The following is a 55,738-nucleotide window of genomic DNA, read 5'->3' as shown; positions in this document are numbered from 1 at the left end:
TTCCCCCCGTGACCATGGCAACACGGTCACACCCGCCCCCATGCCCAACTCGCAACGATTGTGTCCCGCATCTCCTTTGAAATGCCTGAGAACACACGTACTCGCAGGTGGGAGCGCCCGTCGTCGCGGGGTGAAAGCCGGCCGGACAGAGCGCGGGTGATCAGCCGACGGTCTCGTGAATGAAGCACCACCGCCAGAACTCACCCGGTTCGATCGACTGGATCACCGGGTGGTGTGCGACGAGGAAGTGCTGGGTGGCGTGCCGGCGCGGGGACGAGTCGCAGCAGGCCACATGGCCGCAGGCCAGGCACTGGCGCAGATGTACCCAGTCGGTGAAGCCGCCCTCCAGGCACTCCGGGCAGCCGTCCACCTCCGGCGGCTCGAGCTTCTCGGCCGCTTCCAGATGTACGCAGGTGACAGGTCGCCTCACAGGTCTCCTCGCTCGAGCAGTGACTCTTCCAGGTCCATGTCGCGCTGCGCCTGGCGCAGCGTCTCCTCCGGGATTCTCCCGCTGTCCCGCGCGTTGCGGAAAACCTCCCGCTCCGCGTTCAGCATCTCGCGGCGCAGCCGGGCGTAGGCGGCGGACGGTGTTTCCCGGTCCGCCCGGCCCAGCCGCTCCCACGCCATGTTGGAGCGGCTCTGCGCCACCTGGCGCAGCCGCTCGACCACGCCGTCGGGGGCGTCCTCGGCCATCTCCTCCAGCCGCGCCTGGCCGGCCCGGGACGCCTCGTGCTGCACCGAGGCCTCGGCCAGCGCGTCCTCCTTCTCGTCGTCCGGCGGGACCTTCAGCCAGCGGGCCACGGTGGGCAGGGTGGCGCCCTGCAGTACCAATGTGGCGACGATGACGCCGAAGGCCAGGATCACGAAGAGGCCGCGCGGGTAGAGCGAGTCGCCGGCGAGCCGTTCCGGCAGCGAGAGCGCGGCGGCCAAGGTGACCGCGCCGCGCATGCCGGCCCACGAGATCACGGCCGGGGCGGCCAGCGGCGGGGCCGGGTCGCGGCGGCGGACCCGCGGGACGAGCCTGGTCAGGTAGGTCGTGGGGAACAGCCACGCGATCCGCGTCACGATGACGACCCCGACCACGGCGGCGAGCGCGCCCATGGTGAAGGCGAACGAGCGCTCCACGTGCGCCACGAGGCTGCGCAGCTGCAGCCCCACGAGCAGGAACACGGCGCCCTCGAGGAGGAACTTCACCATCCGCCAGAAGGCGTCCATCTGCAGGCGCGACGCGGCCGACATCAGGGTGGGCATCCGGTGGCCCAGCGACAGGCCGCAGATGACGACCGCGACGACGCCGGAGGCGTGCACGGCCTCGGCCGGCAGGAACACCACCCAGGGGGTGAGCAGCGACACCGCGTTGTCGATGAGCGGGTTGCGGACCCGCTTGTGCACGAAGCCGATGGCCAGCCCGCCGGCCACGCCGAACGCGATGCCGCCCAGCACCGCGACCGAGGCCTGCTCGACGATCGACCAGCCGTCGACCGCCGCCCCGACCGCCGCGGCCACCGCGACACGCAGCGTGACGAGGGCGCTCGCGTCGTTGATGAGGCTCTCGCCTTCGAGCACGGTGACCACCCGCCGTGGCAGGCCGATGCGCCGGGCGACCGCCGTGGCCGCGACCGCGTCCGGCGGGGCGACAACGGCGCCCAGGGCGAGGCATGCGGCCAGCGGTACACCCGGAAGCAGCGCCTGCAGCGTGAACCCCACGGCCGCCGTGGTGAACAGCACCAGCCCGATGGCGAGCAGCAGGATCGGACGGATGTTGAACTTGAACGCCGGTACCGACGTCTCGAGCGCCGCCACGTAGAGGATCGGTGGCAGGATGCCGACCAGCACGACCTCGGGATCGAGCTCGATCTCCAGCAATCCGGGGACGTACGAGACGCCGATGCCGACGACCACCAACAGGATCGGCGACAGCACCCCGATACGGCGGGCGACCACCGAGGTGGCGACCACGACCGCGATCAGGAGGACGACGTTCTCGAGCCCGTGCACGCGCGAAGCTTATCCACGGCGCGGATCGACAGGGTGAGGAGTGACGCCCGCCACGTCCTGCGGTGCTCACCCGCCCGGCCGACGCCGGGTGAGCGGCGGGTGCGCGAGCGTCGCCGATCCTGAGAGACTTCACCCGCACATGCAGCCGGCCGTCACGTAGGGAAGGATCGTCCCCATGTGTGTCGCGCGACAAATACCTGAGCCCATTGGGTGGGTGTGAGCATGGCCGACCTCAGCACCACCGTGGACCTGCGCGGCCGGCGGATCGGCCCCGCCGCCGGCGAGCGGATCCGCGTGCTGCTGGTCGAGGACGATCCGGGCGACGCGTTCCTGGTCCGCGAGCTGCTCGCGGAGGCCGACGCGCCGATCGACGTGGAGATCGCGCAGACCATGCGCGAGGCTCGGCCGCGATTTCGCGACGCGCACTGCATCCTGCTCGACCTCGGGCTGCCCGACGCGAGCGGGCTTGACGGGCTGCGCCAGGTGCTGCAGCGCTCGGCCCGCGCCGCGGTCTGCGTGCTCACCGGGCTGGAGGACGGGCACCTGGGCATCGCCGCGGTCGCCGAGGGAGCGCAGGACTACCTGGTCAAGGGCACCGTCGACGGGGCTGGGCTGTCCCGGGCCGTGCGCTACGCGGTCGAGCGCAAGCGCGCCGACGAGCAGGCCCGGCTGCTGCGCGAGTCGGAGCTGCGCCAGGCCGAGTCGGCCCGCCTCGAGCGCGGCCTGCTCCCCCAGCCCCTGATGCGCGACGTCCCCGCCGAGCTGTTCTCCGTCTACCGCCCCGGCCGCGACCGCGCGCTGCTGGGCGGTGACTTCTTCGACGCGATCGGGGTCGACGGCGGCAGCCGCCTGCACCTGCTCATCGGCGACGTCTGCGGCCACGGGGTGGACGAGGCGCCGCTGGGCGTGGCGCTGCGGGTCGCCTGGCGGGCGCTGGTGCTGGCCGGCGTGCCGGAGGAGCACGTCCTCGACTCCCTGGAGCAGGTGCTGATCACCGAGCGGCGCACCGACGAGCTCTTCGCGACCGTCGCGGTGGCCACCGTCGACCTGGTCGCCGGCAAGGCGCGGATCCGCCTCGCCGGGCACCCGCCGCCGATCCTGCTGGGCGACGGCCGGGTGGTGCCTTGCGACGTCGAGCCCGGCCTGGTGCTGGGCGTGATCCCGGGCGTGCCACGGCCCGCCACCGAGGTCGCGCTGGGCCCGGCGGACGGCTGGTCGCTGCTGCTGTACACCGACGGGCTGATCGAGGGCGCCGCCGGGCCCGAGGCGGGGGCCGGCGAGCGCCTCGGCGTCGACGGGCTGTGCCGCGTGCTGGAGGGCCCGCACGGCACCGAGCCCCGCGATCTGCCGGCCTGGCTCGCGCTGCAGGCCGAGACCCACAACGGTGGACCGGTGCCCGACGACATCGCGGTGCTCCTGCTGACCCCATCGAGGACGTCATGACCCCATCCTCCTGGTCGCTGTGGCGGCGCATCGCCGCGCTGTGCGCGGTCGTCGCCGGCCTCCTCGGCGTGATCGCGGTCAGCGCCACCGCCACCGCCGCCGCCAACCGGTCCGACACGACCCAGGTGATGGACCGGCTCACGCCCGCCCTGGCCAACGCCGAGCGGTTGTACTCCCAGTTGCTGCGCCAGCAGTCCAGCGTGCGCACGTTCGCGCTGACCGGCAAGGACTCCGACCTCGACAGCTACCGCGACGCCCAGGCGCAGGAGCGGCAGATTCTGACGGAGACCGAGCAGCTCGTCACCGACGAGCCGGCCCTCGTCACCGCCGTGCACGACGTCGCGACCGCGACCGCGACGTACCGCGGCCAGATCACCGAACCGCTGATCGCCCGCACGCGCGCCGGGGGCCCGGACCCGGACCTCGCCGCGCCGACGGACCAGTCGCGGGCCGTGTACAACGCCGCCGCCGGCCGCATCGCAGCGCTGTCGCAGCAGCTCGCCACCCGCCGGGACGAGGTCGCCCGGCAGGTACGCGAGACCAGCACCGCCCTCATCCTCCTGCTGGTGTTCGCCGCGGTCGTCGTGGTCGTGGCCGGCGTCGCGCTCGCCCTGCTGCTGCGGCGTCTCGTCACGCGCCCGGTGACCGACCTCGCCGCCGAGGTCCGGCGCGTGGCCGGGGGCGACTACGAGTACGCCATCAAAAGCTCCGGATCGCCCGAGCTCACGGCGCTGGCCGGCGACGTCGACGCGATGCGCCGGCGGATCAACGCCGACCTCAACGACGTGCAGGAGGCCCGCCGGCTGGTCGAGGAGGCCAACCGGATGCTCGAGCAGCAGGCCGCGGAGCTCACCCGGTCCAACCGGGACCTCGAGCAGTTCGCGTACGTGGCCAGCCACGACCTGCAGGAGCCGCTCCGCAAGGTGGCAAGCTTCTGCCAGCTCCTGCAGCGGCGGTACTCCGGGCAGCTCGACGAGCGCGCCGACCAGTACATCGGCTTCGCCGTCGACGGGGCGCAGCGGATGCAGCGGCTCATCAACGACCTGCTCGCCTTCTCCCGCATCGGCCGGCTGACCAGCGGCTTCAACGACGTCGACCTCAATAAGGTCATCCTCGACGCCGCCGCCCAGTTCGACGCGCAGCGCGAGGCCACCAACGCCGAGATCATCTTCACCGACCTGCCCGTCGTTCGCGGCGAGGAGCCCCTGCTCGGCGCGCTCTTCAGCAACCTCATCGGCAACGCCATCAAGTTCCGCCGCCCGGACGTCCCGCCGCGCATCGTCATCGACAGCCGCCTGGCCGACGGCGAGCACGAGATCAGCTTCGAGGACAACGGCATCGGCATCGAGCCCGAGTTCGCCGACAAGGTCTTCGTGATCTTCCAGCGCCTCCACGCCAAGGAGACCTACCCGGGCACGGGCATCGGCCTGGCGATCGCCAAGAAGATCGTCGAATATCACGGCGGGCGGATCTGGATCGACCCCTCGCACCGCGAGGGTACGCTGTTCCGGTTCACGCTCCCGGCGCCCGCCCCCGCCCTCCTGGAGGAGTCCGCTTCATGACCGTGCCCATCGAAGCATCACTGCCCATCGAGGTGCTGCTGGTCGAGGACGACCCGGGCGACGTGCTCATGACGCAGGAGGCGTTCGAGGAGCACAAGGTGCGCAACAAGCTCAACGTGGTGCCGGACGGCGAGGAGGCGCTGGCCTACCTGCGGCGCGAGGGCCGGTATGCCGAGGCGATCCGCCCGGACCTGATCCTGCTCGACCTCAACCTGCCGCGCGTCGACGGCCGGGAGGTCCTGCAGGTCATCAAGGAGGACCAGGACCTGCGCCGCATCCCGGTGGTCGTGCTGACGACCTCCCAGGCGGACGAGGACATCCTGCGCAGCTACTCGCTGCACGCCAACGCGTACGTCACGAAGCCGGTCGACTTCGACAGCTTCATCGCCGTGGTACGCCAGATCGACGAGTTCTTCGTCAGCGTGGTGAAGCTCCCGCCGCGCGGCTGACGCCTCTGCTTGTCCCGTCCTTCCTCGACTTCTTCGGTCCCTTCGGTCTCTTCCGTCTCTTCTGGATAAATCCGGACACCGCTGGTGTCCGGATTTATCCGACTTATCATCATGCGCCGGGATGACGGCAGCTTACGCGGTCAGGCGGGACACCTTCGACAGCAGTAGCGCCTCGGCGATGCACACGCGCTCGAACTCGGCCAAGTGCAGGCTCTCGTTCGGCCCGTGCGCGCCCGTCTGCGGATCCTCGACCCCGGTGACCAGGATCGCGGCCTTCGGGAACAGCTCCTGGAACGTCGCGATGAAGGGGATCGAACCCCCTATTCCCATGTCGACCGGCTGCGCCCCGTCCCACGCCGCCGCGAAGGCCTCGCGCGCGGCGTCGTACGCCGGCCCGGCCGCGTCGATCACGCACGGCTCGCCGAGCTGCTCGAGCTCGACGGTCACCCGGGCGCCCCAGGGCGCGTGCTTGCGCAGGTGTTCCACGATGGCGTCGTACACCCGCTGGGCCGAGTCCCCCGGCGCGATCCGCACGCTGAACTTGGCCTTGGCCACCGGCACGAGCGCGTTGGGCGCGCCCGACGTCGGCGGCGCGTCGATGCCCAGGATCGAGATCGCCGGGCGGGTCCAGAGGCGTTCGACAAGGCGCCCGGTACCGATGAATCGGACCCCCTCGAGCATGCCGGCCTCCTCGTGGAGGCGCTCCTCGGGGTAGTCCAGCGGCGCCGAGGGCGTGCGCAGCAGCCCCTCGACGGCGACGTCGCCGTTGTCGTCGTGCAGGCTGGCGATGAGCCGGGACAGTGTGATCAGTGCGTCGGGCACGGCCCCGCCGAACATGCCGCTGTGGACGGCCTGTTCCAGCGTGCGTACCTCGACGAAGCCGTTGACGATCCCGCGGAGCCCCGTGGTCAGCGCCGGCTGCCCGATGTCCCAGTTGCCGGAGTCGGCGATGACGATCACGTCGGCGGCGATGTCGTCGCGGTACTCTCGGAGCAGGTCTTCGAGCGACTCCGAGCCGTACTCCTCCTCGCCCTCGATGAACACGACCACCCCGACGGGCAGGTCGCCCCCAAACGCGCGCAGCGCCGCGATGTGCGCCATGACGCCGGCCTTGTCGTCGGCGACGCCCCGGCCGTACAGCCGCCCGTCCCGCTCGACGGGCTCAAACGGGTCGCTGACCCACTGCCCGAGATCCCCGACCGGCTGAACGTCGTGGTGCGCGTAGAGCAATACCGTTGGCGCACCGGGAGGCGCGGGCCGACGCCCGATGACGGCGGGCTGCCCACCCTTGCGCACGATCCGCACATCGGGCACCCCGGCCCCGCGCAGCAGCTCCGCAACCGCCTCAGCCGACCGCTCCACGTGAGCGTGATCAAACCCGGCGAACGCGATGCCGGGAATCCGGACAAGGCGCTCCAGATCGGCGCGTACGCCTGGCATCTCCCGCCGGATCGCGGCACGGAGTTCTTCCTCGGTTCGCACTGTCATACGCAGAACTTACTGCGCACGCCTCCCGACCGCGCCGCCTGCCCCATTTCCCCACCACACCGCCGCCTGACCCCCCGGCCCTCAGTCACGCAGCCGCGGTGCGCGAGGTTCTCCATGACAGATCACGGAGTGAACGTGCTGCTCCTTGTGCATGTTGACTCCGTGATCACGACGAACCGCGCACGCCGGTCGGCGCAGATCGCACGCCGGCCAGCGCCGCCCGAACTTGGCTTCTCGGGATGCCAACGGCCCAATTGGCGGGCGCTCTAACCCGCAGGCTGGCCGTCCGAACCGTCCGTTCCGTTGCCGCGCATCCAGCCGCGCATCCGGCCCGCGCCAGCGCCGACCCAGCCGCCGACGTCCGCGGCGCCGTCGCCGAGCTTGCGCAGCAGCGCCACGAGCGGGTCCTGCGAGCGGCTGAACGCCTGGCGGTATGAGGCCGCGGCGGCCTTGATCTCCTCGCTCACCGACGCGTTGCCGTCATCGTCGCGGCGCGGGTAGTCGCCCGACAGAATGCGCTGGTACTCGCCGCTGTCGATCCAAGCGCGCACCTCGGCCGCCCGCGCGACGGGCATCGGGTGCGAGCGCGCCGTCACCATGCGGATCTTGATCAGACTGTCGCGCAGGTCACCGGCCCGGTCGAACTCGGCCGCCTGCTCCAGGAACGCCGTGGTGTCGACCTCGGAAAGATCGCCGCCGCCGGCGAGCTTCATCGCCAGCCGCAGCGACGCCGCCGGGTCCTGACAGGCCAGCAGCCCGGCACGGTCCGCGGAGAGCTCCGCCTTGCGCCACCACTCCATGAGCGCCGCGACGATGGCGCGCAGCACCATCGACCCGACCGGCAGCCACGCCAGCCGCACGGCCCAGTCGGTGAGGATCATGACCATCGTCCGGTACACCGCATGCCCGCTGATCAAATGCCCCAGCTCGTGCCCCAGCATGCAGCGCAGCTCTTCGTCGTCGAGCAGCTCGACGGCTCCCGAGTTCACCACGATGAACGGCTTCGACATGCCGATGCACATGCCGTTGATCGACCGGTCCTGCTGGACGAACAGCTCCGGCAGCTCGGCCACGTCCAACGAGGCGGCAGCCTCGGCCAGCAGCCGATGGACCCGCGGATACTGCCGGTGATCGACACGGATCGCGTTACCGAGGAACTGCAGCCGCCACGCCCGCTCGTTCCACAGCGCGTGGAGCGACTTGAGCACGTCGTCGAACCCGCGCAGCTCCCGCAGCGCCACCAGGGCGCCCCGGTCCGCAGGATGCTCCCAGGCTCGCGAACTGATCCCGGTCAGCACCACCCTCCGCCGCGCCGGAGGATTCCCGCTCTGCGCCTCGTCGGTGCTCATCCGCTCTGCTCCTCCCCGTCCAGCCTGCTCTCTGGATCGTCCTCCAGTGTCGCGCCGGCCGTCCACCCGGTCGTGCCGATGATGTACTCAATTTCCGGATCATGCGCTGCTTTCGGAGCCCCGTCCACCAGCACGTCGACGGCCTCCGGCGTCGCGTCCTCGGCGAAGTGCGCGTCCTCGCCCAGCATCCACCGCTCCCACTCCGGCCGCAGCGTCTCGCCGTCACGCTCGATCCCCCGCCGCAGCCGCAGCTCCCGCGGTGCGTGGACGAGCACGCTGAGCGTCAGGTCGGGCCGCATCGCCGCCGAGGCACTGCCCACCCCCTCGATCACGAGCACTTCCGGCGGCTCGATGGGCGTCCATTCGTCGACGAGCCGCCCCAGCCCCCAGTCGTACCGCCGGTACGCCCCCGCCTCGCCCCTGCGAAACGGCTCGAAGACCCATTCGCGCAGCCGGGGGTACCAGATCAGCATCTTCGACCACCCGTCGAGGAAGTCGTCGGTGTGCAGCACCGTCACCCGCCTGCTCTTCTGCAGCTCGCTCGCGAGCCGCCCGGCAAACGTGGTCTTGCCGGACCCCGCCCGCCCGTCGACCGCGACCAGCCGAACCGCCCCGACCCGCGCCGGCCGTGCGAGCACCACCTCGGCAAGCTCGCGATACGTCCCCTTCACCGATCCCCCACTCTCCCGCCGCACTCGGCAGACGCCCGCCGCGTGCCCGGCCTGCTATGTCCCACCCGTGTCGGCCCGCCGGGCGCAGCCGACGACACCCCGTGCACGCGACCGCCCGGCACCGACCTGCCCCCGTCGGTCCGGCCGGCACATCGACCGGCACCCGGAACACGACACCGCCCCGCCGCGCCGGCCGTAACGACACCGCCTTGCGCCCCACCGGCCGCCGCCAGACCGCCTTGTGCCGCTTCGGCCGGAACCGCGCCGCCGTGCGCCGCTCCTGGCGAGGCCCGCTGGCCCGGGCCGGGCGGCCGGCAGCCGACGGCTGCCACCGGCGGCGCACTGCGCCGCGCCGGCTCCCCGTGGCGTGGGCGACTCATCGCGTCCCCACCGTGATCGTCGGCAGGCCCTTCGGCGCGCCGCCCTCGATCAGCCGCCACAGCGCATCGGTGTCGATGTGCTCCTCGACCAGGTCGCCCAGCACGTCCACCGTGCGCTCCCGCAGCGCCGCGAACGACACGTCCGGGGCGACCTCGAACCCGTGCCGGCCGGCCAGCCGCGCCGCCTCGGTCAGAAACGCGCGGCGGAACTGGTCGGACTCGAACGCGCCGTGCCAGTGCGTCCCGAACACGTTGCCCGCGACCGCTCCCTCCCCGGTGCCGTCCGGCAGCCTGATGAGGGGCCGTTCCGCGCCGCGGCTCACCTGGCCGTGATGGATCTCGTATCCCCGGACGGGCACCCCGTCAAACGCCGTCCCGCTCGGCAGGGCCAGGGTCTTGCGCTGCGCGAACGTGATGTCGACCGGGAGCAGGCCCAGCCCGGCGACGGTGCCACGCCCGCTCTCCACCTCGTCGTCGATACGCTCGGCGAGCATCTGGAAACCGCCGCAGATGCCGAGCAGCGGCCGCCCGGACTTGGCATGCCGGACGATCGCGTCCGCCAGGCCCCGCTCGCGCAACCAGGTCAAATCGTCCACAGTGGACTTACTACCGGGCACCACCACGAGGTCGACGTCGGCCAGGTCCGCCGGTTCCACCGTCAACCGCACCTGTACGCCGGGCTCGCACGCCAGTGCCTCCGCGTCCGTCGCATTGGACAGGCGCGGTAGCCGGATCACGGCGACGCGCAGCCACTGGCTTCCGCGGGCCGGTGCGGGCCGGCCGAGCACCCGCCCGTCGTAGGCGAGCGAATCCTCCGCATCCAGCCACAGCTCGTAGGACCACGGCAACACCCCGAACGTCGGCCGCCCAGTGAGCTGCGTCAGCGACTCCACCCCGGGCCGCAGCAGCCCCGCGTCGCCCCGGAACTTGTTGATGACGAACCCTGCGATCAGCGCCTGATCCTCGGCGTCGAGCAGCGCGACCGTGCCGAACAGCGCCGCGAAGACCCCGCCCCGATCGATGTCGCCGACCACGATGACGGGCAGGTCAGCGGCCCGGGCGAGCCCCATGTTGGCCAGGTCCATGGCCCGGAGGTTGATCTCCGTCGGGCTGCCCGCACCCTCGCAGATCACCACGTCGTGACGTTGTCGCAGGTCGTCGAGCGTCTCCAGCACCGTGGCCCGCAGCCGGTCCTTGATCTCCGCGTAGTTCGCGGCGCCGATGTGCCCCACCGCCTGCCCCAGCACGATGACCTGACTACGCCGGTCGGAACCGGGCTTGAGCAGCACCGGGTTGAACCGCACGCTGGGCGCCAGGCCACACGCGACCGCTTGGAGCGCCTGCGCGCGCCCGATCTCCCCGCCGGTGCCGTCGGGCTCGATCGCCACGGCCGAGTTGTTGGACATGTTCTGCGCCTTGAACGGCGCGACGTTCACACCTTGCCGGTGCAACCACCGGCAGATCCCCGCCGTCAGCAGACTCTTGCCCGCGTCCGACGTGGTTCCCGCGACGAGCAGACCACCCTTGCCTTCCACGCCGCCCATTCTGACCCGGCGGTACGACAGGAATATGTCCCGACCACCTTCCGTGATTGAACGAACACGACGAGCAATCACCCGGCGGCCGGTCCCCAAAACTGTCAGAGGGCACCGGTACGTTCGCGGCATGAAACTCTTGGCTGGCTCGCGAGCGGACGCGGTCGGAATCGTGCTGGGCGCGGTGCTCGACGCGGTCTTCGGAGACCCGCGCCGATGGCATCCGGTCGCCGGCTTCGGCCGGTTCGCCGGCGCGCTCGAGGAGCGCCTCTACGCCGACGACCGCTGGGCGGGGGCCCGATTCGCCGCCGTCGCCGTGGGCGCGCCGGTCGCAGCCGCGGCCGTCGGCGCGCGGCTCACCCGGCATCGGCCCGTGGCCCGCGCCGCGTTGATGGCCGCCGCCACCTGGTCCGCGCTCGGCGGCAGCAGTCTGGCGCGCGAGGGCCGGGTCATGGCCGACCGTCTCACCGCGGACGACCTGCCGGCCGCCCGCGAACAGCTACCCAACCTGTGCGGCCGCGATCCCGCCGCGTTGGACGCCCCGGAACTGGCCCGGGCGACCGTGGAGTCGCTGGCCGAAAACACCTCGGACGCGGTGGTCGCACCGCTGTTCTGGGGCGCGGTGGCCGGCGTGCCCGGCATCATCGGATACCGCGCCATCAACACGCTGGACGCGATGGTCGGGCACAGATCGCGGCGGTACGCGCGATTCGGCACCGCCAGCGCCCGCCTCGACGACGCGGCCAACCTCGCCCCGTCCCGCCTCACGGCCGCGCTCACCGTCGTCGCGGCCCCGCTGGTGGGCGGCAGCCCGTCCCGAGCCCTCCGCACCTGGCTCCGCGACGGCTCCCACCACCCGAGCCCCAACTCGGGCCAGTGCGAGTCCGCCGCGGCCGGCGCGCTGGGCGTGCGGCTTGGGGGCCGCAACGTGTACGGCTCGCGGGTCGAGGAGCGCCCACACCTCGGCGACGGATCACCGCCGACCCCGGCCGACGTACGCCGAGCCGCCACCCTCACCATCGCGGTCGGCACGACGGCGGTCGCCCTGGCCGCGGCCGCCCGCCTGGGCCTCGCACGCCGTCGCCGCCGAAAACCCTGACCGCGCCGCCTGGCCGCCGCGGGGCCGGCCCGGCGACGGCGTTCAAGCCGGACCCATCAAACCGGTGAGCCGAGGAGGTGAAGGCAGAGGCAAGGCGGAACGGCGCGTAGGCGATGGCGCGAAGGCGGAGGCACACGAGCGGAGACAGAGACGGAGGCAGCGCCTAGCAAGCAGATGGCGCAAAAACAAGAGCTTGTCCCACATCCGTCAGAGTCTTAGTTTTCAGTCGTGCAGCTCGTGCTCCTCCCCGTTCTCGCATCGCTTCGTGACGTTCATCGCGACGATGTGCATTCGCCCGTGCTCGATGAGTTCATGGGTGGGCTGGGAGTCGGTTACAGCTACGGCCCGCCGTTCGGTCAGCGTCTTGTGACGTGGGCCGACCTGCAGCGCATGGAGCTTCCCCGCCGCATGCTGAGGCGACAGGCCGCCCATAACCTCGATGCGCGACTCGGTGCCGTTGGCGTACACGGTCAGCCGCCGGCGCTCATGCTCAACTTCGAAGGTATCGCCTCCACTCTGTTGCTTGCGGAAGGGCTGTGGGCGAGCCTCGAACGGTCCGTGCCGGGAGAGCTCGTCGTCGGGGTGCCGGCGCGGGACGTCGTCATCGTCACCGGGTCGCACTCGCCGCCGGGGCTGGCCAAGGTTCGGCGGGCCGTGGACCGGGTGTTCTTCGCCGGGGATCGGCATCTGCTGTCGCGGAAGCTGCTGGTTCGGCGGCGGGGGATCTGGGAACCGTTCGTGACCAATCAGGTGCGGGCACCACAGGGCGCTTACTGAGCTCGCCGGCAAGGGAGAGATCGGCCAGAGGAGCGGCAAGCATCTGGCCGGTGCCGATGCTGTCGCTCGCGGACGCGCGATCCGGGCCTCGATTGGGGAGGCCCGCTGACCGTGGCCGGAAGAGGGCGACGAGGAGCGGTAGGGCTGGCACCAGCGGCAAGACGGTGGGCAACGGCAGTGATCGATGGTCCCGATGCGGCAAGAGTGGCGGCATGGCCACTCAAAAGGAAACGGCGACACAGAAGGCAGCGACCACACAACGCGCAACGGCGGTGCGAGGGGCGTTCGGGCTCTGGATCCTCGCCGTGGGGGCGGGGGCTTTCGAGACCGTCGTGGTCGTTGCAAGTGGGGCCGCGGGCGGCGGGGGCGGCGTCGTGGTGGGGGTGCTGGTGCGCTGCCTCGTGTACGCGGCCGTCGTCGTCACCGCGGTGTTGATGCTCGGCGGGCGGCGGTGGGCGCGGCTCGCGCTGGCCCTCGTGCTCGGGATCGTCGGGACGTTGTCCCTGGTCATGGAGCCTGTCAGCTGGCTGCTCGACGGGAACTCCGTGACGGACCTGGTCAGGGACGCCGGCGTCGCGTGGTGGCTGAGCGCTGGGGCGCGCGGCGTGCACATCCTCGCCGTCTGGGGTGCGGTGGTGCTGATGTTCGTGCCGAGCGCCAACCGGTACTTCCGAAAGCGCCGGTAGAGAGCGAATAGTACTGATGGAGCACGAAAAGCTCCGATAGACGGTCGGCAATCCGGAACCCGGCCATAGACTCGAAGGCGTGCGCCGGGATGGACTGCTCGCCCTGGGATTCGCGATCGTCGTGGTTGTCGGTGGGTGGTGGGCGGGGCTCGTGCAGGAGCCGCCTCGCCGGCTTGACCTGGTTGGATACGCGCTCGCCGCCGCGGCGGCCGGCGGGCTTGCCTGGCGTCGGCGGGCGCCGCAGGTGCCGGTCGCGGTGGCCGCCGGGATCACGTCCGTGTACCTGCTGGCGGGATACCCGTTCGGGCCGGTGCTGCTGACCGTGGTGTGGGGAATGTTCGAGTACGCGCGGCGGCGGCCGCTGCGGGAGTCGGCGCTCGCGGCGGCGGTCGCCACGGCGGTGTCGGTGGCGGCGGTACTGCCGCGGATGGCGAGCCACCTCGACCTGCCCGCCGTCGGGCTGCTGCTGTGGGGGGCCTGCTGGCTCGCGGTGCCCTGGTCGATCGGGGCGGTCGTCTACATGCGGCGCCAGGCGCAGATCGAGAAGCAGGAAGAGCTGGTCCGGCGAACCCTGCTGGAGGAGCGGATCCGCGTGTCGCGCGAGGTGCACGACGTGGCCGGGCACGGGTTCGCGGTCGTGGCCATGCAGGCCGGGGTGGCGCTCGTGGTGCTCGACGAGCGGCCCGAGCAGGCTCGCGAGGCGCTGCGGGCGATCCGCGACACGAGCCGGGCCGCGCTGGGCGAGTTGCGGGCGGTGATCGAGAACATCGACTCGCCGGCGGACATCGGAGCGCTGGTGGAGCAGGTCCGGGCGGCGGGGGTCGAGGTCGCGCTGGAGCACGACGGGCTGGCGGGGGCGAGCGAGCGGCAGCGGCGGATCGCGTACGAGGTGGTGCGCGAGTCGCTGACCGATGTCCTCCGGCACGCCGAGGGCGCGACCGCGGCGGTCGAGATCGGGCACGCGGGCGGCAGCGTGACGGTCCGGATCAGCAACGACGGGGAGCGGCACGACGCAGCGGAGCCCGGCCCGACCGGCGCGGCGGAGACCAGAACGAACACGCCGACCGGCGCGTATGGGCACGGCATCGAGGGAATGCGCGAACGTGTCGAGGCGGCCGGCGGCAGCTTCGAAGTGCGGACCGAACGCGGATTCGAGGTCCACGCAAGGATTCCGCGATGACCGGGCGCGATGCTCAAGCTCAACGCCCGCGACCGGGCCCAGCTCGCCGTGTTCGCGATCCGCGCGAGCCTGCGAACCGGAGGCTGACGCGCAAGAACACGGCGGGCGTCACCGGCCCACGAGCTCGGCGGCGATGCGGCGCAGCACGTCGGCGGCCGGCTCGCCGGTGGACCGGGCGTGGTCGAGCAGGATGAGGGCGGCCAGGTTGGTCATGCCGGTGAACGCGCGCCCGACGTCGGCGACGGTGTCCTCGTCGCCGATGATCTGCTGCAGGTATCCGCTGCGCATCTGCGCGTCCTGCGGCGCCTGGAAGAGCAGCGTCAGCACGCCGATCGCGTTACGGGTGTCCTCGAGGCGCCGCTCATCCATGAGCCAACCCTACGTGTACCGCGGCGATCTCCTAAACCCGAGAGAGCGCTCTCGCAACCCACCGAAGGGCTGATTGACACATCTGCATGCCTGCCCAGAATGGCCCTCGGGTCGATCGGAGGGAGCCCGATGAGCACCGTGAAGAGTCGCATCGCCGTGCCGTTCCAGGGCGAGGGCGCCGGCGTCGCCGGGATGACCTGGGCGCAGCTCGGCATCTGGAAGACCATGGTGGCCACCGGCATCACCATGAACATCGGCGGCACCGTGCCGCTGCCGCCGGGCACGCCCGTCGAGGAGATGACCACCCTCCTGCGGTACCTCGTCAGCCGCCACCAGTCGCTGCGCACCCGCCTGCGCTTCGCCCCCGACGGCACCGCCGAGCAGGTGCTGTCCGAGTCCGGCGAGCTCGGCCTGGAGCTGGTGGACGTCGGGCCGGGGACGACGCCGAGGCCGCCGCCGAGGAGCTGCGCGCCCGCTATGCCGAGGAGCCGTTCGACTACGAGCACGAGTGGCCGGTGCGGATGGGGGTGGTGCGCCGCGACGGGGCGCTGACCCACGTCGTGCTCATGTACTGCCACCTCGCCGTCGACGGCTTCGGCATCGACGCGATCGTGCGCGACATGGCCAACCTGGACCCGGCCACCGGCGAGGCGACCGCGCCGGTGGAGGCGCTCACGCCGTTCGAGATGGCGGCGAAGCAGGGCACCCCGGCGGGGCGGCGGGCCGGCGAGAAGGCGCTGCGCCACTGGGAGCAGGTCCTGCGCGCGATCCCCGCCCGGCGCCTCGGCGAGTCGACCGACCCGCGCACGCCCCGGTACTGGGAGCTCACGCTGCGCTCGCCCGCGCTGCACCTGGCCATGCAGGCGATCGCGCAGCGCACCGGGGTCGGCCCCGGGTACATCGTGCTCGCGGCGTACGCGGTCGCGCTGTTCCGCCAGACCGGGCGCAACCCCAGCGTGGCGCAGCTCGTCGTCAACAACCGCTTCCGGCCCGGGTGCGGCGACTCGGTCAGCCAGCTCGCCCAGCTCGGCGTGTGCGCGCTCGACGTCGCCGGCGTGACGTTCGACGACGCCGTCCGGCGCGCCTTCACCGCGGCGACCAACGCGTATATGCACGGCTACTACGACCCCGCCGGCCTCGACAACGTCGTCGCGCGGGTGCGGGCGGAGCGCGCCGACCTGGAGTACGACATCATCGTGAACGACCGGAGGGCCTTCACGGGCGCCGCGCCGGATGCCGGCGCCCCGGACCCGGACCGGATCGCCGCCGCGGCCCCGCTGACCACGACCTGGTGGAACCGCCGGGTCGACACCCTCGACGCGATGCTGAACATCAGCGTCGACGCCGCACCGGACGCGGTCGACGTGACGATCTGCGCCGACACGCACCGGCTGAGCCCGGCCGACATCGAGGCGCTGGCCCGGGAGATGGAGGCGGTGACGGTCGCGGCGGCGCTGGAAGACAGCCCGGCGCATCCTGTCTAAACCGTGGCGGCCCGCCGGGCACTGAGCGTCCGTCCACCGTGGACAGCCGGAACGGCCGCAGCGAGATGGGCGGCGGCCGGGCGCGTCAGGCGCGCTCGGCCATCCGTCGTCGAGGGCGAACCTGGTGTCGCGCGCAGCCGTAGCAGCGCGATCGAGCCCGGGCTCGCCGCCACCAGGTCCTCGAACGCCAGCCGCCACGTCGCGGCCACAGGCGTGCGGTGCTCGACCGGCGCGCTCCGGGCGAGCAGTTCGGCCCGCTCCTCGCGTACTCCAGCGCGGCCGTCGTCTTGCCCGCCCCGCCGAGCTTGCACAGCGGCACCACCGCCACCGGCCCGTCGGCCAACCGGGCTGCGACCCGTCCCGGTCCGGCCCCGACCGGCACGGCGAGAAGCTTCGATCCTGATCATTCGTCGAGCCTCCGGGTCGGCGGGCGCCCGGCCGCCAGGCGGAGCGCGACTGCACACGGGCGGTGAGGCCACGGGAGTTACGGTCCGGACCACGGCGGACATCGCGGTAGCTCGGATTTTTTCGGTACCGCGGCCCGGATCTCCCGGTCGGGCGGTCTCGCGTCGCCGCAGGTGGGGCGGGGGTTCATAACAGATCACCGGCGGCGGCGCGACCCCGTCCACAAGCGGTCGGTTATCCACAGGTTCGGCCCTCGCGCCCGGCGGGGACGCCCCGGTTTCGCGCAAGCTGCCTCCGACAAACCCAAGCGGAGGGAGAACGACCGTGTTCGAGACCATGGTCACCGTCGTCGGCAACGTGCTCAACGCGCCGGACTGCCGGCGGCTCGTGGACAGCCAGTCGCTCGTGACGCACTTCAAGGTGGCCTCCACCTCGCGCCGGTTCGACCGCGCCGACGGGCGGTGGATCGACGGCGACAGCCTGCGGGTGCGGGTGAACTGCTGGCGCCAGCTGGCCGAAAACGTCGCCCGCAGCGTGCAGGTCGGCGATCCGGTGATCGTCACCGGGCGGCTGTACAGCCGGGACTGGGAAACCGAGGATCACGTGCGGCGGGTCAGCTACGAGCTGGACGCGCACTCGGTCGGCCACGACCTGTCCCGGGGCCGGGCGAAGTTCGCCCGGATCAAGCCGCACACGCTGACCAGCGCCATCGACGACGAACTCGCCGAGGCCCGCATCGGCGGCGCCCCGACCGCTCCGGCGGACGAGATCAACGGCCTGCCGCGGCGCCGGTCGTACGACGAGGAGCTCGGCGGGTTCGTGACGATCGTCGAGGAGCACGACCCGTTCGCCGAGGAGGTCCTGGCCTCCCTGGACTCGGATGAGGCCGCGGCGCAGTTCGAGCGCTCGGACGAGGACCTCGCCGCCGAGCTGGAGGCCCTGGCCGCCGGCGAGTCCGACGACTCCGACGAGCCCGAGGACGAGGTCGAGGAAGTCGAGGAGGAGACCGAGGACTCCTCGGACGCCGCGGAGGAGGCCGGCGCCGCGACCGGGACCGGCGCCGCGCCGCGCGGCCGGCGCAGGCCGCGCACCCGCGTACCCGCGGGCGTCTGAGGACCGGCGGCGGGCAGGCCGCGCGGATTTTCCCCGTCCGCCGCGCCCGCCCGCCGCCAACCCGGTTGCCCGCCGAGCGCGCGACGTGCTGTCCTTGAACTACGGCAATCCGGCTCCCCGCAAGCAATCCGGCCCGGGATGGCGGTAGCCTGTGCGACGACATGCGCTCGTAGCTCAGCGGATAGAGCAGGGGACTTCTAATCCCAAGGTCGTAGGTTCGATCCCTACCGGGCGCACCAGGCTTTACCAGCGGTTTTGCACCGCCCCGCGCCCCGATGAGGCACAGCGGGCGGCCTGACAGCAACCACGACAGCAACGCAGTCACACCGGATCGTCCTCGTACGGGCCCCGAGCGCGTCGTCCATGCGCCCCGCCGCCTCCTGCTGCATCGCTGGAAGGACGTGCCCGTAGGTGTTCATCGTGATCGCAATCTGCGAGTTGCCAAGGCGCCGCTGACGCGGCGCACCGCGGCGCCAGGGGGTTGCTCGCGACCCTGGCCCTTAGCGCAAGCGCACGGGCCGGGGCAAGCCCCCGGCGCCCGCACCGGAATCAGCGACGCCCAATACCACCGAGACGAGGCCCGGAAACACGAAGCGCACCGGCCCGCCGGCATCACCGAGGACCAGGGCGCGAACGCCGACCGCAGCAGCCGAGTTGCGGTCACGGCATGACTTGCGGTGCGGTGGCACCCTCCCCGCCGCCGCTGTGAGTGGTCACCCGTTCATGTTGTGCGGTGGACGGCCTTCCAGCATGCTCATGGGCATGGATCAGCTTGTCCGGTGGTTCGACACCAGAGGGAAAGCCGTCCGCCTCGCCTACGCCACGATCCTCGCCGCGGTTTCCGGTGCCGGGATGACACACCTACGGGGTCCGGTGCTGGGGCTGCTGGTCTTCGTGGTATTTGGACTGTTGTCCGGCATTTGGGCAGTGTCGATTTCGTGGGTGCGCCGCTGGTCGGCCGACCACATCGTGGCCGACGCCTCACTCATCGTGCCGTTCATATTCTTTGCCCTGCTGGCCATACCGGTGCTGCCGTGGTGGGCGGCTGCACTGATTGCGCTGGCCATCGGTGTCGTGATCGTGCCGTTCATGGTGCGTCGGCGAAGGGCCTATCAAGCACGGACTGCCTCACAGACCGACAGCTAAGAGGCTTTGCTCGCCACCAGGTGATGGACACCGACACCTCACCCCGCCCCGACAAGCACCCTAGGAGGACCCCGGCCATAGGCCGGGCCAGGACGACAGCAACCGCTCCGAACAGCGCCGATTCAGCTCAGCGCACTCCAGCATCCAGAACAGGCGCCACGGCCGACCCACCGAGGGCACGGTCGTGCCTTCTCATCCCAAGGTCGTCGGTTCGAGTCCTACCGGGCGCACAACCGAAGGGCGGGCGAATCAAAGGCTGTCGAGGCTCACCTCGTGCAGCGTCCCGTCCGGTCCCATTCGGAACGTCCGCCGCCGCATTGTCCGTTGTGCCTCCGCGTACATGGCTTCACGCGCAGCCTGTTCCTCGCCGGACGGGTCCGTCACTCGGAAGCCGTGCAGATGAACCGCTTCCGTGTCGATGTCGTCCGGGTCGTAATAGCCCTCCACGACGAAGCCGAACAGGGCGCGCAACGCTTCCTCGCCCAGCTCAAGGGGATGAAACGGCAACGGGTATGGGCCCTCATCGGGCCAGCCCGGGACAGGTTCGACGGGATGCTCGCCTGCCCAGTACGGCAGCTCAAAGTCGTACGGCTTGCCGATGTTCTCCTGGATGCCGCCGTCGGGTGACAGGCTCAACGATCTGATGAGCACACCGTCTTCCCAGACCGCGAAACAGAGCCAGTCCACTACCGAGTGCATCCCGTGCATGATGATTCGCCTGCCTGCTCCGGCTTGGCGCAGGTGTTCCGGCAGCTCAGACGGGCGGTCGAGCACGAGTCGCCGGTCGCAGTACAGCTCGGCCCCGGCCAGCACGGTCGCGTAGGTGAAGTCGTCGGAAGGGTAGATGTCGTCGAACAGTGTGCCGTCGTCGGCGGGCGCGACGTCGTAGCCGGGGTGCACCTGGCGTACCAGCGCCTCGGTCTCGGCTCGGTCCGAGCGCGTCGCACCGAGCAACGCGGGTTTGATGTCCCCCTCGGTGAACGCCAGCAGGGCTGTTTTCGCGCCCACGTCGCTCCTCCAGGTCTCTGGTTGCGGACAAGCGCCTGCACACTACCCGCCTACAACCCTTCGAGCCGGGTTCAGCCCACGTGGCAGCTGATCCGTCGAGTAGCACCAGGCCGATCGGGCCGTCGATCGTGGTGAGCGTCTGTAGCGCGTCGCCCTGGAGGACCTCGACCAACTCGGCTGAGCCTGCGGTGTTTCCGGGTTCCGGGCCGCGGTCTACTGTTGCGCGATGCCGGAGAGCGAAGATCGCGTGGCGCAGCTGGAGGCGCGGGTGTTCACGCCGCTGTTCTGATCCAGCAGGGCTGCGACGCCGCCGGGCAGGCCGAGGCGCGCCAGGGCGGCGTCGAGCCAGGCGGGCTCGTCGGCGCACAGGCGGTGTACGAGCCCGAACTGGGCGGCGTCGAGGGCCGGGCGATGCACGACCACCGTGTCCCGCGTGCGGCCGTCCGGCAGCACCCGCAGAAGCGCCGCGCCGCGGTCGTGCCGCTCGGTCACCGCAACGGCGACAGGCGACGGAGACGACGCGGCGGGGGCCGGCGGCGAGGGCGTCGTGGCGAGTACGACGCCGCACAGGTGGGGCCAGGTGGCGAAGACGCGATCGAGGGCCTCGGCGACGAGGTCGATCCGCTCGCGGGCGGGGCGGTCGCCGAAGCCGGGCAGCGACCACAGCGCGCCGCCGTCCTCGATCCACACCCACGCGGCCGGGGCGGACCTGGTCTGCTTGGCCTTGAGCTCCACGGCCCGGACCAGGCGTCGCGTGGTGCCGGGGCCGGCCCGGTTCAGGCCGCGCAACTCCAGCAGCAACTCGGCGCGAAGATCCATCGACCCGGACTGGACCAGCACGTCGCCGACCGGCGGCTCCAGGACCGGGCGCGCGCCCGCGAGCAGTGCCTGGGCGGCCAGCCGGGCCTGGGTGGCGCCGTGGCGGAACTCGTCGCGGCCCGGGTTGCGCGCCAGGTTGCCGCGCAGCTTCGCGATGCCCTGCACGCCGTGCTCGACCAGCAGCCGCAGCCGGGCCCACAGCGAGACGGCGTCGAGCAACACCGCCACAGCATCCGAAGAACCCGACAGCACGGCCAGCTCGGGGCGCTCGGCGGCGGGGCGCTGCGCGGCGCGCCACAGCCAGGTCGGGCCGAGGAACGCGGCGAGGTCGTCGGCGGCGCGCCGGGCCGTGAGGCGGCCGGCGTCGCTCAGCGACGGATCCGAAACACCGAACGCGGCGCGCCAATCGAGCACCCGTCCAGCATCCATGAAAGGTTCGTACCTGACACATTGACAAACACCGACAAGCCGGGCGTTCCCTTGCCCGGTGGCAGAGGCCGGACCGAGCGTGCGGAGTCGAAGCGATTCCCACCCGACCGGGATCCCCACCCCAAAACGGGATCCCGACCCCAAGCGAGAGGTCCGTCGCCATGCCTCAGGGTCCAGTGCGCCGCGCCGGAAGCGCGCTCGCACTGCTCGTCGCGGCCGGCGCGCTCGGTAGCGCCCCGCTGACCAGCGCGTACGCCGATCCCGCCCCCGTCAACGTCACCGTCAACGCCCGCGCCGGGCTGGCCACCGTCGCCGACACGGCGCTCGGCGTCAACGACGCCATCTGGGACTCCGAGCTCGGCACCACCGCCGTGTCGGACCTGCTCGGCGCCGCCGGCGTCGGCATGATGCGCTACCCCGGCGGCTCGTACGCCGACATCTACCACTGGAAGACGCACACCGCGCCGGGCGGGTACGTCGCCCCGGGTACCGACTTCGACACCTTCATGGCCTCGGCCCGGCGGGTCGGCGCCCAGCCGATGATCATCGCGAACTACGGCACCGGCACGGCGCAGGAGGCGGCCGACTGGGTGCGGTACGCCAACGTCACCAAGGGCTACCACGCGAACTACTGGACCATCGGCAACGAGAACTACGGCAACGGCCACTACGGCACCGCCTGGGAGGCCGACGACCACGCGGACAAGAGCCCCAAGGCGTACGCCCAGGGCGTCGTGGCCTTCGCCCAGGCGATGAAGGCGGTCGACCCGGGCATCAAGGTCGGCGCCGTGCTGACCACGCCCGCGAACTGGCCCGACGGCCTCGTCGGCGGCGGCGACAGCGGCACCTGGAACCAGGTCGTGCTGTCGATCGCCGGGCCGTACATCGACTTCGTCGACCTGCACTGGTACCCGGGCGGGGGCACCGAGGCCGAGTCGCTGGCCAAGCCCGCGCAGATCGACGACATGCTGTACCTGGTCCGCGGCCAGATCGCCCAGTACGCCGGGGCGAACTCCGGCCGCATCGGCATCAGCCTCACCGAGACCAACGTCGGCGTCGGGCAGAACACCCAGCCGGGCGCGCTGTTCCTGGCCCAGACGTACAGCGGGATGCTCGAGAACGGCGTCTTCACCGTCGACTGGTGGGACGTGCACAACGGCATCGGCACCGTGTCCACGGTGGCCGGCCAGACCGACTACGGCGACTTCGGCATGCTCTCCAGCGGCGGCTGCCAGTCCGGCGGCGGCGTGTGCGAGCCACCGATGAACACGCCGTTCGCGCCGTACCACGCGCTGAAGCTCATGCACTCGTTCGCGCGGCCGGGCGACCAGCTGGTGCGCGCGGGCACCGACAACCCGCTCGTGGCCGCGCACGCCTCGCGCCGGGCGAACGGCGATCTCGCGGTACTGCTGCTGAACCTGGACCCGTCGAGCGCGCACGCGGTGAAGATCAGCTACGACGGGTACACGCCGTCGGCCGCCGTCCCGACGGTCGAGTCCTACCTCAACGGCGGGTCCGGCGTGACGTCCGCGCAGACCGGCACCGCGGCGTCGCAGAATCTGGCCCCGTACTCGCTGACCGTGCTCACCCTGCACCCGTCGTCGCCGACCACGGGCGCTCCGTCCGCGCCCGGCCGCCCGTCCGCCACGACGGTCACGGACCGTAGCGCCACGCTCACCTGGCCAGCGTCGCAGGCGGGCGTGAAGTACGAGGTGTACCGGCAGTACGGCGCCCGCAGCGAGCAGCTCGGCGAGACCACGGCGACGACGTTCACCGCCGGCAACCTCACCCCGGGCACCCGCTACACGGTGAACGTCCTGGCCCGGGACGGGTCCGGCCGGGTGAGCTGGTCGTCCTCACCGCTGACCTTCACGACGGGCGCCCCGGCGACGAGCACCTGCAGCGTGCGCATCACCGACGACAACGACTGGGGCAACGGCTTCGTCGGCACGATCAGCATCACCAACACCGGCCCGGCCCCGCTCAACGGCTGGACCCTCTCGTTCACCTGGCCGACGTCCTGGCAGAGCGTGAGCGGCGGCTGGAACGGCACGTGGACCCAGACGGGCACCACCGTGCGGGTGACCCCGGCCGACTTCAACACGACCCTGTCCGCGGGCGGCGGCAGCACGAGCGTCGGCTTCGTCGGCTCCTACAGTGGTCCGAACATTCTGCCGACGGCCTTCACGCTCAACGGCACGGTCTGCGCCGCGGCGTGAGACCCGGCCGGGCGCCGCGGGCCGGTTGCGGTCCGCGGCGCCCGCTGTTTCCAGAGCTCCCGCGATGTCCGCCGTGGTCCGGACCGTAACTCCCGTGGCCTCACCGTCCGCGGGTAGTCACGGCCGGCCTGGCGGCCTCGGCTACCGGCTGACCAGCCCGGCGGCGATCACGAGATCGCCGGCGTAGACGGTCCAGCCGTCGGCGCGCACCCCGGCGAGCACCCGCGCCCGGGCCCGGGACACGTAACGCGTCGACCGAGCCCACCTGCTCGAACACCCGCACCCCGGCGGTGTGCAGCCGGCCGGTCCAGGCCCGCGGCGGGTGGCCCCAGTGGAACGAGGCGACCGCGACGCGCGCGCCTCGCACACCGCCCCGCGGCGCCGAGGTGCTCGTCGTGGGCTACTCGGCCGGTGGCGGTATTGTTGAACCGTCAATGGTCGGCCGGACAGAACACTGCCGCCGCAGATAAGTCCAGACGCTGCCGCGTCCGGACTTATCCGAAATTTCGTGATAAGGAGCGCGCATGATCGAGATCGAGGTCTGGTCCGACATCGTCTGCCCGTGGTGCTACATCGGCAAGCGACGCCTTGAGCGAGCGCTCGCGGGCTTCCAGGGCGACGTCTCCGTCCAGTGGCGCAGCTTCCAGCTCGACCCCTCCACCCCCGTCGGCGACCCGCGCCCGGTCAGCGAGTCGCTCGCCGCCAAGATGGGCGCGTCCGCGGCCCAGGTGCGGGACATGTTCGCGCGCGTGACGAGCATCGCGGCGGAGGAGGGGCTCGCGTACGACTTCGATCGGGCCCGCACCGCCAACACGCTCGACGCGCACCGCCTGCTGCACTTCGCCAAGGCGCACGGCCGGCAGGCGGAGCTGAAGGAGCGGCTGATGCACGCGTACTTCACGGAGGGCGCCGACGTCGGCGACCACGCGACGCTCGCCGCGCAGGCCGGCGCCGCGGGCCTGGACGAGGTGGCGGCGAAGCAGGCGCTGGCCGACGGCTCGTACGCCGCGGACGTCGAGGCCGACATCGCGCAGGCCCGGGCCTACGGCATCAACGGCGTGCCGTTCTTCGTCTTCAACCAGCGCGTCGGCGTGTCGGGGGCGCAGCCGCTGGAGGTCTTCGAGCAGGCCCTGCGCCAGTCCTCGCTGACGGTGCTGCGCGCGCCGGCCGGATCGGCGGACGCCTCTTCCGGCGAGTGCACGGACGACTCCTGCGCCGTCTGACGCCCGGGACTCCGCACGTGCATTTGCGGCGCGCAATCTTATGCCGTGCAGACGCACAGTCAAGTGGCACCGGGTGCGGCATGAACATGAGTGACTACTTTCCGGCAAGCACGGGCACAGCCTCCGGTTCTACGCTGCACTCATGACCGTTGATGTGCTGCACAGCTACCGGATGCAGGTCGCCCGCGGGGTGCGCCGGCTGGCTCCGGACGACACCGAGCAGGTGGCGAGGCTGCTGGAGCGCGACGGTCATCCCCAGTCCGAGACCAACATCGCGGAGCGCCTGCAGCGCTGGTGCGAGCACCCCGACGGCGCCGCGTTCGTGTGGGACGAGCGGGGCAGCCTGCTGGGCGTCATCGCCGCTCACGTCATCCCGTCGTTCGAAACCGACGGCGCCTGGCTGCGCATCGTGGCCCTGGCCGTGGCCGAGTCGGCTCGCGGCCGGGGCATCGGCACGAGCCTGGTCGCGGCGGCGGAGACGTTCGGCCTGATGCGCGGCTGCTCCAGCGTCGAGGCGACGAGCCTGCGGACGCGGGAGGGCGCGCACGCGTTCTACCGGGCGCTGGGGTACCAGGACCGGACCGACGCCGCCGGGCGGTTCCTGCGCCAGCTGCCCTGAGACACGCCCTTTTCCGCACCCCTGAGAGCACCTCAGGGGTGCGTTGCGTTGCCCGCGAAGCGCCACGCCCGATTTGTGAGTTCGTGCAGCCCGAGCTAAAGAAGATCGGCCGGATTCAGGCGCTCAGCCGGGTGCCGAGGGCCGTCGCCACCTGCACCAGACCGTCCTCGGCGGACGCCGGCAGCTCTCCCCCGCCGAGGTTCACCACGGACAGCACGACGATCAGGTTGCTCACCCGCATGGTGATCACCTGCGGCGACCCGATCGCCTGCATACGCTGGCGGATCGCCTGGTCGCCGACGCCGCTGAGCGACTCCGTGCCGCCCCCGCCGACCGCGTCGAGGAAGCGCGAGGCGAGCTCCGGCCCGCCCACCGTGCCCCGCTTGGACACCAGCGTGTACCCGACGTTGATCTGCACCTGGCCGTCCGTCGCCGTGCAATTGTCCCCGTCGGCCTCGACCTCGGCGTTCGCGACGACCGGCGCGACCGTCGCCCGGTCCAGCACCTCGCAGCCGGGCACCGCGGTGAACCGGCCCTGCTCGGCGAAGGCGCCCAGCGAGTACGCCATGCCCAGCCCGGTCGCCGCCACCACCGCGACCACGGCCGCGAAGATCAGGACAATTCGCCAGAACCGCTGCATCGGTGCAGTCTAGGCGCCGCCGAAACTGTCGTACCTCTGTGCGAGCATGTCGACCGCGCGGAACTGTGCGCAACCTGAAGTCCCGATTAAGCCCGTGGCCCGCGGACCGCGGGCACTGGTATCACCGATGGCAGTGGAACCACATGCACCGTATGCAGAGACGACCATGACCGTCCCGAGAGAGCGCGCGGCGAGCCGACTGGCGGCACCGGCGGCTCGGCCCGTCGAGCACAACAACGCCGGACGGTTCCTCATTCGCACCCTCTTCTGGGGCGGCCTCGCGCTCGCGGTGCTGCCCTGGTGGCTGGGGACGAAGACCGGTTCGATCGACACGACCGCGGAGCTGTTCCAGTCCGCGGGGCGGGTGACCGGGCTGATCGCCGGCTATCTGCTGCTGGTGCAGGTCATGCTGATGAGCCGGCTGGCCGTCCTGGAGCGCTGGATCGGCGCCCGGCACCTGGGACTGTGGCACCGCGAGCTCGGCGGCGCGGTGCTCGTCATGATCCTCGCGCACGCCGCGCTGATCACCGTCGGCTACGCGTATGCCGACCGGGTCGGGTTCGTCGGCGAGCTGGGCACGCTGCTGACCGAGTACGAGGACATGGTCACCGCGTTCGTCGCGGCCGGCATGATGGTGTGCATCGGCCTGCTGAGCATCCGCGCGCTGCGCCGGGCGCTGCCCTATGAGCTGTGGTATTTCCTGCACCTGAGCGCCTACCTGGCGCTGCTGCTCGGCTTCGCGCACCAGTTCTCCGACGGCCAGGAGCTGTTCAAGCCCGGGTTCGGGCGCAGCGCCTGGATCGGCTTCTACGTCGTGGCGATCGCCGTGGTCGTGGTGGGGCGGATCGTCGGGCCGCTCGCGCTCAACCTGCGGCACCGGCTGCGGGTCGCCGACGTGGTGACCGAGGGGCCGGACATGGTCTCGGTCTACATCACCGGCAACCGGCTGGACGACCTCGACGCGCGCGCCGGGCAGTTCTTCCGCTGGCGGTTCCTGGCCGGCGGGCTGTGGTGGCAGGCGCACCCGTTCTCGCTCTCCGCCGCGCCCAACGGCCGCTGGCTGCGGCTGACCGTGAAGACCGTCGGCGACCACACGCACCGGATGCGCTCGATGCGCCCCGGCACCCGGATCTTCGTCGAAGGGCCGTGGGGCGACTTCACCGCCAGCCGCCGGGTCAGGCAGCGCGCGCTGCTGATCGCGGCGGGCAGCGGCATCGCGCCGATCCGCGCGCTGCTGGAGGAGCTGCCGCCGGGCGCGATCGTGATCTACCGGGCCAGCAAGGTGCACGACCTGCACCTGCGCCACGAGCTGGAGCAGCTGTCCGAGCTGCGGCACGCCCAGCTGTGGTTCGTCATCGGCGACCGGCGCGACCCCGGGCCGCGGCGGCTGTTCACCCCGGGCGGCATGCGCGAGCTGGTCCCCGACATCGCCGAGCGCGACGTGTATCTGTGCGGCCCCGACGGCCTGGTCGAACAGTCGCTGCAGGTGCTGCGCCGGCTGCGGGTCCCGCGCCGGCAGGTCCATCTCGACCCGTTCGAGCTCTAGATGATCCGGCCGCGCATGGGAAACGCGCCGATCGATGCAAGAGGAGTTGGTACCGCGTGCGACGCGCTCTGATGGCCCTGATGGGCACGGCGGCCGGCACCGTCCTGCTGGTCGGCGCCAAGGCGGGCTTCAGCAGCCCGCAGGTCGACCAGGCGATGCAGCCGCAGTCGGCCGACAGCCCGGCGCCCGGCGCCTCCCCAGCACCGGCCGACGCGCTGCCGCCCGGCGCCGGCCCGTCCGCGGCCCCGCCGGGCGCGAGCCAGCCTGCCGCGGACGCGACCAAGACCGCGACCCAGCCGGCGGGCACCAAGACGACCGCGCCCGCGGGCCGGCCGACGACCACCGCCCCGCGCCGCACGACGATGAAGGACGGGACGTTCAACGGCAACCCGATCTACGTCGACTACGGCAACATCGAGCTGTCGATCGTCGTCTCCGGCGGCAAGATCACCGACATCAAGGTCCTCGACTCCCCGAGCGGCCACTCCCGCTCGGTCCAGATCAACAACAGCGCCCTGCCGAAGCTGCGCGCCGAGGCCCTGGCCGCACAGAGCGCCAGCATCGACACGGTGTCGGGCGCCACGTACACGAGCAACGGCTACAAGCTCTCCCTCCAGTCCGCCATCGACCGTGCCTACCAGGCCTGACCCGCCCCGGCCGATGATGTCCGCTCCGCCGCACGGCACCGCGCCCCGCCCGCCCCGAATCTCGGCGGCGCTGCTCCTCAGCAGCCCGCGAAGCACCGATCCGCGGAGAGACCGCGGGCAACGACGTCTGGACGGGGGCGCCTCATGACGCACAGCCTCGTGCGAGTCGAGCACGTGATGGGCATGGCGGTCAGCCTCGACCTCGACGACGATCTGCCGATCGACCGCCTGGAGCGCCTCGCCGACGGGGTGTTCGACTGGTTACGGCTGGTGGACGGGATCTTCAGCACGTACAAGCCGGAGAGCGAGATCAGCCGGCTCGCCCGCGGGGAGCTGCGCCGCGAGGACTGCTCGCCGGTCGTCGCCGAGGTGCTCGACCGGTGCGCCGAGCTGTGGACGGAGACCGACGGCTACTTCGACGTCAACGCGGGCGGCACCCTGGACCCGTCGGGCTACGTGAAGGGCTGGGCCGTCCAGCGCGCCTGCGAACGCCTGCGCGCCGAGGGCTCCGCCAACCACTGCCTCAACGCCGGCGGCGACATCTACGTCCGCGGCGTCCCCCGCGGCCGCCCCCGCTGGCGCGTCGGCATCCGCCACCCGTGGGAGGCGCTGTCGGTAGCGTGGGTCCTGGAGGTCACGGACACGGCGGTCGCGACCTCCGGCACCTACGAGCGCGGCCTCCACGTCCTGGACCCCTTCACCGGCGCCCCCGCGAAGGACCTGCGCTCGGTGACCGTGGTCGGCCCGGACCTGGGCACCGCCGACGCCTACGCCACCGCCGCCCTCGCCATGGGCCTCAAGGGCATCGACTGGCTGGCCACCCTGCCCGGCCACGAGTGCGCGGTGGTGACCGAGGACGGCCGCGCCCTCCGCTCCGACGGCCTCCCGGTGGCCCCGCCCCTCGACTCGTGACTGCCGGCCCGCACGCCGCGGCCTTCCAACGCACCGCAACCGCCCCGGAAAGCACCGAAGGCGGCCCGACAGCGCTGAGCGTGCGGACCCGAGCCAGGGCCGATGGCGGCAAGGCGCGGGTCAGGCCAGCCGGGCGCGATCGGAACGGCCAGGCGCGAACCGTGCCGGACCGGACGCTACCGCGAGCCGCGACCCGCGAGTCGGGGACGGCCACCGCAGCCAGGAGCGGGGCGAGCCGTAAACCCGACGAAGCGATCCACACCCGGGGCTCCGCGTGACCCCAGCCGGGGCTGGCGCGCGACCGCAGCCAACCCGGCGCGTGACCCCCAGCCCGGGGCGCCGCGCGACCGCGGCCGGGGCTGGTGCTGGTGCTGGTGCTGGTGCACGACCGTAGCCAGGCCGGCGCGTGACCTCCAGCCCCAGGCGGCGCGCGACCGCGGCCGGCGGCAAACGGACCATCACTGGCCGTGAACGGCACGCACCGCGAGCACGGCAGGGCGTCAAGTCAGGCGATCGCCAGGTCCAGGTATTCGACCAGGTGCTCGTGGGTCGGCGCGCTGTCGTCCGGCTTGAAGCGCAGATACCGCAGCCGTTTGCCCGTGCCCTCCAGCAGGCCGTGCGGGTCGGGCAGGTCGGCGCCGTGTTCGAAGCCCACCGAGACGCTGTCGGTGCCCGGGAACACCGCGGCGATGTAGCCGCGCTCCGGGTGGTGGAAGCCCAGGCCGTGCCAGCCGCGATACACGCGCTCGGTCAGCTCGGGGCGGGCGGCCAGGATGACGTCGCGCAGGTGGCGGGTCAGCGCGCTGATGCTTGCACAGTGATCTTCCAGCAACTCCTCGAAGCCCGGTGGGGCGGCACCCGTCATGCCCACACCTCACCACATGGGTACGACAAAAAACGGCCCGAATTCCTGACTGCTGGAACTACCGCTCGAACTCCTGGCCGCGGACCTCGCCGCCGGGGAGAAGGGCGCGGCCGGTGTACAACCACTTCTGCACCACGACGTAACGATGCCCGTGCGGAAGGCGAGCCACGAACGGGCCGCAGTCGTGCTCGGCAGTGGAGTCGGTGAACATGAGGCCGTCGCACGTGTGCGGGCCGTCGGCGAGCCGGCCGGTCTCCACGTCGAGGACGGACATGCTCACGTCGGCCTGCACGCCGGGGATGCCCTGCATGTGGCCGACCATCCGGATCTGTTCGGACGCCAGGGAGGGCTGGGCCAGCATGGGGTGGCCGAGATCCCAGGTGTACCGGTCGGCGCAGATCCAGGGGCCGAACGCGACTGAGCCCTCGACGTTGGCGCCGGGCTGCGCGGCGAGAGCGCCTCGGCGACCTGGGCCAGCAGCGTGGCGGCCTCGGCGGGCGGCAGCGTGCCCCGCTCGTGCAGGCGGTCGCGCAGGCTGCCGCCCTCGACGAGGTCCATGACCAGGCCGATCGAGGCGCAGACGGTGACGAGGTCGCGCACCCGCGCGATGTGCGGGTGGCGGAGCATCAGCAGGATCGCGCGCTCCTGGACGAACCGGTTGACGGCCTTCGGCTCGGCCATCGGCTCGGCCATCGGGTCCTCGCGCAGCAGCTTCACCGCGACGTGCTCGTCGCGGTCGAGGGCCCGGGCGCGCCACACGGTGCCGGTCCCGCCGCCGCCGATGGGCTCGATCAGCTCGTACGCGTCGCCGATGCGATAGCCGGTCAGGTCACGCTCGTCCGGTGACCATCCGTGTCGTAGCGCGCTTCGGGCGGAGTACGCATCGGGGTATTGGTACAGAATGCAAGGTGAAGGTCACAAGCCGTACCAGGAACTCCGCCCCCTGCGGGGGATCTTCGGAGCGTCCAAAAGCTTCACAGGTACCGATGCATGATATGGAAGTCCACCAACCCGTGCCGGGTGCTCTGGAAGCCGTCGGGGACGGTCCCGACGATGATGAAGCCGAGCGAGCGCCACAGCCGCACGGCCACGGTGTTGGTCGACACGACCGCGTTGAACTGCATCGCGGTGTATCCCAGCTCCCGCGCCCGGTCGAGGCAGTGCTCGCCGAGCGTGCGCCCCAGGCCCCGCCCCCGCGCGCGGGACGACACCATGAAGCTCGCGTTGGCCACGTGCGCGCCGAGCTTGGCGCGGTTGGGCCCGACCTTGTACATGCCGAGGACGTCGCCGTCCTCGACCGCCACCCACTGCTCCCACGGCGACGGTAACAGCCAGTGCTCGCGCGCGTCGTCCTCGGTCGAGTCGGGCGCGTTGTCATAGCTCTCACCAGCCGAAACCACCTCGTGCCATACATCCCACGTGCCCGGCCAGTCACTGTCCGCATAGCGCCTGATCTCCACGCTGTTCATTCAACACGTGAGGTGGCAGGCTCTGCATTCGTGTTCGACGTGTTGCACGACGCCCTCGGCAGCCAGCCGTCCCCGGACCGCACGGTGATCATCGCGACCGCCGTCGCCGCACTGCTCGCGGTGCTCCTCCGGCCGTTGTGGAAGGTCATGCGCAACTTCGTGACGATCGCGCACGAGGGCGGGCACGCGCTGGCGGCGGTGCTCAGCGGGCGCCGGCTCTCGGGCATCCGCCTGCACTCGGACACGTCCGGGCTGACGCTGTCGAAGGGCCGCCCGAAGGGGCTGGGCATGGTGGTCACCGGGCTGGCCGGCTACGTCACGCCCTCGCTGCTGGGCCTGGCCGCCGCGGCGATTCTGGGCGCCGGCCGGATCACGATCCTGCTATGGCTGCTGCTCCTGCTCCTGATCCTGATGCTCATCATGATCCGCAACTTCTACGGCGTGATCTCCGTCGTCGCGGCGGGTGCGATCATCTTCGCCGTCTCCTGGTTCGCCGATTCGAAGATCCAGGGCGCGTTCGCGTACGCCTTCGCGTGGTTCATGCTGCTCGGCGGCGTGCGGGCGGTCTTCGAGCTGCAGCAGTCCCGCTTCCGGCGGCAGGCGCCCAACTCCGACGCCGACCAGATCGCGCGGCTGACCCGGGTGCCCGCGATCGTGTACGTCGGGTTCTTCGTGATCGTCGTGCTGGGGTGCCTCGCGTTCGGGGTACGACTCATGCTGGGACCGGTCGGCGAGCTGCTCGGATAGCGTCGCCGACGCGCTCGGCCTCCTCCAGGTGCGGCCAGCCGGAGAGGATGAACTCGTCGACGCCGGCGTCCTCGTACTCGGCCAGGCGGGCGTTGATCTCCGCCGGGCTGCCGACGAGCGCGGTGCCGGCGCCCTCGCGGACCAGCCCGACGCCGGCCCAGAGGTTGGGCCCGACGACCAGGTCCGCGCCCCGGTTGAGCGCGGTCATACGCGCCTGGCCGACCGAGTCCATCCGCGCGAACCGCTCCTGCGCCGCCCGGATGCGCTCGGGGTCCATGCCCCGGAGCAGCCGGTCCGCCTCCGCCCAGGCCGCGTCGGCGTCGTCACGGACGATCACGTGGATCCGAAGCCCGATCCGCAGATCCGGATTTAGCGCTTTTATCGCATTTATCCGAGTTTGTACCGCGGGAAGGGGCTCGCCCCACAGCAGGTACACGTCGGCGTGCCGCGCCGCGACCCGCACGGCGGCCGGCGACGCGCCCCCGAAGTAGATCTCTGGCACCCGCTCGAGCGGGCGGGCCAGGCCGCCGCACTCGACGTGGTAGTACTCGCCCCGGAAGTCGAACGGCCCGCCACGCCAGGTGCGGCGCATGACCTCGATGTACTCGGCGGTCCGGGCGTAGCGCGCGTCCTTGGTCACGAAGTCGCCGTACGCCGCCTGCTCCCCCTGGTCGCCGCCGGTCACGACGTTGAGCGCGAGCCGCCCGTCCGAGATCCACTGGAACGCCTCGGCCTGCTGCGCCAGCAGCGTCGGCAGCGTGAACCCGGCGCGGAACGCGACCAGCAGCTTGAGCGTGGTCGTCTGCTGCGCGAGCGCCGTGCACATGACGAGCGGATCGAGGCAGCCGGCCCCGACGGGCGTCAGCGCCGACTCGAACCCGGCGCGCTCCGCGGCGCGGGCGACGTCCGACAGATACCCGACGGTCGGGGCCCGATCGTGCCGCGCGGCCCCGGCCGTGACGGTCGCGGCCCCGACCTGGTCACCGTCGCCGGTGGTGGGCAGAAACCAGTGGAACTTGGTCATGGAAACCTACTTTACCTACTAGTTCACTGGGTGGGAATCCTGGCTCGAATCTATTAGAATGTGTGTACGAAAAGACGCTCTTGACCTGGGAGGAGAGCGCCAGTGACCGCGCCCGTCAGCACCACCGGATCCATCCCCTACGCGACCCTGCTCAGCTTCACCCGGTATGTCGGCCGCACCGGCCCGCGCAAGGCGAGCTTCGTCGGCGGCCTGCGCCGCCAGCGCGAGTCCGGGCACGGTTTCAACCCGCACGGCCAGCTGGTGAAGGCCCTGAAGGCGGACATCCAGTTCCGCACCGGCGGCACCTACCTCAACGCCGTCGTCGACCAGGTCAACGCCCGATGGAAGCCGCTGTACGAGTCGGTGGTGCCGGGCGCACTTCGCTACCTGGAGTCGCTACCCACGCCGGTCGAGGTCACGCCGGCCCGCGACGCGCTGTGCATGATCGGCTCGCTGCCGGTGAAGATCAACCCGCACTTCGGGCTGCGCTACGCGGACGGACGCGGGGAGGCCGTGCGGCTGCACTTCGACGAGGACCCGCCGCTGGACGAGGCCGCGGTGGCAACGCTGCACCTGATGGGGCGGCACATGGACGCGGTGCTGCCCAACGCCACGCCGGTGCTGGTCGACCTGCGGCGCGGAGACGTGCTGCGGCCGGACCCGACGGTGAAGGCGGACGAGGTGGAGCGGTGGCTGGCCGGGGAGGCGGCGGCGTTCGCGGCCATGTGGGGATCGGTGGCTTGATCCCCAGCTAGAAGCCTTCGTTTCTGGGGCTGCATGCCCTTAGCGCTGGGGGTGACTTCCGTGCTGGTCGACGGCCGCCTGCTCCCAGTTCGTGGCCTTCGGGGCTCGGCATCCACCAGCCAGCAGCAGCAGCCCTGAGCTTTACTCCTCCGTTACCTTTCAGTGAGCAAATGTGTGCTCGTGATTGGCAGCCGTCCGTTGCCGGGCGGCGTTGACCACATGTGGTCTTGACGCTTCACGGCCCGCCGCCCCGCCTGCGGGTGCAGGTCTTACGGGTCTTACGTGGGCTCCACGTCCTGTTTTCGCGTCGCCCGGCAACTCCAGGTCGACGTACCGCACGAGGGCGGCGAGATTCCGTGCGGCGTTGACGTCCCGGTCCAGGGACAGCCCGCACACGGTACAGGTGAACGTGCGTTCGGCCAGCGACAGCTTGGGTTTCACCGTCTGGCAGGCGGAGCAGGTCTTGGAACTGTGGGGTACCAGCGGTCGGCGACGTGCAGCGTGCTGCCGTACCAGCCGGTCTTGTACGCAAGGTGCCGGCGCAGCGTGGCCGGGACGGCGTCGACCAGGGATCTGGCCAGTTTCCGGTTGCGGACCATCCCCGCCACGTGCAGGTCCTCGACCACGACCGTGTCGAACTGCTGCGCGAGCCGGGTGGTGAGCTGATGCCACGAGTGCTCACGAACGGCTTTCACGGTGGCGTGCTGCCGGGTCACCGCGGCCTGCGCCCGCTTCCACCGGTTCGACGGATTCCGCTTGGACCGGGTGGCCGGGTCGTACGGCCCGACCTTGCGGGCGGCCCGGCGCTGCGCCTTGCCGAGTTTCTTCAACGCGGCTTTGAACGGGGCCGGGTTCCGGACCATCTCGCCGGTGGACAGGACCGCCAGATGCTTGATCCCGGCGTCCACACCGACGACCCGGCCGGTCTTCGGCGCGTGCGCCGGACGTCCGGCCGTGCGTTTGACGGCGACCTGGAACGAGCAGAACCACCGTCCGGCAGTCTCGGTCACGGTCGCGGACAGGATCTGCGCGGTGCCCGCCGCGATCCGGCGGGACAGCTTCCGCGTCGATTCGTGGGTGCGGATACGGCCCAGCCGGGGCAGGACCACGTGCCGGCGGTCGGCGTCGATCCGAATCGCTCCGGTCGTGAACCGGGCCGACCGGCGGGCGCGCAGGACCACGCAGGGCCAGCGGGCCGCTCGGGACCGGCGGGCCGCGCAGTCCTGGAAGAGACCAGGACACGCCAGCCGCGGCTGTGGCTGGCGCTGGGCCGCCCGGGACCGGCGAGGCGGCGCAGGGTCTTGCCAGGACGAGGGCGCAGGTGCGGCCGCTGGGCCACCAGCCGGCCGACAACCGAGCACGGCGAGGCCCGCCGTCCGGCACGGCGGCCGTGCGTCTAATGCCATCGCGCACCGATCCCTGCCGATACGGAGCGTGTCAAAGATTGGCCGGGGTGGCCGGCCCGAGGGGTTGGGCTCGATCGGGACGGGGCGATTTGCCGTAGTCGTCAGATACTGCACGGCGCCGTCATGATCACTACGTAGCTGGGCGGTCACACATTGACGCCAACCGGTGCTAGGTTGACCGCATCGCGCTTCGTCATCCTCGCGCAACGCAGCGGGCTCACCGAAGAGAGAACCGGAGAGAGAAAGAGATGCCATGACGCAGGGCCGGCATCATCGGCGTCGCGACGACGACCACACGGTCGACGGGATCTACGTCCCGCCCCCGCGTGAGGTGCCGCGCCCCCGCACCGAGCCGACCGACTGGCCACCGCCGGCCCCGCCGCCCGCCGCCGCCCCACCCCCATGGGCACCCGCGGCGCCGGGTGGTGCCCCTCCGGCACAGCCGCCGGACAGGCCGGACGGGCATCCCGCCGCACAGCCCGGGCAGCCCCCGACGGACCACGCGCGATCGTCGGAGTGGGCCGGACGCTCCTCCTCCCCCTGGGCGCCGGCCGACGACGAGCACGACGAGGAAGACCCGTATGCGTCGGCGGAGGACCCGCCCCCGGCTCCGCCGGCGCATGCGGTCGCGGAAGGCGGCGGCGACCAGTGGCTGCCGCCGCTCTACCCGCAGGAGTGGCCGCCCGAGCCCGTCCGCCAGGAATGGACGCCGCTGCCGCTGCCGGAGGACCGGCGCGCCGACATCCCGTCGCAGCGGCGGGTGGGGCCGCTCGGGGCATCCGCGGTACCGCGGCCGCAGCATGCCCACGAGCGCTCCTCGGCGACCGCGTGGTGGATCGCGGTCGGCGTCATCATCGTCGCGCTGGCCGTCGCCGCGGGCGTGTTGGTCGGCCTGCGGCTGGCGGCGCGCGCCGGGCAGGAGCCGAACGGCGCGGCCGAGGCCACCTGCGGCTGGCGCGAGGTACAGCGCACCGCGGTCGCCCCCGAGCCGGCCTCCGCGGTCGAGCAGGCGGCCGGCGGCTGCGGGCTGGTCGCGGTCACGTCGTAGGAGAAGACGCACCGGGGCGGCGTGGCTTGGATCCCGGCCACGCCGGCCGCTTCCAGCACATGCCCGAACTCGTGTCGCCGGCGGCGTTGCGGCCGTTCGCCGAGTCGCTCGACGGCGTGCGCGCAGGCGGGCACACCGCTGTTCGAGACCGTGCTCCGCGCGGCATGGGCGAGACGCAGAAGCGCTCCTGGGCCCGCACGGCCCCCGGTAGCCAGTCACGAGAAATCGGAACGCGCTAGGTGCATCTGCCGCAATCCGGGTAGAAACACGGAGCCCTCGACCTGGGCGATGCCATTTGTACGCGATTGGGGTGATGGTCCATGAGCGGGCCTATCGTGGGCAAGCGCCGCCTCCGTGCCGAGCTGCGGCGGCTGCGGCGCGAGCGGGAACTGACCCAGGATCTGGTGGCCGCCGAGATGGAGTGGTCGCTGTCCAAGCTCATCCGTATCGAGAACGGCACCGTCGCCATCTCGGTGAGCGACCTGCGCAGCCTGCTGGCCTACTACCGGGTCCACGACCCGCGGACGGTCGACGAGCTGCTCGAGCTGGCCCGCGCGGCGAAGCGGCGGATGTGGTGGGACGAGTACCGCCCGATGCTGGCCGGTCAGCTGATCACCTACGTCGGGTTCGAGGCGGAGGCGACCCGCATCGGCGAGTTCGCGCCGATCATGTTCCCGACGCTGCTGCAGACGCGGCGGTACGCCCACGCCACCAGCGACGCGGAGTCCCCGCTCGCCGAGCGCCGCGTCGAGTTTCAAACGCGCCGCCAGGAGGAGTTGTTCAACCGCGAGGAGCCGCCCCACATCCAGATGATCCTGGACGAGTCGGTGCTGCGCCGAAGCCCCGTCCCCGGCGACGAGGCGCTGCTGGTCGACCAGCTCGAGCACACGATCGAGTTCGCCCAGCGCCCGTACGCCGACGTGCGCGTCGTCCCCCTCAACGCCGGGTACCACGCCGGCTGGGAGGGCGACTTCACGCTGCTGGAGTTCGGCGCGGACGACGGGGTGCTCTACCGTCAGCAGTTGCTCTGGGAGGAGCCGGAGCTCATCACGACGTACCGCGGCATCCTCGAACGGCTCGGCCAGCGCGCCCTGTCGCAGGAAGCCACGCTCGACCTTCTGCGGCAGGTCGCCCACGACCTGAAGTGAGCCGGCCGGCCGGCTGCTACGCGGCCCCGGGCAGCGCGAACGCGGCGCCGGCCTGCTCGGGCCGCCAGCCGGCCGCGACGGCCCGCCGGACGGCCTCGGCCACGAGCGCGGGCCGCACCGCGCCGGCGGACAGGCCGAGCCAATTGTGAGGATGCGCCAGCGCCGAGGACACGACGAGGACGGCCCCTCGCCCGGAGTCCGCCTGCACGACGAACGTGAGCGGCGTCCACCCGTTGGCCTGGGAGTAGGTGGGCCGGTGCCGGACGGTCCACCGGTACTCGACGCCGTCGACGACGATCCGCCGCGATCCCTTCCTGTTCAGCGTCATGCGCCGACGGTAACCGCGCGGCGTCGCTGAAGGCGATCGATATTGCGCCGCTAAGCGCACCCCCAGCGCGCGCGAAGATCGATGTCACTGTCCGATGTGGAAGACCAACCGGCGGTAATCCGGACTTTTAGGTGTATTAGATATCGAGGGGGACGCACGCCTTTCGCACGGCGGATGATCACGTTAAGTTAGGCCCTGGCCTGCTCGGCAGTCCGCCGTCCATCCCGGACGGCGCCGGGCAAGCGCCGCCGAATCGAGCTCGGCGCGCCGCCCGATCCCCTCGAGCGCGCGCATCGAACCGGGGACCCAGAAACATTCGCAGGGGTGAATCCGCGACGTTGCGGTAGGGTGTCCTTCCCGCCCAAACCCGTCAGCTAACCCGGTAGGCGGTCGGTGAAGAAGGGTCTTTCCTTGTCCACTGGACACCGTGCCGGGCGGTCAGTGCTGCGAACCCTGTTCATCGGGCTCGTCTCACTCACCGTGCTGGCACCAGCCGCGGTCGCGCACGCCGATCCCACGCTCGCCGAGATCGAGGCCCAGCTCGACAAGTCGAACAAGGACCTCGAGGCGACCATCGAGGCGTGGAACAAGATCAATATCGATCTTGCGGATTCCCAGACCAAGGCCACCGAGCTTGAGACCAAACTCAAGCCGCTCGAAGACAGCATGGCCGACGCCAGCGCCAGCGTCGAGGGCGTGGCGATCGCCGCGTTCAAGACGTCGGGCAACCTTCGCAGCCTGTCCATCATGCTCAACGCCGAGTCGTCGAACTCGCTGATGGACCAGCTGTCGATGCTGCAGCAGATCACGCGGCAGCAGCAGAAGGAGATCGAGGACTACAAGAACGCCAAGGCGAAGGTCGACGACGAGAAGAAGCTGCTCGACGAGACCATCGCGGCGCAGAACACGCAGAAGACCGACCTCGAGAGCCAGCGCAAGAAGATCGAGGGCGACGTCAAGAAACTCGTGGCCCTGCAGAAGAAGGCGACCGCCGCCGGCAGCACCAAGGTCAACCCGCCGAAGATCGACCCGGGCAACCTGCCCGCGGTCTCCGGCAAGGCCGGCACCGCCGTGAGCTTCGCGAAGGCCCAGCTGGGCAAGCAGTACGTATGGGGCGCGGCCGGCCCGAACACCTACGACTGCTCCGGCCTGACGATGGCAGCCTGGAAGGCCGCGGGCGTGACCCTGCCTCACAACGCCGCCAGCCAGTGGAGCAACGTGGCGCACATCCCGCGGTCCACGCTGGCCCCGGGCGACCTGGTGTTCTACAACGGCCTCGGGCACGTCGGGATCTACGTCGGCAACAACCTGATCATCCACGCACCACACACCGGCGACGTCGTCAGGTACGCGTCGGTGGACATCGACAGCATCTACGGGTTCGGTCGCGTCAAGGCCTGACCTGGCCTCGGCTGGCAAAGGACTGGCAAAGGACCACGAAGGGGCCGCGGATCGCATCGATCCGCGGCCCCTTCATCATGGGTGCATGGCCTCGTGGGACCCGCAGCAGTACAACCGCTTCGCCGAGGAGCGCGCCCGGCCGTTCCGGGAGCTCGTCGCCCGGATCCCGACCACCGGCGCGGTCGCGGTCGTGGACCTCGGCTGCGGGCCCGGGACGATGACCGCCACGCTCGCCGAGCGCTGGCCGGACGCCGCGATCCTCGGCATCGACTCCTCGCCGCAGATGATCGCCGCGGCCACCGAGCTGCAAAGCCCGCAGCTGCGCTTCCAGCTCGGCGACGCCGGGCAGTGGCGCCCGCAGCGCGGCTCCGTCGACGTGATCGTGGCCAACGCCTCGCTGCAGTGGGTCGACGACCATGAGACGCTGCTGCCGGCCTGGGCCGCCGGGCTCGACGACGGCGGAACGCTCGCCTTCCAGGTGCCGATCGCCTCGTACGACCCCGGGTTCGGGCAGGTCGCGGGCCGGCCGCGCTGGGCGCCGCTGCTCGGCGGCGCGCTGGAGGCCATCGGGCCGCGCTCGGCCACGCCCGTGCTCGAGGCCCCGGAGTACGTGCGGCTGCTCGGCGCGGCCGGCCTCACGGTCGACGCCTGGGAGACGACCTACTACCACGTGCTACCGGGCGACGATCCGGTGTTCGAGTGGTTCAAGGGCACCGGCCTGCGGCCGTACCTCGACGCGCTGTCACCGGACGACGCCGAGGCGTTCGCCGCAGAGGTCCGGGAGGAGCTGCGGATTCGGTACCCCCGGGAGCCGTTCGGCACGATCCTGCCCTTCCCGCGGCTGTTCGTCGTCGGACATCGGGCCTGACCAGCGTCGGCTGGCTTACATCACGCGGCGACCGGCGCCCCTACGCTGGCGCGCGTGAGTAAAACTGCGAAGATCATCATTTTCAGCCTGATCGGCGTCTTCGTCGTGTGTTGCGGCGGCGGCGCGGCCGGGCTCTTTTTCATCGTCAACTCGGCCAGCAAGGACGCGAAGGTCGCGGCCGGGGACTTCCTGACCGCGCTGGAAGCCGGCAACAACGAGGGCGCGTACGCGCTGCTGTGCGGCACCGCACAGACCAACTACGGCCCGGAGGAGTTCGCCTCGATCGTCAAGCAGAACGCGCCCGCCTCGCACGACCTCAGCTGGGGCGGCTCGTACAGCAACGACCTCGGCGTCGAGACCGCCTCGATCACGGCGACCATCACGTACAAGAGCGGCAGCAAGGGCGACCACACGTTCGCGATGCGCAAGGAGAACGGCGCCTGGAAGGTATGTGGCGATCCGTACTGACGGCGCCACACCGGCACAACGAAAAGCCCCGGGTCGCTGCGACCCGGGGCTTTCTGCCGTTCAGGGGTTACGCCGCCTGCAGGCCCTCGGCGCGGGCCAGCTCGCGCAGCCGGCCGAGCGCCTGGATCTCCAGCTGGCGGATCCGCTCGCGGGAGAGCGAGAACCGCGTCGCGACCTCGGTCAGTGAATGCTCCCGCCCGTCCTCGAGGCCGTAGCGGGCCCGCATGATGCCGGCCGAACGGTCGTCGAGGTGGTTGAGCAGACCCTCGATCCGCTGCCGCTCGAGGGCGGCCAGCACCACGTCCTCCGGCGACGGGGCGTCGGAGTCGGCGACGAGGTCGCCCAGGTTGGTGTCGCCGTCGTCGCCCACGGGAGTGTCGAGCGAGACGGTGTCCTGCGACCAGCGCATGAGCTCGTGCACCCGCTCGACGGGCACCCCGAGCGCGGTGGCCAGCTGCTCCGGCTCCGGCTCGTTGCCCAGCTCGCGGGTGAGCTGACGCGCGACGTTGCGCATCCGGTTGACGTCCTCGACAAGGTGCACCGGGAGCCGGACCGTGCGCTCCTGCTGCGCGATCGCCCGGCTGATCGCCTGGCGGATCCACCACGTCGCATACGTCGAGAACTTGTAGCCGCGGACGTAGTCGAACTTCTCCACGGCCCGCACCAGGCCGGTGTTGCCCTCCTGGATCAGGTCGAGCATCGGCATGCCGGACCGCACGTAGCGGCGGGCGATCGACACCACCAGCCGCAGGTTGGCCCGGATGAACCGGTCCTTCGCCCGCTCGCCCTCGGCCACCAGGCGGTGCAGCTCCGCGGCGGTCACGCCGTCGGGGATCTCGTCGGTGTCCAGCAGGTGCTCCGCGTAGAGCCCAGCCTCGACCGCCTTGGACAGCTCGACCTCAGAAGCGGCGTCGAGCAGCGGCGTGCGGGAGATCTCATGCAGGTACACGCCAACCAGGTCGCGCTCCTCGGCACCTGAGTCGGCTCGCATCTCCACTTTCACGTTCTCCACTTCGGGCCCCTCCCCGCTCCATCCTTCGCCTTCCCCGTTTCACCCTGCTAAAACGGGTGCCCCCCGGGTATGCCCCCTACACAACAGTCAAAGCGCCTTCCGAATTCCGCCCCCAGGGGCGATTCGGTGACGACCCCTGAGAGTTGCACCACTTACCTAGACGCCCGGGAGGCTGCTCCGGTTCGCTTCGGTTGCAACAAGTGATACGTGGTGTTCCTGCCCGTCAGACGCCTGAATTCGCTGTGAGTTCCCTGGGAACGCCGGTGCGGAGGGCAACCGACGCAGCTCGGGCACGGCTCCTCATCGGCAGCTGTCGGCGGTACGACAGCCTTTTGTGGCAAGCGCACTACCACCCACTACCCGGCGAGCCATTCCTGCAACAACTCGGCCTCTTCGTCGATACCCAGCCCGTTGTCCCCGTCGATGTGTGATCCGTCACGAATTGCGGCGAGGGTGTCCCGGACGGTCTCCGCCAGGGGCCGGGTGCGCAGGCCGGCGGCGATCGAGGGGGTCACGTCGCGGTCCATGAACCCGGCGTACTGCGGAAGGGGCAGCCAGAAGGGCAGCGACCGCGGGCCGCTCCACGGCGCCACCCCGCGCTCGAGCAGGAACTCCTGGGTGACCCAGGTGAGCGTCTGCGGGACCCCGGCGCCCTCGGCGAGCCCCTGGTGGAACTCCCGCCTGGTCATGGGCGCGCCGATGCCGTCGAACGCGCCGGCCAGCCCGGCGCCGGCGGCGGCCAGGATCCAGTCGGCGAGGTCGCGCACGTCGACGAGCTGGACCGCCTCGCCCGGCTCGCCCGGCGCGAGCACCTCGCCGCCCCGGGCCGCCCGGCGCACCCAGTACTCGAACCGGCCGGTCGGGTCCTCCGGCCCGACGATCATCCCGGCGCGCAGGACGAACGTCCGGCCGGCGCCGAAGCCGCCGACGGCGAGCCGCTCACAGGCGACCTTGCACCGCCCGTACGACTCGGCGTCGGCGCGCGGGTCGGCGTCGTAGTCGGGCGGCAGCAGCGGCGCGGTCGCGGCGACCTGGTGCGGGGTGGCGGTGTCGGCGTACGCCGATCCGCTGGACACAAACGTGTAGTGCCCGGCCCGCCCGGCGAGCGCGGCGACCGCGTGCCGGACGTGGTGCGGGTGCCTGGCGACGTCGACGACCGCGTCGAACTCGCCGGCCACGGCCGCCAAGCCGCCGGGGTCGTCCCGGTCCACCCGGACGAAACGAGCGCCTTCGACCGGTTCACCTGACTCGCCCCGGGCGGCGCAGACGACGTCGTGGCCGAGGGCGATGGCCTGGCGCGCCACCGCGCGCCCGAGAAACACGGTTCCACCGAGTACGAGCATCTTCATCGGCCGATGATTCGCGCTCGCCCGGGGCCGGCACAGCCCGTTTCGCGCATGGCGGATCCGCTCAGGACGAAACGCGCACGGGCTCAGGCGCGGTGCTCCGACGGCGGGCGATGCGGGCGCGTCTTGCGGATGACGAGCGCGAGCAGCGCCAGCGCCGCGGTCACCATCGCCGCCACGGCCGGCCACAGCGACCAGTGGCGCCCGGCCGGGGGCGGCGCACCCGCCGCGGCGTCCACAGTGGACGGCTGGCCGGCGGCCCGGGCGGACGCGGCCGGCTCGAATGCCCAGATGCGCAGGTAGTCGACCTGGAACTCGGCCGGCAGGGCGGTGGAGGAGTCCGGCGTGCCGGCCCGGGCACCCGTGGTGACCGCGAAGCCGAACCAGGTCAACACCGTCGATGCGACGACGGCCAGCACGGCCGCGACTCGCCTCAGCATGGTGACCGCCTCCGCCCCGCGGTGTGCCTTTCCCGGAAACGTACCGGATACCTACAGGAATCGCATCGATGCGCAGTGTTTACACAAATTCGGACAGGCCATTCCGATAACCCTCTCCTTTACCCGTACGACATCAACCTGACTCCAAGTCATGCTCGCGCGGAATCGATGCCTTCGGAAGGATGGCGACCGACGCATGTGTCCCCCCAAAAGGAGAGATCATGGTTCAACCTCGCGCCCGCGGCTGGCGTGTCGCGCAGCACCTCGCGGTGCCCGCGCTCGCCGTCGCGGTTGTCGCACTGCTGCCCTTAGCCAAGGGCGGCTCCACCCCCGGAACCGACCGGTGGACCCCGCTCACCCCGGCCAAGGTGGCATTCACCGAGAAGGCTGGGCCGACCACCACCGCACAACTGCTGGGCTTCAACGACTTCCACGGCAACATCGACCCGCCGACCGGCAGCGGCGGTCTCATCAACGGCGTGCCCGCGGGTGGCTCCGAGTACCTGAGCACGTACCTCACCCAGCTGCGTGACGCCGCGAAGAAGGCGGGCGTGCACGACAGTGACACGGTCGTCGCCGGCGACAACATCGGCGCCTCGCCGCTGGTGAGCGCCGCGTTCCACGACGAGCCGGCGATCGAGGTCCTCAACGCGATGGGCGTCGACCTCGCCTCGGTCGGCAACCACGAGTTCGACGAGGGCGTGACCGAGCTCTACCGCATGCAGCTCGGCGGTTGCCACCCGACCGACGGTTGCCAGGCCGGGACCAAGTTCAAGGGCGCGGACTTCCCGTACCTCGCCGCGAACGTGACGGAGAAGGCGACCGGTCTGCCGATCCTGCTGCCGTTCACGATCCGCAAGTACGAGGGCGTGCCGGTCGCCTACGTCGGCATGACCCTCGAGGGCACCCCCGGCATCGTCAACCCGGCCGGCATCAAGGGCGTCGAGTTCCACAACGAGATCGAGACGGCCAACAAGTACGCCGCCGTGCTGCGCTGGATCGGCATCAAGTCGATGGTGCTGGTGATCCACGAGGGCGGCATGCAGAGCAGCCCGCCCGCGCCGCTCGACCCGTCCGGCTGCGCCAACTTCGCCGGCCCGATCGCCAGCATCGTCAAGGGGCTCGACCCGGCGTACGGCGTCGTCGTCTCCGGCCACACCCACCGCTTCTACACCTGCGAGCTGCCCAACTCCTCGGGCGCGAACTCGCTGGTGACGAGCGCGGGCACGGCGGGCACGCTGGTCACCGACATCCGGGTCACGCTGGACAAGAAGACGCACCAGTTCGTCGACGCGTCGGCCACCAACGTGATCGTCGACAACGGCGTGAAGAACGCCGACGGGACGTACCAGAAGGACGCCGCCGGCATCCCGGTGCGCAACACCGCCCTGATCGACCCGAAGATCAAGAAGATCGCCGACAAGTACCGCGTCGCGGTCGCCCCGCTGGCCAACAAGGTCATCGGCAGCATCACGGCCGACATCACCACCACCACGTCGGCCGCCGGCGAGTCCCCGCTCGGTGACGTCATCGCCGACGCGCAGCTGGCCTACACCAAGTCGGCGGGTGCGCAGATCGCGTTCATGAACCCGGGCGGCATCCGGGCGTCGCTGGTCTACGGCAACTCGGCCGGCGGCGAGGCGCCCGGCGAGGTCACGTACGGCGAGGCGTTCACCGTCCAGCCGTTCAACAACCTCGTCGTGACGCAGTCGTTCACCGGTGCGCAGATCAAGGACGTCCTCGAGCAGCAGTTCGTGGGCTTCCAGGGCCAGACCGTGCAGCGCATGCTGCAGGTCTCGGCCGGCTTCACGTACACCTACAGCGCCTCGGCGCCGGTCGGGTCCAAGGTCAGCGACATCAAGCTCAACGGCGTCGCCCTCAACCCGGCGGCCACCTACCTGGTGACCACGAACGACTTCCTCGCCAACGGCGGTGACGGCTTCCTGAACCTCGCGAAGGGAACGGGCCGGGTCACCGCGCCGGGCTTCGACATCGACGCCCTGACCGCATACCTCGGGACCGGCCCCATCGCGCCGGGCACCGCGGACCGCTACACGCGGGTCGCCTGACCTAGCGCAGCGTGGGCGGGCGGCCTGGGTTTTCTCGCCGCCCGCCCACACGTATGCTCGCAACGCGGTAGCCAACTAGGTCGAGGAGTGTTGATCCGTGGACCGTCCCAGCTGGGCCCCGGTGGACGTCGACCTTGACCGGCCGAGCGTGGCCCGCGTCTATGACTACTACCTCGGCGGCTCGCACAACTTCGCCGCCGACCGAGCGTTTGGCGAGCAGGTGCTCAGCGTGATGCCGGCCGTCGCCGCGCTCGCCCGCAGCAATCGCGCGTTCCTGCGCCGCGCGGTCCGTGAGCTGGCCCGCCAGGGCATTCGGCAGTTCCTCGACCTCGGCTCCGGCATCCCGACCGTCGGCAACGTGCACGAGGTGATCGCCGACGCCGGGATCGACGACGCCCGCGTGGTCTACGTCGACCACGACCCGGTCGCCGTCGCGCACAGCCGGGCCATCCTCGCCGACACGCCTGGCACCGCCGTCGTCGCCGGCGACCTGCGCGACCCGGCCGAGGTGCTGGCCCAGCCGCTGGTGCAGGACGTGGTGGACTTCTCCCGGCCGGTGGCCTTCCTGCTCGTCGCCGTGCTGCACTTCGTGCCCGACGAGTTGCGCCCCGCCGACATCGTCGCCGGATACGCCGCCGCCGGGGTGCCGGGCAGCCACGTGGTGCTGTCGCACGCCGGCCTCGACCGGCCGCTCACTCCGGCCGAGGAAGACGCCTACCAGATGTACCGCAAGTCCCCGACCCCGCTGATCCTGCGCTCGAAGGACGAGGTCGCGGCGTTGCTCGGCGACCTGACCCTGCTCGAGCCCGGCGTCGTGGCCACGCACGCGTGGCGACCGGACGGCGACGAGGAGCCACCGGCCGAGGGCAACGCGATCGGCAGCGCGGCCGTCGCGCGCAAGGATTAGCGCGCCACGATCATGACCGCCATCAGCCCCACGCCGACGTCGTGGGACCGCCCGCATCGCGCCGCCGAACGTCTGGCGCGCGCCTGGTCGCTGGCCGTCGCCGGGACCAGCTATGTGTCGATGAACGGCCTCGAGGTCCAGGACTTCCTGACCAGCCTCGCCACCCGGCTCATCCACGCGCTGACCGCCGAGGTCTTCGACCCCGCCGACGTGCGCGAGGTCGGCTCGACGCTGGTCGCCGCGCACTTCACCGAGCCCACCACGCTGGAGCGCACCCTCGCGGTGCTCGCCGAGCAGTTCGGCCACGCCCCCGTCAAGCGGGTCGCGCAGGTCCAGGGGGCGCTGGCCTCGGGCTACGCGCTCGCGCTGCGCGACCGGGTGCTCGAGGAGCAGGAGGAGATCCGCACCGCGGCGCTGTGGGCCCGCGCCCGCGCCGAGGAGGGGCGCCGGGTCAGCGAGGCGCGGTTTCAGGCGATCTTCGCCGGCGCCGCGATCGGGATGAGCGTGAGCACCGTCGACGGCCAGGTCATCGAGGTCAACCAGGCGCTGTGCGACATGCTCGGGTACACCGCCGAAGAGCTGCGCGCCATGTCCTTCGAAGACTTCGTGCTGCCGGAGGACCCGCCCACCGCGGGCGCGATGTTCGAAGAGCTGCTGGGGGGCGGGCGCGACCAGTTCCGCATCGAGAAGCCGTACATCCGCAAGGACGGTCACCGGGTCTGGACCGACCTGGTCGCCTCGATCATCCGCGACGAGGACGGCCGCCCGCGCTGGCTGGTGGCCATGTTCGAGGACATCACCGAGCGGCACCTGCTGCAGGTGCGCCTGCGCCACCAGGCGCTGCACGACCCGCTGACCCAGCTGCCCAACCGCACGCTGTTCTTCGAGCGGCTCAACGAGCTGCTCGACACCGCCGCCGACGGCGACGACTCCCGGGTCGGCGTGTGCTACCTCGACGTCGACGGCTTCAAGGTCATCAACGACACGCTCGGCCACGACGTCGGCGACCAGCTCCTGCAGACCGTGGCCCGCCGCCTGGCCCGCTCGATCAACGGCGACCGCCAGCTGGTCGCGCGCATGGGCGGCGACGAGTTCGTGGTGCTCGTCGAGCAGTGCGGCGGCATCGAGGACGTGGTCGCGGTCGCCGAGAAGGCACTCGACACCGTGCGGGCGCCGGTCCACGCCGGCGGGCACGAGATCAGCATCTCGGCCAGCATCGGGGTGGTCGAGCAGCCGTTGCGCGGTACCAGCACCGGCGAGCTCATGAAGGCCGCCGACACGACGCTCTACTGGGCCAAGGCCGACGGCCGCAACCGCCTGGCCCTCTTCGACGCCGACCGGCACGCGCGCGAGGTGACCCGCTACGAGCTGTCGGCGAGCATGCCGGCCGCGCTCGAGCGGCGGGAGTTCTTCGTGGAGTACCAGCCGCTGGTCCGCCTCAGCGACGGCGTCACGACCGGCGTCGAGGCCCTGGTCCGGTGGCGGCACCCGCGCTTCGGCGTGCTCGGCCCCGACGCGTTCATCGGCATGGCGGAGGAGACCGGGCTCATCGTGCCGCTGGGCCGCTGGGTGCTGCACGAGGCGTGCCGGCAGGCGGCCGAGTGGCGGCGCGCGGTCCAGGACCGGGCGCCCATCATGAGCGTGAATCTGGCGGTACGGCAGATGCGGGACCGCACCATCGTCCGCGACGTGCACGCGATCCTCGAGCAGACCGGCCTACCGCCGTCGGGCCTGCAGCTGGAGCTCACGGAGAGCGCCGTCATGAGCACGGGCGGCGACCCGATCGAGGCGCTGAACGCCCTGGCCGCGCTGGGCCCGCGCATCGCCATCGACGACTTCGGCACCGGGTACTCGAACTTCGCGTACCTGCGCAATCTGCCTGTCCACAGCCTGAAGCTGGCCGGCTCGTTCGTGGCGGGCCTGCGCCCGCCGGAGCGCCCGGACCCGGTCGACCAGGAGATCGTGGCGGCGGTGATCGGCCTGGCGCACACGCTGAAGCTGAGCGTGACCGCGGAGGGCGTGGAGACCGCCGAGCAGGCGACGCGGCTGCAGGAACTGGGCTGCGACACGGCCCAGGGCTGGTACTACGCGAGTCCCGGCCCGGCTTCCGCCATCAAGCTCTGACCAAACCCTCTCGACCCTCTCGACCCTCTCGCTTCCGACGCCGGCCGGTGCGCTCCGGAGCGCACCGGCCGGCGGGCTTTATGCGAGGCGGCGCTAGCTGGCCGCGTACGGGTTGACTTCCTCGTGCATGTCCGACATGAACTGCGACCACATGTCGTTCTCGTCCGGGTCGGCGCCGACCAGGTCGTAATGGCCGTCCAGGAAATCCGTGTCGAGCTGCCACTCCGGGACGTCCAGCTCCTGCTCGTCGAGCTGCAGGGGCTCCTCGTGCTGGTCGGCCTCCCCCGCGTCGCCAAGGTAGTGCGGGTCCGTGGCGTCGTGGCTGTCGTCCGAGAAATCGTGCTGGTCGTAGTGGTGGTCGTCGGCGAGGACATGGTCGACTCCGCCGTCGTGGTCGACGTGGAGATCGTGCTCCATGCCCCAGTCGAGGTCAAAGTCGCTCATAACCGCTCCCGGTTCCTTCAAGTCCCTCTGATGAGGTACCTCTAGAACGGTAGGTGCCGATCCGAGCGCCCTGCTCCCCGATACGTGCCACTCACCTCACGGTGGCTATCGCGTCCGCCGATCGAGCCAGCCGTCGCCGTTGACGTCCTCGTAGCGGGCGTCCATGACCCCGTCGTGGTTGGTGTCAACGTCGGCGGAGTCGATCAGGCCGTCCCGGTTGGTGTCGTGACCGACGAACTCGGGGCGCCCGTCGCCGTCCGTGTCCACCACGATGTCGACGCCGCCGTCGGCGCGGTTGACGTATGTGTGCTGGTCCCAGCGCCCGTCGCCGTCCCAGTCCACGCGTGTGTGGTAGCCGTCGGTCGGCGCCGCGCCGGGTATCTGCGCGTGCCCGGCGTGCTCCGCGAACCCCGCGAGGCCCGCGCCGATCCCGGCGCCATGGCCGGCGCCGGCCGGCCCACCGGCCTGCTCCAGCCCGGCCTGGCCGCCGGCGTGCTGCCCGATGTCGCCCAGCCCGGCGCCGATGCCCCCGGCGTGGCCGCCCGGCACCGCATGCTCCCCGAGCCCGGCCAGGCCCCCAGCCAGGCCCCCGGCCGAACCGCCTGGGCCACCCAGGCCACCCGGGTCGCCCAGCCCGGCGAGCCCCGCGGCCACGCCCTGGCCGCCGGTGCCGCCCAGCCCGGCGAGCGCCCCGCCCACGCCCTGGCCGCCGGTGCCGCCCGACGGCTCGTGCGGGGTGCCGCCGGTGTCGCCCGCGTACGTGCTCGACTGGTACACCGTGCCCGACGAGCGGACCTCGCTGTGATACTCGGTGTGCGACTCGTAGTGGCTCTCCGTGTGCACCTCTTCGAAGCCCGCGGAGGCGTGCTGACCGCCCTGCGCGACGTCCTCCAGGTGCCGCCCGATCGGCCCCGATCCCTGATCGGGGGGCTCGACCGCCGCGTGCCGCCCGCCGTACTGCTGCTCGACGAGATCGTGCATGTGATGCCCCGCCGCGGCGCCGCCACCGCCCGGCACGTGGCCGGCGAGCCCGTGCGCGCTGACGCCGGCGCCGTGGCCGTGCAGCACGTCGCCCAGGCCCGAGCCGATCGAGGAGAACACCCCGAACATGCTGGCCTTGCTGGTGCGCTGCTCGACGTGGGTCTGCCCGCCCGCGTCGCCGACCTGGGACCGCAGGATGTCCAGTTCGTCGGGGGTCAGGCGGTATCCGGCCAGCACCCCCGCGGGGTCGGCCGCCAGCCGCGCCTTGAAGGCCGGGTCGCTGAGCAGGCGCTCCAGCACCTCGTCGAAGTCAGACATCCCTTTTCCCCCAGTTCGAGCGAATTTTCGGTATCTCGACCCGATCAGTCGAGCTCAGGCATCGGAATCGGCTGCGGCCGCGGCCGGCAGGTCCCGCACTGCACCGCATCCTCCACGACGAGCCCCTCGGCCCTCCCGCGGCGCTGCGAACGGTGCACCTCCAGCAGATAGGGGCCGAACTTCGCGTGGTCCTCGCACAGCCCACGGCCGCAGAACCGGCACGACCCCCGCGCCGCCTTGGCGCAGAACCAACAAAGCACGTTCTCTCCTGTTCAGCCGATGGAGCAGCCCTGTACCTTGATCGAGCTTCCGGTCGCAGGGGCGCTGGACTTTCCATTCGCATCGACGGCAGTCACCTTGATGGTAAGCGTGCCACCGCCGTTGCCGCTTGTGGCGTTGATCGGGCCGATGGTGCCGTACCAGTTGCCGTCCATCGACATCGCCCTGGACCCGGACGTGAACCCGCTCCACGACACGATCACACCCTTGACCGGCGCACTGCCCACGGTGACGCTGGCGACGATGGAATCCGTCGTCTGTCCTCTGTTGCACGGCGCACCCGTGGGGTCAAGCTGGTCAAGCGTGGACGAGTCCTGCCGGATGATCGTCACGACCGGCAGGTTGTAGGGCGGCGGTGGTGGAGCCGTCGTCGTGGTCGGCGGTGGGGCACCCGTCGTCGTCGTGGGGCCGGCGGTGGTCCGCGTCGGGGCCGGGGTCGGGGTTGGGGTGGAAGTCGGGGTCGGGGCCTTCGTCGTCTTCGTTGGCGTGGCCTCGGTCGAGTCCGTCGCCGAGGCCGAGGCGGACGGGGAGTCGCTGGGGCTCGGGTACTCCGACGGGGTGTCGGTCGGGGACGGGGCCACCGTCGGGGTGTCGCCGGGCTTCGGCAGGGCCACCCCGTCGCCGCAGGTCAGGTCGGCACGCTTGGACGGCTCGACGACCGTGCCGTCCAGTTTGACCACGCCGCGGCCGACCTCCGGGTCGTTGCCGGCCGACAGGGCGAAGCGCGCCGCGCCGTCGTTCGCGACCGTGCCGATCGTGAGGCGCAGCGGCTTGAAGGCGGTCGTCGTGCTCGTCGTGTCGACCAGCAGGCGGCCGCCGTCGAGGGTGAGGGCGGCGGTCGGCTCGATCGGCGTCTGCTGGCCGCTGAACAGGTCGCCGACCTGCACGTCGGCGCCGGCGCAGAGGACCGTCGCGCTGCCGCCGCGGAAGGTCAGGGTCGCGGTCGACCGGGCGTCGACGCGCACGGAGTCGCCGTGCTGGACGTACACCTTGGAATCGCGCCCCATGGCGCGCTCGACGCCGTTGACCCGCACGGTCGCGCCGCCACGCGTGACGGTGACCAGGGCGCTGTCGGTCGGCATCTCGGCCCACACCGGGCCGGTGAACAGGTTGGCGCCGGTCAGGAACAGCGCGAAGAGCAGCAGCAGGATCAGCAGCCACCACAGGTTGCGCTCGAAGCGGCGGTCCACGCTGTCGTCGGCGGTGGGCGGCGGGCCGGGCGGCGCGGCGAGCGGCGGGTAGTTCGACGGCGGGTGCGCGCCCGACATCGGGCGGCGGCCGCCGCCGGGGGTCGTGTCGGCCTGGCGGCCGAGCAGGAGCGGCAGGCCGGCGACCGCGGGCAGCAGCCAGGCGCGGGCCGGCGTGCGGGCGGTGGCGACCTGGCCGGGCGAGCCGTCGCCGTACGGGCCGATCATCGACCCGCGGTGCAGCTCGACGCCGTCGGGCAGCTGCAGGCTGCCCGACTCGACCACGAGCGCGTCGTTGCCGGTGCGCAGCACGACCGGCTCGCCGGGGCCGAGGTGCATCGGGCGGGCGCGGGTGAGCAGGCCCAGCCGGTCGTCGGCGCCGAGGTTGCTCAGCGCGGGCGTCTCCCCGATGAGCTGCTCCAGCTCGGCCCACTCGACCGGCGGCGGGCCGGGCAGCGGGCCGACGGCGGAGGCGACCGCCGAGGACGGGATGGACAGCAGGGTCGTGCCGGCCGTCAGCCAGCCGAGCGCGGCCGGGGCGCCGGTCAGCGCGTTGGCCAGGCCGACGACGCCGCCGCGGCCGACGCGCTCGCGGACGGTACCGGTCGGGTCGCCGGGGCGGCGGGCCTCCAGCGCGCCGTCGACGACGACGAACACCGACGGCTGCGCGGCGCCGGCGAACACGAGCTGCTCGCCCGTGCGCGGGTGCACCCAGCGGGCGTGCTCGGCGAGCTTCGCGAGGGCCTCGGGCGGCAGGCTGGACAGCGCGGACGCGCTCAGCGCGGTGAACCGGCGCGGCTGGTCGCGCACCAGCTTGCGCTCGCCGAGGCGGTCGCGCAGGCGCCGTCCGCGCCGCCGCAGCCAGCCGAAGAAGAGGTACACCACGGGCGCGAGCAGCGCCGCGCAGATCACGAAGAGCAGACCCCGGGCGAGCCACCCGGCGTTCCAGAGGCCGGTGACGACCCCGGCGACGCGGTCGGTGTACACGCGGTAGACGAGGTTGACCGCGATGGCGATCCAGATGACGGCGAGCATGCCGTACAGCGCGACGAGGCGCCCCTCGCGGTCGAGCTCGCCGAAGCGCGGCGGGCGCCGGCGCAGCCGGGCGATCACCCAGGCGAGCCCGCGGGCCCGCAGGTTGGGCACCTCGAGCCAGTCCATCAGCAGGTAGTACCCGTCGAGTGCCATGAACGGGTTCAGGTTGAACAGCGCGTTGAGGTACCACGCGAAGGCCAGCTTGAACGTCCACGGCTCCAGCTCGGGGAAGAACACGCCCACGATCTGGCAGGTGCCCGCGAGGATCAGGCCGGTGGCCGGGCCGGCGACGGTGGTGACGATGCGGGCGCGGCGGCCGGCCATCCACACGTCGGTGGTGTCCACGAAGATCGAGGGGATCCCGAAGTACACCAGGAAGCCCGCCACGGGCACGCGCCGCCCGGCATGCTTGGCGCCCAGCGCGTGCCCGAGCTCGTGGCAGGCCAGCGCGAAGACGTTGAGCCCGAGCAGGACCAGGGCGCCGGCGAAGTACGAGTCGTTGGTGAGGAACACGGACTGGTCGGCGCGGAACCAGTTCCACACGAACACGCCCAGCCCGGCCAGCGCGACGAGGCCGGCGAGCACCGCGAATACCCGGGTGAAGAACAGCCGGCCGCCCGCCTTGTAGAGGAACGTGACGACGGGGTCGACCTTCGCGAGGACGACCCGGCGCCCCTGCGCGGTCGCGAGCAGGCCCTTGCCCAGCCGGATCGGCCACGGCCGGCGGTGCACCCGCTGCAGGCGGTGGAAGGCGTCGACGGGCAGCTCGTCGAGCATGCGGTTGCCGGCCAGGTCGGCGACGATCCGGGTCACCTGGTCCGGGGCGAGCCGGCCGGAGATGCGGGCGAACTCGGCGACGAGCCGGGCCACCGTGCGGCTGCCGTCCATGGACTGGGCGAGCTTGAACTCCTCCGGCGTGAGCCGCAGGTAGCTCGACTCGCCGCTGTCCGGCGAGCGCAGCATCACGTACTCGACGCCGCGGGCCGACGTCAGCGCGACCGCCTCGACGCCCTCCCGGAGCACCGGGCGCGCGCGAGCCGGGTTGAGCCGGTCCGACACCGCGTGCCACAGACCGACGTCGGCGGGGCCGAGTGGTACACCCGGGGCACGCCCGGCAAGGGCCTCCCAGACACTGATGCGCGTCTCGATGACGGCCACGGTCGCTCCTGTTCGGGCACTGATTCGGCCACGGACTCTAGGCGCGTTTCCTTCGTGCCGGAAGGTTGCGTCCCGAACGTGACAATGCTTCGGCGAAGATGGCACCGTGTACATCCTCGCCATCGACCAGGGCACGACCTCCACCCGCGCGATCGTGTTCGACGCCGACGGCGCCATCGTGGCGCTTGACCAGCGCGAACACCGCCAGAGCTTTCCCCGCCCAGGCTGGGTCGAGCACGACCCGGTCGAGATCTGGCACAACGTCCAGGCGGTGTCGACCCGCGCGCTGGACCAGGCCGGCCTGTCCCGCGCCGACGTCGCCGCGATCGGCATCACCAACCAGCGCGAGACCACGATCCTGTGGGACGCCCGCACCGGCGAGCCGGTGCACCCCGCCATCGTCTGGCAGGACACGCGGACCGACGCGCTCATCCGGACCCTCGCCGGCGACGCCGGCCCCGACCGCTTCCGCGAGCGCTGCGGCCTGCCGCTCGCGACGTACTTCGCCGCCCCGAAGGTCGTCTGGCTGCTGGACAACGTCCCGGGCCTGCGCGAGCGCGCCGAGGCCGGCGAGATCCGCTTCGGCACCGTCGACACCTGGCTCATCGAGAAGCTGACCGGCCGCCACGTCACCGACGTCACCAACGCCAGCCGCACGATGCTGATGAACCTGACCACGCTGGACTGGGACGACGAGCTGCTCGCCGCGTTCGGCATCCCGCGGGTCATGCTGCCCGAGATCGGATCCTCGTCCTACGTCTACGGCGAGGCGAAGACCATGCTGCACGGCGTGCCCGTGGCCAGCGCCCTCGGCGACCAGCAGGCGGCCCTCTTCGGCCAGGCGTGCTTCGCGCCCGGGGAGGCCAAGTGCACGTACGGCACGGGATCCTTCCTCCTGCTCAACACCGGCGCCCGCCCCGTGTCCAGCGAGCGTGGGCTGCTCACCACGGTCGGTTACCGCATCGGCGAGGCGGATCCGGTGTACGCCCTGGAAGGCTCCATCGCGATCACCGGCTCGCTCGTGCAGTGGCTGCGCGACAACCTCGGCCTCATCGCCTCCGCCCCGGAGATCAACGACCTCGCCGCGACCGTCGAGGACAACGGCGGCTGCTACATCGTCCCGGCGTTCGCGGGCCTGTTCGCCCCGCATTGGCGCCCGGACGCCCGCGGCGTCATCACCGGCCTGACCGGGTACGTCACCAAGGGTCACCTCGCCCGCGCGGCGCTGGAGGCGACCGCGTGGCAGGTCAAGGACGTGGTCGACGCGATGATGGCCGAATCGGCGGTACCGCTGGAGACCCTCAAGGTCGACGGCGGCATGACCGCGAGCGACCTCCTCATGGGCTTCCAGGCCGACGTGCTCGACGTGCCGGTGGTCCGCCCCACGGTCGCCGAGACGACGGCGCTGGGCGCGGCGTACGCGGCCGGCCTGGCGGTCGGCTTCTGGCCGGACACGGACACGCTGCGCGAGAAGTGGCACGTGGACCGTCGCTGGGAGCCGTCGATGACGGCCGAGACCCGCGACCGCGGCCACGCCCTATGGCTGCGCGCCGTGGAGCGCTCCTTCGGCTGGGCCGATTGACCAACCCCCACTTCGGACAAATTCGGACGCGCCAGCGGCGGACAAGAGAGGCGGGGGGGGGGGGGGGGGGGGGGGGGGGGGGGGGGGGGGGGGGGGGGGGGGGGCGGGGGGGCGCGGGGCGGGGGGGGGGGGGCGCGGGGGGCA

General features: G+C 71.6%; 53 protein-coding genes, 1 tRNA gene and 1 riboswitch. Of the genes, 29 read left to right on the top strand and 25 right to left on the bottom strand.

What is annotated here, in order from left to right:
- Window positions 1-160: 160 nt before the first annotated feature.
- Together ACGFI8_RS00270 and ACGFI8_RS00265 are read right to left on the bottom strand one after the other, a co-directional pair.
- Window positions 161-430, bottom strand: coding sequence for a UBP-type zinc finger domain-containing protein (locus ACGFI8_RS00270; RefSeq protein WP_392797762.1), 270 nt, complete (start codon window positions 428-430; stop codon window positions 161-163).
- Entirely contained in the window at window positions 427-1,998 is a 1,572-nt protein-coding gene (locus ACGFI8_RS00265; protein ID WP_392797760.1) for a Na+/H+ antiporter, read from the bottom strand. Before ACGFI8_RS00265 ends, ACGFI8_RS00270 begins: the two co-directional genes overlap by 4 nt.
- A 222-nt stretch (window positions 1,999-2,220) precedes the next feature.
- On the opposite strand from ACGFI8_RS00265, the gene ACGFI8_RS00260 reads away from it, so the two are divergent.
- Genes ACGFI8_RS00260 through ACGFI8_RS00250 form a run of 3 tightly spaced genes read left to right on the top strand, consistent with a single transcriptional unit; the run spans window position 2,221 to window position 5,452 of the window.
- Window positions 2,221-3,441 (top strand): PP2C family protein-serine/threonine phosphatase, encoded by a 1,221-nt coding sequence (locus tag ACGFI8_RS00260; protein ID WP_392797758.1) that lies wholly within the window; start codon window positions 2,221-2,223, stop codon window positions 3,439-3,441.
- Window positions 3,438-5,003 carry an ATP-binding protein gene (locus ACGFI8_RS00255; RefSeq protein ID WP_392797756.1) on the top strand — a complete coding sequence of 522 codons (1,566 nt, stop codon included), beginning with the start codon at window positions 3,438-3,440 and terminating at the stop codon, window positions 5,001-5,003. Before ACGFI8_RS00260 ends, ACGFI8_RS00255 begins: the two co-directional genes overlap by 4 nt.
- Entirely contained in the window at window positions 5,000-5,452 is a 453-nt protein-coding gene (locus ACGFI8_RS00250; RefSeq protein WP_392797753.1) for a response regulator, read from the top strand. Before ACGFI8_RS00255 ends, ACGFI8_RS00250 begins: the two co-directional genes overlap by 4 nt.
- Window positions 5,453-5,584: 132 nt before the next feature.
- Here the strand turns inward: ACGFI8_RS00250 and ACGFI8_RS00245 are convergent, their stop codons facing one another.
- From ACGFI8_RS00245 to ACGFI8_RS00230, 4 genes are all read right to left on the bottom strand, one after another.
- Window positions 5,585-6,940, bottom strand: a complete 1,356-nt coding sequence (locus ACGFI8_RS00245; RefSeq protein WP_392797750.1) for a dipeptidase — start codon at window positions 6,938-6,940, stop codon at window positions 5,585-5,587.
- A 266-nt stretch (window positions 6,941-7,206) separates the two neighbouring features.
- A complete protein-coding gene (locus ACGFI8_RS00240; RefSeq protein WP_392797747.1) occupies window positions 7,207-8,289 on the bottom strand; it encodes a M48 family metallopeptidase in 1,083 nt (360 codons plus the stop codon).
- Window positions 8,286-8,960: a uridine kinase gene (locus ACGFI8_RS00235; RefSeq protein WP_392797744.1), complete on the bottom strand. Its 675-nt coding sequence runs from the start codon at window positions 8,958-8,960 to the stop codon at window positions 8,286-8,288. Before ACGFI8_RS00235 ends, ACGFI8_RS00240 begins: the two co-directional genes overlap by 4 nt.
- A gap of 376 nt (window positions 8,961-9,336) precedes the next feature.
- Window positions 9,337-10,875, bottom strand: a complete 1,539-nt coding sequence (locus tag ACGFI8_RS00230) for a cobyric acid synthase (RefSeq protein ID WP_392797741.1) — start codon at window positions 10,873-10,875, stop codon at window positions 9,337-9,339.
- A gap of 130 nt (window positions 10,876-11,005) precedes the next feature.
- Between ACGFI8_RS00230 and ACGFI8_RS00225 the strand changes: the two genes are divergently transcribed.
- From ACGFI8_RS00225 to ACGFI8_RS00210, 4 genes are all read left to right on the top strand, one after another.
- Window positions 11,006-11,974, top strand: coding sequence for a cobalamin biosynthesis protein (locus ACGFI8_RS00225; protein WP_392797739.1), 969 nt, complete (start codon window positions 11,006-11,008; stop codon window positions 11,972-11,974).
- A 228-nt stretch (window positions 11,975-12,202) separates the two neighbouring features.
- On the top strand, window positions 12,203-12,751 hold the full coding sequence (locus tag ACGFI8_RS00220) for a hypothetical protein (RefSeq protein WP_392797737.1): 549 nt from the start codon (window positions 12,203-12,205) through the stop codon (window positions 12,749-12,751).
- Between the two features lie 332 nt (window positions 12,752-13,083).
- Window positions 13,084-13,437 carry a hypothetical protein gene (locus tag ACGFI8_RS00215; RefSeq protein ID WP_392797735.1) on the top strand — a complete coding sequence of 118 codons (354 nt, stop codon included), beginning with the start codon at window positions 13,084-13,086 and terminating at the stop codon, window positions 13,435-13,437.
- Window positions 13,438-13,516: 79 nt separating this feature from the next.
- Window positions 13,517-14,617 (top strand): sensor histidine kinase, encoded by a 1,101-nt coding sequence (locus ACGFI8_RS00210; RefSeq protein WP_392797732.1) that lies wholly within the window; start codon window positions 13,517-13,519, stop codon window positions 14,615-14,617.
- Between the two features lie 108 nt (window positions 14,618-14,725).
- On the opposite strand, the gene ACGFI8_RS00205 is transcribed toward ACGFI8_RS00210, so the two are convergent.
- Complete coding sequence (locus ACGFI8_RS00205) at window positions 14,726-14,986, bottom strand: hypothetical protein (protein ID WP_392797729.1); 261 nt, start codon at window positions 14,984-14,986, stop codon at window positions 14,726-14,728.
- 129 nt (window positions 14,987-15,115) lie between these two features.
- Between ACGFI8_RS00205 and ACGFI8_RS00200 the strand changes: the two genes are divergently transcribed.
- The 5 genes from ACGFI8_RS00200 (at window position 15,116) to ACGFI8_RS00180 (ending at window position 19,134) form a co-directional block, all read left to right on the top strand.
- Window positions 15,116-15,538: a hypothetical protein gene (locus ACGFI8_RS00200; protein WP_392799678.1), complete on the top strand. Its 423-nt coding sequence runs from the start codon at window positions 15,116-15,118 to the stop codon at window positions 15,536-15,538.
- The gene (locus ACGFI8_RS00195; protein ID WP_392799545.1) at window positions 15,451-16,470 is read left to right on the top strand and encodes a condensation domain-containing protein; all 1,020 of its coding nucleotides are present in this window, start codon (window positions 15,451-15,453) and stop codon (window positions 16,468-16,470) included. Before ACGFI8_RS00200 ends, ACGFI8_RS00195 begins: the two co-directional genes overlap by 88 nt.
- Window positions 16,471-17,199: 729 nt before the next feature.
- Window positions 17,200-17,988 carry a single-stranded DNA-binding protein gene (locus ACGFI8_RS00190; RefSeq protein ID WP_392797727.1) on the top strand — a complete coding sequence of 263 codons (789 nt, stop codon included), beginning with the start codon at window positions 17,200-17,202 and terminating at the stop codon, window positions 17,986-17,988.
- Between the two features lie 163 nt (window positions 17,989-18,151).
- Window positions 18,152-18,227, top strand: a tRNA-Arg gene (locus tag ACGFI8_RS00185).
- A 523-nt stretch (window positions 18,228-18,750) separates the two neighbouring features.
- Window positions 18,751-19,134: a hypothetical protein gene (locus ACGFI8_RS00180; RefSeq protein ID WP_392797724.1), complete on the top strand. Its 384-nt coding sequence runs from the start codon at window positions 18,751-18,753 to the stop codon at window positions 19,132-19,134.
- A gap of 249 nt (window positions 19,135-19,383) precedes the next feature.
- Here the strand turns inward: ACGFI8_RS00180 and ACGFI8_RS00175 are convergent, their stop codons facing one another.
- Window positions 19,384-20,142, bottom strand: a complete 759-nt coding sequence (locus ACGFI8_RS00175) for a DUF6928 family protein (RefSeq protein WP_392797721.1) — start codon at window positions 20,140-20,142, stop codon at window positions 19,384-19,386.
- Window positions 20,143-20,355: 213 nt separating this feature from the next.
- A complete protein-coding gene (locus ACGFI8_RS00170; protein ID WP_392797719.1) occupies window positions 20,356-21,390 on the bottom strand; it encodes a hypothetical protein in 1,035 nt (344 codons plus the stop codon).
- Between the two features lie 161 nt (window positions 21,391-21,551).
- Between ACGFI8_RS00170 and ACGFI8_RS00165 the strand changes: the two genes are divergently transcribed.
- From ACGFI8_RS00165 to ACGFI8_RS00155, 3 genes are all read left to right on the top strand, one after another.
- Window positions 21,552-23,609 carry a cellulose binding domain-containing protein gene (locus ACGFI8_RS00165; protein WP_392797716.1) on the top strand — a complete coding sequence of 686 codons (2,058 nt, stop codon included), beginning with the start codon at window positions 21,552-21,554 and terminating at the stop codon, window positions 23,607-23,609.
- A 524-nt stretch (window positions 23,610-24,133) separates the two neighbouring features.
- Window positions 24,134-24,832, top strand: a complete 699-nt coding sequence (locus ACGFI8_RS00160) for a DsbA family protein (protein WP_392797714.1) — start codon at window positions 24,134-24,136, stop codon at window positions 24,830-24,832.
- Between the two features lie 142 nt (window positions 24,833-24,974).
- A complete protein-coding gene (locus ACGFI8_RS00155) occupies window positions 24,975-25,451 on the top strand; it encodes a GNAT family N-acetyltransferase (RefSeq protein WP_392797711.1) in 477 nt (158 codons plus the stop codon).
- A gap of 115 nt (window positions 25,452-25,566) precedes the next feature.
- Here the strand turns inward: ACGFI8_RS00155 and ACGFI8_RS00150 are convergent, their stop codons facing one another.
- Window positions 25,567-26,091, bottom strand: a complete 525-nt coding sequence (locus ACGFI8_RS00150; protein ID WP_392797709.1) for a hypothetical protein — start codon at window positions 26,089-26,091, stop codon at window positions 25,567-25,569.
- A gap of 166 nt (window positions 26,092-26,257) precedes the next feature.
- Here ACGFI8_RS00150 and ACGFI8_RS00145 point away from each other — a divergent pair, with 166 nt between their 5' ends.
- The 3 genes from ACGFI8_RS00145 to ACGFI8_RS00135 all read left to right on the top strand — a co-directional run bounded on the left by ACGFI8_RS00145 (window position 26,258) and on the right by ACGFI8_RS00135 (window position 29,196).
- Window positions 26,258-27,637 (top strand): ferric reductase-like transmembrane domain-containing protein, encoded by a 1,380-nt coding sequence (locus tag ACGFI8_RS00145; RefSeq protein WP_392797706.1) that lies wholly within the window; start codon window positions 26,258-26,260, stop codon window positions 27,635-27,637.
- 56 nt (window positions 27,638-27,693) lie between these two features.
- Window positions 27,694-28,284, top strand: coding sequence for an FMN-binding protein (locus ACGFI8_RS00140; protein WP_392797704.1), 591 nt, complete (start codon window positions 27,694-27,696; stop codon window positions 28,282-28,284).
- A gap of 177 nt (window positions 28,285-28,461) precedes the next feature.
- The gene (locus ACGFI8_RS00135; RefSeq protein WP_392799542.1) at window positions 28,462-29,196 is read left to right on the top strand and encodes an FAD:protein FMN transferase; all 735 of its coding nucleotides are present in this window, start codon (window positions 28,462-28,464) and stop codon (window positions 29,194-29,196) included.
- A gap of 505 nt (window positions 29,197-29,701) precedes the next feature.
- On the opposite strand, the gene ACGFI8_RS00130 is transcribed toward ACGFI8_RS00135, so the two are convergent.
- The 4 genes from ACGFI8_RS00130 to ACGFI8_RS00115 all read right to left on the bottom strand — a co-directional run bounded on the left by ACGFI8_RS00130 (window position 29,702) and on the right by ACGFI8_RS00115 (window position 31,530).
- On the bottom strand, window positions 29,702-30,061 hold the full coding sequence (locus tag ACGFI8_RS00130; RefSeq protein WP_392797701.1) for a DUF1801 domain-containing protein: 360 nt from the start codon (window positions 30,059-30,061) through the stop codon (window positions 29,702-29,704).
- A gap of 58 nt (window positions 30,062-30,119) precedes the next feature.
- Window positions 30,120-30,422, bottom strand: coding sequence for a hypothetical protein (locus ACGFI8_RS00125; protein WP_392799676.1), 303 nt, complete (start codon window positions 30,420-30,422; stop codon window positions 30,120-30,122).
- Window positions 30,338-30,820, bottom strand: a complete 483-nt coding sequence (locus ACGFI8_RS00120) for a protein kinase (RefSeq protein ID WP_392797698.1) — start codon at window positions 30,818-30,820, stop codon at window positions 30,338-30,340. The genes ACGFI8_RS00125 and ACGFI8_RS00120 overlap by 85 nt, the downstream gene beginning before the upstream one ends.
- A gap of 215 nt (window positions 30,821-31,035) precedes the next feature.
- A complete protein-coding gene (locus ACGFI8_RS00115) occupies window positions 31,036-31,530 on the bottom strand; it encodes a GNAT family N-acetyltransferase (protein WP_392797695.1) in 495 nt (164 codons plus the stop codon).
- Window positions 31,531-31,560: 30 nt separating this feature from the next.
- On the opposite strand from ACGFI8_RS00115, the gene ACGFI8_RS00110 reads away from it, so the two are divergent.
- A complete protein-coding gene (locus ACGFI8_RS00110; protein WP_392797693.1) occupies window positions 31,561-32,277 on the top strand; it encodes a M50 family metallopeptidase in 717 nt (238 codons plus the stop codon).
- Here the strand turns inward: ACGFI8_RS00110 and ACGFI8_RS00105 are convergent.
- Entirely contained in the window at window positions 32,243-33,301 is a 1,059-nt protein-coding gene (locus tag ACGFI8_RS00105) for an LLM class flavin-dependent oxidoreductase (protein ID WP_392797691.1), read from the bottom strand. The genes ACGFI8_RS00110 and ACGFI8_RS00105 overlap by 35 nt on opposite strands.
- Window positions 33,302-33,403: 102 nt before the next feature.
- Here ACGFI8_RS00105 and ACGFI8_RS00100 point away from each other — a divergent pair, with 102 nt between their 5' ends.
- Complete coding sequence (locus ACGFI8_RS00100) at window positions 33,404-34,045, top strand: hypothetical protein (protein WP_392797689.1); 642 nt, start codon at window positions 33,404-33,406, stop codon at window positions 34,043-34,045.
- A gap of 159 nt (window positions 34,046-34,204) precedes the next feature.
- Here the strand turns inward: ACGFI8_RS00100 and ACGFI8_RS00095 are convergent, their stop codons facing one another.
- Together ACGFI8_RS00095 and ACGFI8_RS00090 are read right to left on the bottom strand one after the other, a co-directional pair.
- Window positions 34,205-34,486, bottom strand: coding sequence for a zinc ribbon domain-containing protein (locus ACGFI8_RS00095; protein WP_392797686.1), 282 nt, complete (start codon window positions 34,484-34,486; stop codon window positions 34,205-34,207).
- Complete coding sequence (locus ACGFI8_RS00090; protein WP_392797684.1) at window positions 34,483-35,226, bottom strand: RNA-guided endonuclease TnpB family protein; 744 nt, start codon at window positions 35,224-35,226, stop codon at window positions 34,483-34,485. Before ACGFI8_RS00090 ends, ACGFI8_RS00095 begins: the two co-directional genes overlap by 4 nt.
- Window positions 35,227-35,704: 478 nt before the next feature.
- Between ACGFI8_RS00090 and ACGFI8_RS00085 the strand changes: the two genes are divergently transcribed.
- Both ACGFI8_RS00085 and ACGFI8_RS00080 read left to right on the top strand, forming a co-directional pair.
- Window positions 35,705-36,499, top strand: a complete 795-nt coding sequence (locus tag ACGFI8_RS00085) for a hypothetical protein (RefSeq protein WP_392797682.1) — start codon at window positions 35,705-35,707, stop codon at window positions 36,497-36,499.
- A 320-nt stretch (window positions 36,500-36,819) separates the two neighbouring features.
- A complete protein-coding gene (locus ACGFI8_RS00080) occupies window positions 36,820-37,647 on the top strand; it encodes a DUF5753 domain-containing protein (RefSeq protein WP_392797679.1) in 828 nt (275 codons plus the stop codon).
- 16 nt (window positions 37,648-37,663) lie between these two features.
- Here ACGFI8_RS00080 and ACGFI8_RS00075 read toward each other — a convergent pair whose 3' ends face one another.
- A complete protein-coding gene (locus ACGFI8_RS00075) occupies window positions 37,664-37,975 on the bottom strand; it encodes a hypothetical protein (protein ID WP_392797676.1) in 312 nt (103 codons plus the stop codon).
- 239 nt (window positions 37,976-38,214) lie between these two features.
- Window positions 38,215-38,378, top strand: a riboswitch (cyclic di-AMP (ydaO/yuaA leader).
- 38 nt (window positions 38,379-38,416) lie between these two features.
- Here ACGFI8_RS00075 and ACGFI8_RS00070 point away from each other — a divergent pair.
- From ACGFI8_RS00070 to ACGFI8_RS00060, 3 genes are all read left to right on the top strand, one after another.
- Entirely contained in the window at window positions 38,417-39,376 is a 960-nt protein-coding gene (locus ACGFI8_RS00070) for an NlpC/P60 family protein (RefSeq protein WP_392797675.1), read from the top strand.
- A gap of 85 nt (window positions 39,377-39,461) precedes the next feature.
- Window positions 39,462-40,244, top strand: a complete 783-nt coding sequence (locus ACGFI8_RS00065; RefSeq protein ID WP_392797673.1) for a methyltransferase domain-containing protein — start codon at window positions 39,462-39,464, stop codon at window positions 40,242-40,244.
- Window positions 40,245-40,298: 54 nt separating this feature from the next.
- Window positions 40,299-40,712 carry a hypothetical protein gene (locus ACGFI8_RS00060; protein ID WP_392797670.1) on the top strand — a complete coding sequence of 138 codons (414 nt, stop codon included), beginning with the start codon at window positions 40,299-40,301 and terminating at the stop codon, window positions 40,710-40,712.
- A gap of 67 nt (window positions 40,713-40,779) precedes the next feature.
- On the opposite strand, the gene ACGFI8_RS00055 is transcribed toward ACGFI8_RS00060, so the two are convergent.
- The 3 genes from ACGFI8_RS00055 to ACGFI8_RS00045 all read right to left on the bottom strand — a co-directional run bounded on the left by ACGFI8_RS00055 (window position 40,780) and on the right by ACGFI8_RS00045 (window position 43,510).
- The gene (locus tag ACGFI8_RS00055) at window positions 40,780-41,703 is read right to left on the bottom strand and encodes an RNA polymerase sigma factor RpoD/SigA (protein ID WP_392799540.1); all 924 of its coding nucleotides are present in this window, start codon (window positions 41,701-41,703) and stop codon (window positions 40,780-40,782) included.
- A gap of 377 nt (window positions 41,704-42,080) precedes the next feature.
- On the bottom strand, window positions 42,081-43,073 hold the full coding sequence (locus ACGFI8_RS00050) for an NAD-dependent epimerase/dehydratase family protein (RefSeq protein WP_392797667.1): 993 nt from the start codon (window positions 43,071-43,073) through the stop codon (window positions 42,081-42,083).
- Window positions 43,074-43,156: 83 nt separating this feature from the next.
- Complete coding sequence (locus tag ACGFI8_RS00045) at window positions 43,157-43,510, bottom strand: hypothetical protein (protein ID WP_392797664.1); 354 nt, start codon at window positions 43,508-43,510, stop codon at window positions 43,157-43,159.
- 221 nt (window positions 43,511-43,731) lie between these two features.
- Between ACGFI8_RS00045 and ACGFI8_RS00040 the strand changes: the two genes are divergently transcribed.
- The 3 genes from ACGFI8_RS00040 (at window position 43,732) to ACGFI8_RS00030 (ending at window position 48,610) form a co-directional block, all read left to right on the top strand.
- Window positions 43,732-45,579 (top strand): bifunctional metallophosphatase/5'-nucleotidase, encoded by a 1,848-nt coding sequence (locus ACGFI8_RS00040; RefSeq protein WP_392797661.1) that lies wholly within the window; start codon window positions 43,732-43,734, stop codon window positions 45,577-45,579.
- Between the two features lie 97 nt (window positions 45,580-45,676).
- A complete protein-coding gene (locus ACGFI8_RS00035) occupies window positions 45,677-46,486 on the top strand; it encodes an SAM-dependent methyltransferase (protein WP_392797658.1) in 810 nt (269 codons plus the stop codon).
- Between the two features lie 12 nt (window positions 46,487-46,498).
- The gene (locus ACGFI8_RS00030; protein ID WP_392797655.1) at window positions 46,499-48,610 is read left to right on the top strand and encodes a putative bifunctional diguanylate cyclase/phosphodiesterase; all 2,112 of its coding nucleotides are present in this window, start codon (window positions 46,499-46,501) and stop codon (window positions 48,608-48,610) included.
- 93 nt (window positions 48,611-48,703) lie between these two features.
- On the opposite strand, the gene ACGFI8_RS00025 is transcribed toward ACGFI8_RS00030, so the two are convergent.
- The 4 genes from ACGFI8_RS00025 to ACGFI8_RS00010 form a co-directional block, all read right to left on the bottom strand.
- On the bottom strand, window positions 48,704-49,054 hold the full coding sequence (locus tag ACGFI8_RS00025; protein ID WP_392797652.1) for a hypothetical protein: 351 nt from the start codon (window positions 49,052-49,054) through the stop codon (window positions 48,704-48,706).
- A 105-nt stretch (window positions 49,055-49,159) separates the two neighbouring features.
- A complete protein-coding gene (locus tag ACGFI8_RS00020) occupies window positions 49,160-50,353 on the bottom strand; it encodes a hypothetical protein (RefSeq protein ID WP_392797649.1) in 1,194 nt (397 codons plus the stop codon).
- A gap of 44 nt (window positions 50,354-50,397) precedes the next feature.
- Complete coding sequence (locus ACGFI8_RS00015; protein ID WP_345132159.1) at window positions 50,398-50,613, bottom strand: hypothetical protein; 216 nt, start codon at window positions 50,611-50,613, stop codon at window positions 50,398-50,400.
- A 12-nt stretch (window positions 50,614-50,625) separates the two neighbouring features.
- Window positions 50,626-54,012: a cyclic nucleotide-binding protein gene (locus ACGFI8_RS00010; protein ID WP_392797645.1), complete on the bottom strand. Its 3,387-nt coding sequence runs from the start codon at window positions 54,010-54,012 to the stop codon at window positions 50,626-50,628.
- 106 nt (window positions 54,013-54,118) lie between these two features.
- Between ACGFI8_RS00010 and glpK the strand changes: the two genes are divergently transcribed.
- Entirely contained in the window at window positions 54,119-55,594 is a 1,476-nt protein-coding gene (gene glpK, locus ACGFI8_RS00005; RefSeq protein WP_392797642.1) for a glycerol kinase GlpK, read from the top strand.
- Window positions 55,595-55,738: the final 144 nt, after the last annotated feature.

It is taken from the genome of Dactylosporangium sp. NPDC048998, assembly GCF_043197855.1.
In the GTDB taxonomy this organism is placed as follows: domain Bacteria; phylum Actinomycetota; class Actinomycetes; order Mycobacteriales; family Micromonosporaceae; genus Dactylosporangium.
This window is presented reverse-complemented; position numbering and strand designations above follow the sequence as displayed.

Excerpts from the sequence above, each read along its gene's own strand:
- ACGFI8_RS00180 (WP_392797724.1), top strand. The coding sequence starts at position 18,751 with ATGGATCAGCTTGTCCGGTGGTTCGACACCAGAGGGAAAGCCGTCCGC.
- ACGFI8_RS00165 (WP_392797716.1), top strand. The coding sequence starts at position 21,552 with ATGCCTCAGGGTCCAGTGCGCCGCGCCGGAAGCGCGCTCGCACTGCTC.
- ACGFI8_RS00125 (WP_392799676.1), bottom strand. The coding sequence starts at position 30,422 with ATGCTGGCCCAGCCCTCCCTGGCGTCCGAACAGATCCGGATGGTCGGC.
- ACGFI8_RS00055 (WP_392799540.1), bottom strand. The coding sequence starts at position 41,703 with ATGCGAGCCGACTCAGGTGCCGAGGAGCGCGACCTGGTTGGCGTGTAC.
- ACGFI8_RS00130 (WP_392797701.1), bottom strand. The coding sequence starts at position 30,061 with ATGACGGGTGCCGCCCCACCGGGCTTCGAGGAGTTGCTGGAAGATCAC.
- ACGFI8_RS00065 (WP_392797673.1), top strand. The coding sequence starts at position 39,462 with ATGGCCTCGTGGGACCCGCAGCAGTACAACCGCTTCGCCGAGGAGCGC.
- ACGFI8_RS00020 (WP_392797649.1), bottom strand. The coding sequence starts at position 50,353 with ATGTCTGACTTCGACGAGGTGCTGGAGCGCCTGCTCAGCGACCCGGCC.
- ACGFI8_RS00145 (WP_392797706.1), top strand. The coding sequence starts at position 26,258 with ATGACCGTCCCGAGAGAGCGCGCGGCGAGCCGACTGGCGGCACCGGCG.
- ACGFI8_RS00075 (WP_392797676.1), bottom strand. The coding sequence starts at position 37,975 with ATGACGCTGAACAGGAAGGGATCGCGGCGGATCGTCGTCGACGGCGTC.
- ACGFI8_RS00135 (WP_392799542.1), top strand. The coding sequence starts at position 28,462 with ATGGGCATGGCGGTCAGCCTCGACCTCGACGACGATCTGCCGATCGAC.
- ACGFI8_RS00160 (WP_392797714.1), top strand. The coding sequence starts at position 24,134 with ATGATCGAGATCGAGGTCTGGTCCGACATCGTCTGCCCGTGGTGCTAC.
- ACGFI8_RS00245 (WP_392797750.1), bottom strand. The coding sequence starts at position 6,940 with ATGACAGTGCGAACCGAGGAAGAACTCCGTGCCGCGATCCGGCGGGAG.
- ACGFI8_RS00170 (WP_392797719.1), bottom strand. The coding sequence starts at position 21,390 with ATGGATGCTGGACGGGTGCTCGATTGGCGCGCCGCGTTCGGTGTTTCG.
- ACGFI8_RS00040 (WP_392797661.1), top strand. The coding sequence starts at position 43,732 with ATGGTTCAACCTCGCGCCCGCGGCTGGCGTGTCGCGCAGCACCTCGCG.
- ACGFI8_RS00045 (WP_392797664.1), bottom strand. The coding sequence starts at position 43,510 with ATGCTGAGGCGAGTCGCGGCCGTGCTGGCCGTCGTCGCATCGACGGTG.
- ACGFI8_RS00085 (WP_392797682.1), top strand. The coding sequence starts at position 35,705 with ATGACGCAGGGCCGGCATCATCGGCGTCGCGACGACGACCACACGGTC.
- ACGFI8_RS00260 (WP_392797758.1), top strand. The coding sequence starts at position 2,221 with ATGGCCGACCTCAGCACCACCGTGGACCTGCGCGGCCGGCGGATCGGC.
- ACGFI8_RS00200 (WP_392799678.1), top strand. The coding sequence starts at position 15,116 with ATGAGCACCGTGAAGAGTCGCATCGCCGTGCCGTTCCAGGGCGAGGGC.
- ACGFI8_RS00240 (WP_392797747.1), bottom strand. The coding sequence starts at position 8,289 with ATGAGCACCGACGAGGCGCAGAGCGGGAATCCTCCGGCGCGGCGGAGG.
- ACGFI8_RS00030 (WP_392797655.1), top strand. The coding sequence starts at position 46,499 with ATGACCGCCATCAGCCCCACGCCGACGTCGTGGGACCGCCCGCATCGC.
- ACGFI8_RS00050 (WP_392797667.1), bottom strand. The coding sequence starts at position 43,073 with ATGAAGATGCTCGTACTCGGTGGAACCGTGTTTCTCGGGCGCGCGGTG.
- ACGFI8_RS00225 (WP_392797739.1), top strand. The coding sequence starts at position 11,006 with ATGAAACTCTTGGCTGGCTCGCGAGCGGACGCGGTCGGAATCGTGCTG.
- ACGFI8_RS00115 (WP_392797695.1), bottom strand. The coding sequence starts at position 31,530 with ATGAACAGCGTGGAGATCAGGCGCTATGCGGACAGTGACTGGCCGGGC.
- ACGFI8_RS00250 (WP_392797753.1), top strand. The coding sequence starts at position 5,000 with ATGACCGTGCCCATCGAAGCATCACTGCCCATCGAGGTGCTGCTGGTC.
- ACGFI8_RS00080 (WP_392797679.1), top strand. The coding sequence starts at position 36,820 with ATGAGCGGGCCTATCGTGGGCAAGCGCCGCCTCCGTGCCGAGCTGCGG.
- ACGFI8_RS00255 (WP_392797756.1), top strand. The coding sequence starts at position 3,438 with ATGACCCCATCCTCCTGGTCGCTGTGGCGGCGCATCGCCGCGCTGTGC.
- ACGFI8_RS00025 (WP_392797652.1), bottom strand. The coding sequence starts at position 49,054 with ATGAGCGACTTTGACCTCGACTGGGGCATGGAGCACGATCTCCACGTC.
- ACGFI8_RS00150 (WP_392797709.1), bottom strand. The coding sequence starts at position 26,091 with ATGCAGCGGTTCTGGCGAATTGTCCTGATCTTCGCGGCCGTGGTCGCG.
- ACGFI8_RS00105 (WP_392797691.1), bottom strand. The coding sequence starts at position 33,301 with ATGACCAAGTTCCACTGGTTTCTGCCCACCACCGGCGACGGTGACCAG.
- ACGFI8_RS00205 (WP_392797729.1), bottom strand. The coding sequence starts at position 14,986 with ATGGATGAGCGGCGCCTCGAGGACACCCGTAACGCGATCGGCGTGCTG.
- ACGFI8_RS00155 (WP_392797711.1), top strand. The coding sequence starts at position 24,975 with ATGACCGTTGATGTGCTGCACAGCTACCGGATGCAGGTCGCCCGCGGG.